The sequence below is a fragment of the Sinomonas terricola genome (genome assembly GCF_034931225.1).
GTDB lineage: Bacteria > Actinomycetota > Actinomycetes > Actinomycetales > Micrococcaceae > Sinomonas > Sinomonas terricola.
In genome coordinates, this window is sequence record NZ_JAYGGQ010000005.1 from 1 (window position 1) to 55,394 (window position 55,394).

Below are 55,394 nucleotides of genomic sequence, written 5' to 3' on the forward strand. Positions count from 1 at the left end.
GGGGGGGGGGGGCGGGGGGGGGGGGGGGGGGCCCCGCCCCCCCCCCCCCCCCCCCCCCCCCCCCCCCCCCGCGGGGGGGGGGCCCCCCCCCCCCCCCCCCCCCCCCCCCGCCGTCGTCTCGCGGCGTGGTTCAGATCATTCAGAGTGCTGCGAGGTACTTCTCAGGGTCGGCGTCGAACAATGGGCCGCACGCGGCGCAGCAGAGGTAGTATCGGTTGCCCTCGTAGTCACGGATGAGGCCCTTTGCCTCGGCATCCTCCTTGTCCACGTAGTTCCCGCGCATCACGGGGCACTCGGCGGTGGCGTCATCGGCGACGGCGGCGCCGTGGGAGTGGCAGTGTCCGTCGGCTTGAGGAGCCTCCGAGTGAGAGTGCTCTTCGGTGGGGGTGTCGTGGTTGTGTGCTTCGCACATGGGGTGTTCCTTTCGTTGGTTGCGGATGGCTAGGCGCTCACCGATTCGGCCGGACGCGGGGTGCGGTCGAGGGTGGGCGGCTGTTGGTCCACCGCATGGCTCTTGAAGGAGCGCAGGCGGAGGCTGTTGCCGACGACGAAGACGCTCGAGAACGCCATCGCCGCACCGGCGAGCATGGGATTGAGCAGGCCGAGGGCTGCCAGCGGGATCGCGGCGACGTTGTAGGCGAAGGCCCAGAAGAGGTTGCCCTTGATCGTGCCGAGCGTGCGGCGCGAGAGCCGGATCGCGTCGGCAGCACCGCGCAGGTCGCCGCGGACCAGCGTGAGGTCCGACGCCTCGATCGCCGCATCGGTGCCAGTCCCCATCGCGAGCCCGAGGTCTGCCTGGGCCAGCGCCGCGGCGTCGTTCACGCCGTCGCCCACCATCGCGACGGTGCGCCCCTCGCCCTGCAGGCGAGAGACGACCGCGGCCTTCTCGCTGGGGAGCACCTCGGCGATGACCCGTTCGATGCCGACCTCTGCAGCGATGTACTGGGCCACAACCTGGTTGTCTCCCGTCAGGAGGATCGGGGTGAGGCCCAACCGCCGGAACTGCTGTATCGCCTCGGCGCTTGTGGGCTTGACGCGGTCCGCAACGACCAGCAGGCCCCGGATTTCGCCGTCCCATGCGGCGAGGACCGCGGTCTGGCCGTTCGATTCCGCGGCGCGCTTCGCCTCCGTGATCACGGGGTCGGACTCGATCGACAAATCGTCGAGCAGGGTCTGGCGGCCCACAACCACCCTGCGGCCCTCGACGACGCCGGTGACGCCTTTGCCCTCGATGTTGCGGAAGGCCTCTACATCGGGGAGGGGCGCAGCGAGCTCTTCGGTGGCGCCGCGGGCGATCGCCTGGGCGATCGGATGCTCGGACGCATCTTCGAGCGCGCCAGCGAGGCGCAGCAGGTCGCCCCGATCCGTTCCGGCAGCGGGGACCGCCTCGATGAGGGTCATCCGGCCGGTGGTCACCGTGCCTGTCTTGTCGAGCACGATCGTGTCGACGCGCCGGGTTGACTCGAGTACCTCGGGGCCCTTGATCAGGATCCCGAGCTGGGCGCCGCGCCCGGTGCCGACCAGGAGCGCGGTCGGAGTGGCGAGTCCGAGGGCGCAGGGGCAGGCGATGATGAGCACCGCAACGGCCGCCGTGAACGCCGTCGCGCCTGGGAATCCGGCGCCGAGCCAAGCGCCGAGAGTCGCCACGGCGATGGCAATGACAATCGGGACGAAGATGCCGGAGACCCGGTCGGCCAGGCGCTGGACCTCGGCCTTTCCGGACTGCGCGTCCTCGACGAGCTGGGCGATCTGCGCGAGCTGGGTATCCGCGCCCACACGGGTGGTACGCACGAGTAGGCGGCCGCTCGCGTTGACCGTCGCTCCCGCCACCGCATCCCCGGGCCCGACCTCGACGGGGATCGATTCCCCCGTGAGCATCGACGCGTCCACCGCGGAGCTGCCGGTGACGATGACGCCGTCGGTGGCGATCTTCTCGCCTGGGCGGACGAGGAATTCGTCGCCGACGGCGAGCTGTTCGATAGGGATGCGTGCCTCGACGCCGTTGCGGATCACTGCGACATCCTTCGCGCCCAGCTCGAGGAGAGCTCGCAGCGCGGCGCCCGCCTGGCGCTTGGACCGCTTCTCGAAGTAGCGTCCCGACAGGATGAACATCGTCACGCCCGCGGCGACCTCGAGGTAGAGGTTGCCTGCGCCGTCCGTCGGGGCGATTGAGAGCTCGAAAGCGTGGTGCATCCCGGGCATCCCGGCGGTGCCGAGGAAGAGCGCGTAGAGCGACCACAGGAACGCCGAAAGGGTGCCGACCGAGACGAGGGTGTCCATGGTGGCGGCGCCGTGACGCAGGTTGGTCCAGGCGGCCTTGTGGAAGGGCCATGCTGCCCACACGATCACCGGGGCCGCGAGGGCTAGGGAGGCCCACTGCCAGTAGGTGAACTGGAGGGCGGGCACCATGGCCATGAGGATGACGGGTACTGCCAGCACGACCGAACCGGTGAGCCGCCGCCGTAGGTCCATGAGCTCGTGATCGCGTTCGTTGCCCTCGTTCGAGGGCGCTGTCTCCTCGGGTGGGGCCGGCAGGGCCGCGGTGTAGCCGGTCTTCTCGACCTCGATGATGAGCAGCTGGGGGTCGTAGCCCTCGGGGACGAAGACCTTCGCTTTCTCCGTAGCGTAGTTCACGCTCGCCTCGACGCCGTCCATCCGGTTGAGCTTCTTCTCGATCCGGTTGGCGCAGGAAGCGCAGGTCATCCCGCCGATCTCGAGCTCGTAGCTCGAACGCGGAGGTTCGGTCGGTGTGGTGGTGGACATCATGAACCGTTCTGCGTGAAGGGGCTCAGTGGTCTTGGCTGAGGACGAAGGCTGCGGTGTGCACGGCGCCGTCGACTTTGAAGTCGAAGTAGAGCAGGTAGCGTCCTGACGACGGCGTTTCTGCCGCGAACGTCACGGTTGGTCCGCTCACCTGCCCCGGCTGGGGATCGGCGCCCTTGGGGTGGACGTGCAGATAGGCGAGATCGCCGTCGCGCAGGACGACGAGGTGACCGAACGCCCCGAGATAGGGCTGCAGGGTGGCGACCGGTGCGCCATTCTTCGCGACCGAGACGGTGAGCTCCGACGAGGCACCGCCGCGGAGGTCGCCCGCGATTGTGACGTCGAAACCGTCGACGCGCGCGGTCCGCACCTCGGTAGGCACGGGGCCCAGCGTGACTGGCCCGGCGACGTCGACCGTTCGGGTGAGCGTGACCGAATCCGCGCTGCCTCCGGGGACGAAGTCCGCGAAGACGCGATAGCTGCCGGCAGCTCTCCAGATCCACGGGATGGTCCATGTGCCGTCTGGGGTGCGCTCGGGATGCACGTGGCGGAACTCTGATCCGTCGGTGCGGACCACGATCAGATGCAGTTCTTGATCGTGCGACATCGCGTAGTCACGCAGCGGATGCCCGGCGGCGTCGTCGATCGTGAAGGAGAGAGTGCCGGCCGAGCCAATCTCGGCGGGTGCCCGGACGGGACCGAGTTGGTAGCCACCGGCCGCGAGAGTGACCCCATGCGGGACGGCCGCGTCTCCCATGTCTCCCATCGAGTCGTGCCCGCCGTGCGCCTGCGCGGCAGTCGCCATTCGCTCGGCCACGACCGTCTTGGGGATCGCCGCGCCTGCCACGGTGAACGCCGCGCCGAACGCGAGCGCCAGGCCGGCCGCGTACAGGCCGAGGCGAGTCGCGGTGTTCATCCGACGCGCGCCGCCACGTACCCGGCCTCGTCCACGGCAGCGATCACCGCGGCATCGTCGGCGGGAGTCCCGGAGCCTGTGCTGACCACGAGCCGCCCCGTCGCGGCGCTGACCTCGATCTCCTGGATCCCCGGGATCTGGCCGACCTCTTTGCGGATGGAGATTTCGCAGTGCCCGCAGCTCATTCCGGTGACCTGGTACTCGGTTGTGCTCATGACAGGATCCTTTCGTATTCCGACGAATATATACCCATGGGGGGTATGTTGCTGCTTAGCTTATACCCATAGGGGGTATCCGGTGCAAGGGATGGCGCGAAGAGAGCTGGCTGTTGAGGATGTACCCCCTAGGGGTATACTTTTGTCTACAATCCAACAGTTGCCCGGGAATTTCAAGCGCTCTCGAGAGAAAGGTCGTGTGCAGATGCCGGAACGAACTCCAACGGTCCTCGTCGTCGGCGGGGGAGCAGCGGGGCGCGCCTGCGCGCAAGAGCTGCGTAGGGGCGGGCTCGCAGGCTCGATCCAGATCGTCGACGCCGAGCCAGGCGGTGCGATAGACCGCACGCTGGTCGACAAGGCACTGCTTCCGGGGCTGCTCACGAGAGAGCAGATCGCCCTCCCGCCCGTCGAAGGCGTAGTGGTCACCTCAGGCGAAGCAATCACTGCCGACTTCGGCACGAAGACTGTCGAGCTCCGCGATGGGGGGCGTCTGACCGCGGATGCCGTGGTGATTGCGTCCGGGGCCGTACCCAGGCATCCGGACGGCATCGATGTGGCTCCGGGAGTTCCACTGCACCGACTCCATACGGCGGATGACGTGGAAGCGCTCCGAGAGTCGATCCCTCAGGCGGTTGGACGGCGTGTAGCGGTGATAGGGGCTGGATTCTCGGGCACCGAGTTGGCGAGCCACTATGTGGCCGCGGGTGCCGAAGTTGTTCTCGTGGGCCGGTCCGACATGCCTCTCGCGGCGGCGCTTGGCGCCGAGATCTCCCCGCGGTTGGCCGCGTTGCTCCGGGAGCGGACGGATTTGCGGCTGGGAACGACCGTGCAAGCCATTGCTTCGTGCGGCGCCCGCGCCCGGCTCTCGCTCTCCGATGGCAGTTCCGTCGAGGTCGACGCAGTCATCCTCGCCCACGGGTCGATCCCTGCGACCGCCTGGACGGGCTCGCCGGACGGGATCCGCGTGGACGACCGCCTGCGCATGAGCGAGCGGGGATGGTATGCAGCCGGCAGCGCGGCCTACATCGCCTCTGGCGGCACGAGGCTCACGACCGACCATTGGAACGCCGCGATAGCTCAGGGCGAGCACGCCGCCCGGACGATACTGCACGACTTCCTGGGAGTCGAAGACCCGGGTCCGTATCGGCCGACGACGGGCTTCAACCTTCGCGCGTTCGGCTCGACGATCTCTGTGCGCGGCTTGCGATTGCCTGACGGGTCAGAGCGAGCGGCCACCTGGCCCGGCGAACCGCCCCACCCCGAGGCTGTGCTGACCGAGTTCGTGAATGCGCACGGCGCCGTGACCGGAGTGGCCGGCTTCAATGCCGGCCCCGCTCTGGCCCAGGCCGCCTTGTCGATCGTTTGAGGCCGGGGGAGAAGGCGGTCGGCACAGATGGATCTCACATCGATCGATGATTTGGAATTTTTCGAACAGATCGCCCGTTCCCAGAGTCTCACCGAAGCGGCACGGAACTGGGGAAAGTCGGTATCGTCCGTGAGCAAACGTCTTTCCGCGCTTGAAACGCGGCTCGGAGTACCACTGGTTCGGCGCAGCACTCGTCGGCTGATCCTCACCGAAGAAGGGCAGCGTTATGCGATGGGTGCCTTGGCCATCCTGCAGCAGAAAACCGACTTGGAAGACGCCCTGTCCGCACAGCATGGTGAACTGAAGGGACGCATTACTGTGCATTCGAGCCTGGGTATCGGCCGGAAGCACATTGCGCCGCTGCTCGGGGAGTTCGCCCGGCTGCACCCGTTGATCCAGATAGACCTGGAGCTTTCCCCACTGCCTTTGAATATTTCGGGTACAAATTTCGACATTGCCATCCGGGTCGGAGGTCTCTCGGACTCCAGGCTCAAGGCAAGACTGCTGGCTCGGAATCGAAGGATCGTATGTGCCGCGCAAAGCTATCTTGACTCCGCCCCGCCACTTCGGACCATGAGGGACCTGGAACGGCACAACTGCATTGTCTTGCGCGAAAACAACGCCGACTACTCGCTGTGGCGCTTCGGCGAGAAAGGGCAGGAGTATGTTGACGTCAAGGGCAGCATGATCAGCGACGACGGGGATGTTGTGACGAACTGGTGCCTTCAGGGCCTCGGCTTGATCATGCGCTCCACATGGCACGTCAACCCGCTGATCCAGCAAGGGGCACTTCATCAGGTTCTGCCGGAGCTCTCGACGCCCAATGCAGACATTTATGCCCTCTACCCTGCAACAACTAGGACTCCCCGCCGGATCACCGCAGCCATCGAATATCTGCGGCAGGGCTTTGGCGGGAGGATAGATCCTCCCGCCGACTCGATTCTCTGACGTCAGAAAGAATTCGCTGTTGTCCCCTGCCCACGGGCTCGCCTGGAGATCGCGTCCATGATCTCTGTCTCGCTGAGACCTCGTTGTTTCCGCGCGAGCTCGACGGCGAAATGGAGCGCATCAGCGCGATCGCCTTGGTGCACTTCTGCCCGAATCGTTGTGCGACCGAGCCGCTGGGCCGCGGCGAGGCGATGATAACCGTCGGCGAGCAGGAGGCGCCCGTGAATCTCGTACACCGTGACGGGTGTCGAATTGTCGAGATTTTTCATGTAGTACGCCACGCGTTCTGGGTCCAGGTGAGCGCGGCCCTCCGCGATCGGCTCCTGAACAAGATCAGCGATGGGAACTTCGGTCACCGGCACACCTCCATATTGCACTGCACCGGGCCGAGGCGCTCGAGAATCGGAGCGGCGGCTAGAGGCCGAGATGCTTGTTCAGCTCGTCCAGGGACTTGACGGTGAAGATGTTGTAGCCCGGGGCGAAGGGTTCGGCGCCGCGGTCCAGCATGACAAGGTCCCGGAAACCCAGGTTGTACATCGGGATGTGGTCGTACAGGGGGTGCGAGGAGACGTGCAAGAAGTCCTCCGGCTTGGCGTTGAGGGTGTCCAGCATGTACTCGAACGCCTGGAGGCGCGGCTTGTAGGCCCGGGCCTGCTCAGCAGTAAACACGGCGTGCCACTCAGCGCCGAGCTTGGGGATGCTGATGTCCAGGAAGCTGTTGTCGGCGTTTGACAGAGCCACCAGCTTGTAATTGTCCCCCTGGAGCTTCAGCGCAGCTGGCACGTCCTCATGGGCACCGGAATTGCGTACGGCCTCAGCGAGCTCTGCGCCGGCACCGGGGGTCGGCCCAACGCCAAACCGCTTGCATGCGCGGTCGAAGGCGTCCTGAAGAATCTGCTCGTAGGGCGTGTAGTCCCCATTGACCTCATCGAACCGGTATGCACGGAAGATCTTCTTGAAGGCCAGCCATTGCTCGTCCGGGATGCGACCATCGAGCAGGCGCTGAGTGGTGGGGTAGATGTTGAAGTTGATCAGCGTGCCGTAGACATCATAAGAGACGTACTTCGGCCGGAAGTTTGTGGAGGTCATATTCTTCCCTTCAGAGTCTTCTGACATTTTTTGAGGCCTGGATTTGTGCTGCTCCTAGCTCAGTGCCAGCGACTTGAGGCTTGAGCCGGATGCGAGGAACCTGGCAGGGTCCATGAAATTGATGTCGGTGGCCGTTGTTCCATCCACGACGAGGTCTGCGGCGATGGCACCCAATCCGGAGGCCATCTTGAAGCCGTGGCCGGAGAAGCCGGCCGCCGCGACGACTCCCTCCATCCCGGGCACCACCCCCAACAACCCGGTGGCGTCCGGCAGATGGCCGTCGGCGCACGTGGCCGCCCGCACCGGTTCCGGAAGGAGTCCTGGAATGAACTCCCGGACCCATGCTCGGATTGAGTTCAAGAAGTCAGGATCCCAGGCCGGAGGCTTCTCCATGGATTCGACTTCGTCCAGATAAATGCTCCCCACGACTTTCACGGTCCACCCGTCAGCGCTAGGAAATCCGTAGAACCTGGCCTGATCCGGCCTTCCGTCTTCCTCGGCCCTCCTGAGGAATACCGGCATGTCTTCCCTGCGGAATGCCGATGCGTCCACAACAGGGAACCAGGTGAGGACCTGCGGCAGGACGGACAGGTGAACTCCGAGTTCCTTGCAGACTGCTCCCGCACCATTGCCCTGCGAGATGATCACGCGGGACGCCACGATTTCCTCCCGGTCGGTCCGCACGATGTACCGGTCACCGAATGCATCAACGCTGCACGCCTTCCGGTTTCCCAAGAACTCGGCGCCAAGCCGTGCGGCCTCAACGAGAGCTGCGGTCACGGCCTTCTCCGAGTACAGATAACCCCCTCCGGGATCAAAGACGGCGACATCCATGTCCCTGATCGCATGTTCGGGATACCTGCTCCTAGCCTCATCGCCCCGGAGCAGCTCGAAGTCGAGCCCGTACTCTTGCGCGGCGGCAATAAGCGGTCCCAGCCGCGGGTTGTGCTCGTCATAGATGGTGACAGCGCCCGTGGTGTTGAGTAGCGAGGTGCCGCTGATCTTCTCCAAATCCCGCCACAGATCTTCTGACCGCTGCAGGAGCGGTGTGTAATGCGCTCCTTCCACATATACCTTGCGGAAGATGCGCGATTCCCCGGCGTAGGCTGAGAAAGGGCCGGGGACAGAGAATCTGTCTACACCGATGACCCGTAGACCACGGGAAGCGAGCTGCCAACTTGCCATGCTTCCTACCGAGCCGACGCCGACGACTACGACGTCCGTTTCGAACGCACCCATGCTCTTTAACCTTGCTTTCCCTTGTGCAGGCCGTTGGCCGTTGCCCCGTCCGGGTTTCCCTCCAGCGTACGCAACAAGAGGCCGCCGACTAAGGGCCCTTGGGTCAATGCGTTGTTTCCTAAAACGAAAGAAGCGCAGGCTCACCGTCACTGCCTGAAGGAGCTCCTGCTTCTTGCTCCCGTAGAAACAATGCCTTGTCTCGTAGACCGCGAATCATGCCCTTCTGGACTCGTACTCTGGCCTGACTGGACGCAGAGCCCAGCCAAGGCTCTGAAGGAAAAACCAGAATGTCGACTGCGGTGTTCAACAAGGGAAGGCTCCGATGATCAACACCACCCGCATCGAACTGGCAGGATGCCCTGCCAGCGCTGGAGCAGGTCTTTGGCAGCAGGCGCACCTATGAAGCGCGCTCGGGTTCTTGCCATGCTGCACACGGTCCCTGGGTTGGTAAACGACATGGAGGCTCTGGCCCAGAAGGCGATCCCAGACCTCCGTGTCCTGCATTACGTGGATGAGTCGTTGCTGCAGGACACCATTGCCAAGGGAACAACGCCAGCACATGTTCGCCGGCGCCTGGTGAACTACGCCAGCTACGCCGAGGAATCGGGTGCCCAGGCACTGCTCGTGAGCTGTTCTTCGATCGGCGAAGCTGCAACCGCCGCCCAGGACTTTGCCGCTATTCCCATCATGCGGATCGACGCTCCTATGGCCGAGCTCGCCGTCGCATCCGGAACCAGGATCGGCGTGCTCGCGACTCTTTCAGCGACGCTCGGGCCAACCACACGGCTGGTCCAGGAGGCAGCCATGCGGCAGAGCAAGAAGCCCTCCATCACGGCCACGGAGGTCGGCGGCGCGTTCTCCGCCCTGCGCGCAGGCGACCGTGCGATGCACGACGGGTTGGTGCTCGCTGCCTTCTCGGAGCTGGCTGCGCAATGCGATGTCGTCGTTCTCGCCCAAGCTTCGATGGCTCGTGTCATCGAGCACAGTCGAGACCAGCCCGGAGGGCCCGCCGTCCTTGCTTCCCCCGACAGCGGAATGACTCAGCTCAGAAGTCATTTCTCTTCCCAGGATTCATAGGTGGCGTCCCCATTCGAGAGGGATCCGGTCATGCCAAATCGTGATGTCTCCTGTCAGGCCCCGGGCATCGCCGTGAGCCACAGGAGCGCGAGATTGAGCGCGATGACGAGTCCGGCGCTCACCCACGAGGCGGCCGTGAGGAGAGGCGAGGACGCGAACGGCCCCACCAGCTTCTGTTCGGAAGTGAGCCGGACAAGTGGAACGAGGGCAAACGGAATGCCGAAGCTCAGCACGACCTGGCTCACCACAAGCGAGAGGGTCGGGTCGACGCCGAGCGCGAGGAGCAGCACCGACGGCGCAAGCGTGATGGCTCGTCGAAGCATCACCGGGAGGCGTCGCTGGAGCAGGCCGTCCATGATCGTCGCGCCAGCGTAGGAGCCGACGGCGCTCGAGGCAAGGCCGCTTGCCAGGAGCCCGACGGCGAACACCGTTCCCACGAGCGACCCGAGCGTCCCGGTGATGGCAGCGTGTGCGCCTTCAATGGTGTCAGTGCCGTCTTTGCCGCCGAGCGTGGAGGCTGCGAGGAGGAGCATTCCGACATTGACGATGCCGGCGATGCCGAGGGCGATGACGACGTCAAGTCGCGTCCCGCGCAGGAGCCGGGCGACAGCCGCCGGTGGAACGTGCGTGTGGGGATCACTGCGATGACGGTCCCGGGAGAGCGCCGAATGCACGTAGATCGCGTGCGGCATGACCGTCGCACCGAGCATCGACGCGGCCAGCAGCAGCGTTTCATGCCCCTCGAAGTGCGGCACAAGACCGGCCGCAACCCCAGTGGGCGACGGCGGGCTCGCGATCAGTCCCGCGAGGAACCCGATGGTGATAACGGCAAGCAGGCCGACAATAGCCAGTTCGAAGCGCTGCTGCGTCCGGTGGTCCTGGATCGCGAGGATACCCAGGGAGACGACCCCCACGACGAGGGCACCCAACGGCAGGGGCACGCGGAACAGCAGCTGCAGGGCTATCGCACCGCCCACGACCTCCGCCAGGTCTGTCGCCAGGGCGACCACCTCGGCCTGGAGCCAGTAGAGCCGGCGGCTGTGCGGACCAAGGCGTTGGCCAAGGAGTTCCGGGAGAGTGCGCCCCGTGACGATGCCGAGCTTCGCCGACTGGTACTGGATGAGCATGGCCATCGCGTTGGCGATCACGAGCACCCATACAAGGAGGTACCCATACCGTGCACCGGCCGTGAGATTGGCCGCGACGTTGCCAGGGTCGACGTAGGCAATGCAGGCGACGAAGGCTGGGCCGAGGCTCCCCGCCGAGCGCCGTGCGGCGTCCGCCGCAACCCGGGCCGGAGTGTCTTGAGCCATCCTGCTCATGCTGCGGACCAATTTTCCTCTGTCTCGGGAACCGTAGTGACCGGTGCTAGAAGGCGGTGTAGCCGCCGTCGACGGGGAGGGTGACCCCGGTGATGTAGGACGATTCGGAAGAGGCGAGGAAGAGGATGGCGTCGGCGATCTCCTCGGGGGCGGCGAGCCGCTGGAGCGGGATCGAGACCTCGCGCTGCCGGCGGGTGGCTTCAGGATCGGGCCTGCGCTGGAAGGATGCTTCGATGACCGGGGTCGCGGTCAGGCCGGGGGCGACGACGTTGACGCGGATGTTCCGCGGAGCCCACTCAATCGCCGCGCCCTTGGCGAGCATGATGAGGCCGCCCTTCGCGGCGGAGTACAGGACCTCCTCGGGCTTGCCGACCATGCCGAGCCGGGAGCCGACGAGGACGAACGAGCCGCCGGTGGCGGGCATCAGCGGCGCGAAGTGCTTCATCACCAGGAACGAGCTGAGCAGGTTGCTGTGCAGGACGTTCTTCGCGTCCTCGTAGGACATCTCGGTGAGCGGGCTGCTGACCTGCAGGCCGTGGTTGAGGACGACGACATCGACAGTCCCAAAGGCCTCGGCGGCCTCGCGCGCCAGGCTTTCAACAAAGGCCTCCTCGTTGAGGTCTCCGGGGATGTACAGATCCTCGGGCTCGGCGCCGTCGAGTCGCTCCCGGCGGCCGGTGAGCACAAGGCGCGCCCCCTCACGATGGAAGCGGGAACACACGGCCTGCCCGATCCCGCTGTTGGCGCCTGTCACCAAGGCGGTGATCTTTTCAAGCCTCATCGAGGGACTCCTTCTGGGTAGACAGCGGGGTGATTGGCGGGGCGGGGATGGCCGGACCGTGTGCGTCAGCTGAGGAAGCCACGGGCATCGACCGGCCACCGCTGCAGCGACGTGCCGGTGCTGTCGGTGACGATGTACTCCTCGAAATTGACCACGACCGGGCAGACGTGGTTGGGCACGACCGGGAGCACGGTTCCAACTTCAGGGTGGAAGGCGCCGGGAGGCAGCGGGAGGAACCCGTGGTACTCGTTGAGCTTGGCCAGGACCGCGTCGGTGCCGGCGATGGCTCCATAGCCGCGCTCGGGGCTGCCTTCGCGGCCCAGAGCCTTGGTGCCGACATCGAGAATGACCTGGTCGGGAACCCAGTCGCTGACCACGGTGCCAGCGACGAACAGCGCGATCTGGTCCTGGGCGCAGGCGCCGAGCCGAGCGTTGTTCAGGTCGTTGAACACGTACTCGCCGGGCCGGATCTCGGTGATGACGCTGTTGGTGGCGAACTCCACGGTCGGCGTGGACCCGGCGCTGACCACCTCCGCGGTGACGCCCACAGCGCTCAGGCTGCGGACCGCGGCAGTGAGCGCGGCCTCCTGATCCTGCGCCGCACCCCTGCGGGAGTCGGGGCCTGCGCTGCCGTGGCCCGGGTAGGTGAAGACACCCACCGGCACGAGACCGCGATTGCGGGCGGCATGCGCGAGGTCGCCCGCGAGCTCAGGAGGTGCTCCAGAACGACGGGCGCCGCAGTCGACCTCGATCACCACCTCTAGCCGCCCGGCGTCGTCGCCCATTGCATCGGCAAGGGCCCCGATAGCCGAGGCGTTGTCGACGCCGACCCGCAGGCGGGTCGTCTCGGCCAGCCGACGGATCCGCGGCCCCTTCGTTCCCGCGACCCAGATCGGGTAGGCGATGAAGATGTCGTCGAATCCGGCAGCTGCGAAGACTTGTGCCTCGCCCACGTTGCCGGCGGTGATTCCGACCGCCCCCGCCTTGAGCTGGCGGCGGCCGATCTCCACGCACTTGTGCGTCTTGACGTGCGGGCGGATCTGAAGGCCCTGCCGGTCGGCGAAAGCCTGCATGCGGTCGATGTTGTCCTGCATCACATCGAGAAGCACGATGGGGGCGGGGGTGTCGACTCGGTCCACGACAGCGTCGAGTGCTTGTTGGAGGCGGTTCACTCTGGACTCCTCATTGTTCGATTCGATGCCTCGTAGACCGCTTCACCACTACACCGCCGTGCAGACCATCTGGATCTCGACAGGACTGTTGAGCGGCAGCCCGGCTACGCCGATCGCGGTGCGGGCGTGACGCCCGTTCTCGCCAAGCACCTCTATGAGAAATTCGCTGGCCGCGCTGGCAATCCACGACTGCAGTCCGAAGTCCGGCGTGCTGGCCACGAAGACGAGCATCTGCACAATCCGGACCCGATCCAGGTCTCCCACCGCTTGGACAGCGGCGGCGAGGCAATTGAGCGCGGCATGGCGCGCGAGCTCCCGCGCCGTATCCACATCGACATCCCGGCCAACGATGCCCTGGCCCAGCAACTCACCGTCCTTGAAAGGAAGCTGGCCCGCGATATGGATGCTCTCGCCCACCGCCCTGCAGTCCACGTAGTACGGGTTGACCGCGAGGACGGGTAGCTCCATACCGAGGGCTCGGAGCCGATCTGAAGCCGAGCCGGCCTTGATGGCACTCATCTCTAACCGGGTCTTTCTCAGGCGGCAGGTCGCGGCAGGCCGAAGAGGACGGGGAGTTCGGCGATGTCGGTGATCCGCTCGTAGCCGAGCCAGTGCTCATCGTGCTCGAAGCCGCGGTCGACGTAGACCTTCTTCTCGATCCCCATGATGGCCGCAGAGCGGTGGTCGTACATCGGGCTCGCGGAGACGTGCACGAGCTCGTCGGGGGTCACGCTGAGCTTCTCGAACATGTAGTCGAACGCGGCGAGGCGCGGCTTGTAGCAGCCCATCTGCTCAGCCGTGATGACGACCTCGAACGGGGCCTTGAGGTTCGCCGCCAGGCGCTCGGCGACCGCGGTGTCGCTGTTGGTGATGATCACCAGCGGGACTGCCTCCGCGAGGCTGTTCAGCGCCGCGGTGACGCCAGGGTAGGGGCCGAAGCTGGGGATCCGCTCGTAGACCTCGCTCGCCTCGTCGGCGCGGAACTCGATGCCGACCTTGCGTGAGGCGCGCTCCATGGAGTCGGCGACGATCTGGTGGAAGGGCTTGTACGCGCCCGTGCACTCGTCGAACCGGTACGCCTTGCAGATCCGCAGGTACTCATCGGTGATCTCGGCGGGGAGCCGGTCGCCTAGGACCTCCCGCATCGCATCGTTGATTGCGAACTTGATCAGCGTCCCGTTCATGTCGAACGAAACGAACTTCGGCTTGATGTCGAATGCCACGGGTTCCTCCTGAGGATGGCTATGGAAGGATTGTCGATTGTCGACGATACTGTCACAGCATGTTGATTGTCAACGATCCGACAGGATCCCGAGTGTTGGCGGAGATCGTGGACGGTCATTCGAGCCCCACCGCGCAGCGTCAGGGCCCCCGCCGAGGCCCCCTACTGGTTCCGCAGGGCGGATTGGAAGTGGAGAACCAATTCTTGCCGGAACGTCTCTGCGTCGCCCTCCAGGGCGACTGCAGCCAGACGTTCGTGCTCGACGGCAATGTCGCGCAAGTCGCCGTAGGAGCGGTGGTCCACCGAAAGGTACAAGCGCAGCCTGGTCTCCCAGCTGCTCCACATGTTCCGGAGAACGCCATGCCCGGAGAAGTCGTAGAAGAGCCTGTGGAAGCGAAGGTGTGCGTCGATGCTGGCGGGAATATCGTTATTCTCGGTGGCCCGGTGAAGTTCCTCGATGACCTGCATCAGCCGGGGCCGCTCGGGACCACGCAGCGCCCCTGCGGAGAGCTCGGCGGCGTACGGTTCGACGAGCGCGCGGACCGAGGCGATCTCGGCGACCTCCTGAGCGCTCACCTCCACAACGAAGGATCCGCGGAAGGGGATCTTGACAATCAGCCCCTCCTCCTCCAGCTTCGTCATCGCCTCGCGCAGGGGCGACCGGCTGATTCCGAGATCTGAGGCGATGTGGGTCTCGCGCAGCTGGCCACCGGGCGGCAGCGTTCCGTCGAGGATGGCATCGCGCAGCATGCCGTAGACGCCGTCGGGCGTGGTCGTCCGCTGCGCTTGCCACGTGAAGGTGTGGCCCATCCCGCCTCCCGGTGTCGGCTGTCGATTCTGCAGTTGGCCGGTGCCAGACGTCAGGCTGGCCAGTGAGACCGGTCAGTCGAAGCCGTGGCAGTAGACCTTGCGGATGGTCTCGGTGACCTCCCAGCGGCCGGACCAGTCTCTGGCTGCACGATCACATCGCCGCCCGAGATCTCATAGCGAGTGCCAGTGGCCCCGTCAGTGACCGTCGCGCGGCCGCTCACGATGTAGCACACCTCGGTATCCTCGCGCTGCATAGGTTTCACTCCTCGTGGGTTGTCTATTGTTGACAATGCTACCTTCAGCAATGCTGGGTGTCTAGGCGCGGGGCAGCAATGGGTGGTGACCGGCTACCCACAGGTCAGGACACCTGTGCAGCCGCCGCCCCGATTCGCGCCGTGAGCTCGTCGAGCCACCCGCCCACGCTTGTGCGGGCCACGGCGTTGTCGGGGTAGCGGCACCGAAGGTGCAGCCCGTCCCCGTTGGCGATGAACCAGATCATGATGTTGTCCGTCGGCAGCACTGCGGAGACGAACTGCGGTTCGAGCGAAGGGTCGATGCCCAGCGGCAGGCGGCGCACGTCGAGCCACGAGAGCGCGAACATCCCGGGCATCTCCCGCGCGTCGCCGATGCGGTCGAAGATCGGCGCGAGGGGGTAGGCGCCGAGGCGCAAGGCCTCGGCGACCGCCGCGGCGCACGACGCCGGGGCCGGATCCGCGATGTCGAGCACGGCGTTCGTGATGTACCAGCCGACCGAGTTGCGCCACCGCGGCTCGTTCCGCGAGTGCACGGGGAACACGGCCCGCAGGGGCGCGTCCGCGACGTCGCGGAAGAGCTGCGCGAGCTCGGACAGGACCAAGGGCAGAATCCGCACCCCGAGCGCGTTGGCCCGCTCTTCGAGGCGGGCGAGCTGGTCTCCGTCGATCACATCGCGCACCTCCACGACGGCCGGCGATGGCCGCGCCACATCGCCCAGAGGCAAGGGGAACACGGGCATGCCCCCATCGCCGGCGCGCAGGATCTCCCGCCAGTGAGCGATGATCTGGGCCGGCGCCTCGGGCATCGCGGCGAGGGCGCGCGTGTGGTCGACGAACGCCGCCGGCAGCGGCTCCGCAGCCGCGGTCGACGCCGGGGCGACGCCGTCGCCGTCGGCCTCGACCCGCGTCCGCACCTCGTCGGCGAGGATCAGCAGGGACCACATGTCGACGTGCGCATGGTCGCTTGCGACGACGACGACGGGCCGCGGGTCGGGTTCGGCCGGATCCGGCAGCACGAGGGCGAGGAGGTACGACGGCGCCGCAAACGGGCGGCATTCAGCGTCGAGGAGGGCGTGCAACGCCTCGCGCGTCGTGGTGCCAGAGGCCGCGTCGTGCTCTCGCCACACGCCGTCGTCGACCGTGGCCTCGTGGAGCCGGACCCGCACGCCGTCGGAAGAGAAGACTGTGCGCAGCGTCCCGTGACGCGCGATCGCCTCGCGCCAGGCCTCGGCGAGCACCCCGCGGCTCAGGGACTCGGTGACCCGGAACGACACCGCCATCCACGAGCCCGGGCGATCGCCGCGGCCCACGTGCCGGCCTTGGTCGAACGAGACTGGCAGCTCGCGCGTCGGATCGGGCACCGCGCGCACAGCGAAGCTGGAGAGGGATCCCTGTGGCAAGGCCATCTGAGCCACCGTGGTAAGGCGCATGGTGCCGTAGTCTAGGGCCCAGATGTTTCGCGAAAGCACGCGGGAGGGCTCGTGGCCTCATTTCAGACGCGCGGCGCGACTCTCGACTACGATGTCGCCGGTTCCACCGGCCCCTTGGTCGTGCAATTGCACGGCCTGACATCCAGCCGCGAGCGCGACGGTCAGCTCGGCCTCAACCTCGCGCGTGCACTGCGCGACCACCGCATCCTCCGCTACGACGCCCGAGGTCATGGCCATTCCACCGGGACTCTCGACGAAGCCGACTACACCTGGCCGCGTCTCGCCGACGACCTGCTCGCGCTGCTCGACCACGTGGCTCCGGGCGAGCAGGTGCACGGGGTCGGGCCGTCCATGGGGACCGGGACGCTCCTGCATGCCGCCGTGAAGGATCCCGACCGATTCGCCTCGCTGACCCTCGTGACGCCCCCGACCGCATGGAAGAGCAGGATCCCGCAGCGCGAGACCTACCTCGCCAACGCGGCAATGGTCGAGCAGCAGGGCATCGCCGCGTTCGTGCAGCGGGATTCGACGGCGCCCTCGCCGCCCGCGCTCGCCCACGCGCCCGACACGAGCATCGCCGTGCCGGAGAAGCTCTTGCCGACGGTGATGCGGGGTGCGGCCGCGACCGACCTGCCGAAGAAGAAGGCCATCGCGACCGTCGAGGTTCCCACGCTGATCCTCGCGTGGAGCGGAGACCGCTCGCACCCTCTCACGACGGCCAACAAGCTGCACGAGCGGATGCCCCGAAGCCGCATCGTGGTGGCCCGCACGCCCTACGGGATCATGGCGTGGCCGGGGCTCTTCGCCGAGTTCATCACTACGGTCGACGCGCGGGACCTGGTCGCCTGAGCGGCGCCGTCGCGGTGGCCGGAGCTGCTAGTGCAGCAGCGCGGGCGGCGTCCATGGTGGCCACTGGGACTCCCCTGCCTCGACGCCGTGCTCGTACACGGCGACCAGTCGAAAGGGGCTTGCCGCCTTGCTGTTGTCATAGAACCTGGACCGATCGGCCACGAGCCGTGCGGCCGCAACATGGGACCAGAGCCTCGAGTAGCGGCCACGGATCTTCGATTCGGGGACGCTGTGACCGCCGTGGGAGGCCCTGTAGTCGACGCGGCGGACAGTGGTCTCCTCGGGAATCATGATCACGTGCAGGGTGACGAGGTAGCCGTGGGCGGCGGCCCGTTCCACGAGTTCGACCTTGCTCGGATGGCTGAACACGGTTTCGGTGATGAATGATGCCCCAGCGGCCAGCAGCGTGTTCCGCTGGTCATCTGCTGCTCGTGCTGCCTCGTAGGAGTGTTCTACCTCCGCACCGGGCCACTTGTGGGCAGCGATGGCGTCGGCGTTGATAAAGGGCAGTCCGGTGCTTGGGCCAAGGACCCTTTCAACGAAGGTTGTCTTGCCTGCCCCGTTGGGGCCGGCGAGCACATGTAGAACGGGTGAACTCACTCCCCGCCCCTGATGACGAGGTTTCCGTCCTCATCGGCTTCGGCCCACGTCTCACCGGCGGCGAGTAGTTCCGGCTCGAAGTTCAGCGATGCAAGTGCCGACGCGATCCGCTCATCCCATGCGGCCCGGACCACGGCCTGCTCTCGCTCGGCCAACGCATCGTACGAACCATTGCCCGCGAGCACTCGGGCCACAGCTGAACCACTGCTGGTGGCCTCCAGCTCCCGGCCGATACGGGCCCACCGGTTGATTCTCTCGGCAGCACTTCCGCCTTCGGCCTTAGCTGCCTCATAGACGTCGTGGTCGATGCGAGTGGGGTGTGTCGGCATCGCGGTCATAAGGCCACTGTAGCATTTTGCTACACCGGATCTCGCTGTCGTCTCCCGCGGAATTCCGGGGGTGCGGCCGAGGGGCTCGCTAAAAGAGGGTCATGACGAGACGGCGGATATCGCTTCTGGTGACCCCAACGGCGGCTCAGCGGCTCTCGAGCCGGTCGATGATCGTCGTGAGGAGGCCCTTGAGGACTTCCAACTGCCCGTCATCGATCCCGACTAGCGCCGCGACCTCCGTCGGGATCGACGCCGCCTCGCCCCGAAGGGCCTCGCCGGACTCGGTGAGGGCAACGAGGACGCGCCGTTCGTCGGCCGCATCGCGCCGTCGGCTCACGCGCCCCGCGGATTCGAGGCGTTTGAGGAGCGGCGTGAGGGTGCCCGAGTCCAGGTGCAGGCGCTCGCCCAGTTCGCCCACGGAGAGCGGCGTTTCGCTTGACCACAGCGCGAGCAGCACGAGGTATTGCGGATAGGTGAGCCCTGAGTCCGAGAGCAGCTGGCTGTACGCGCGCGTGACGGCGCGCGCGGCCGCGTAGAGCGGGAAGCACAGCTGGTCGTCGAGCTCGAGCGAACGTTCCATGCTCCTATCTTATGACTTGTTCAATTAGATTGTGTCCAATATGATTGCGGGCATGACAGCTCTCTACACGGCAACCGTCGCGGCCATGGGCGACGGACGTAACGGCAGGATCCAGTCGACGGACGGGCACCTCGACGCGCAGGTTCGGGTTCCCAGCGAGCTCGGCGGGCCCGGCGGGGCGACCAATCCCGAACAGCTCTTCGCGGCCGGCTATGCGGCGTGTTTCCACTCGGCGCTCAAGCGGGTCGCCGCCCAGGAGAAGGCAAACGCCTCTGAATCGGAGGTCGTCGCCGACGTGTCCCTCCACGCCCTGCCCGAGGGCGGCTATGGCCTTGCCGCGGCGCTCGAGATCACGCTCCCCGAAATCGACCGGGAGACCGCGGAGGTCCTCGTCGCCAAGGCCCACCGCATCTGCCCGTACTCGAACGCGACGCGCGACAACGTCGAGGTCACCCTCACTATTGTCTGAAGCGTTTCGCCGGAACAAGGGGAAGGAGGCCTGGTGCTAGTCGTCGGGCTTGTTCTCGCGGCGGTCGCCGCGCTCATCCACGTGTACATCTTTGCCCTCGAGTCCGTGCTGTGGACGGGCCAGCGGGCCCGCTCGGTGTTCGGGCTCTCTCCCGAGCAGGCCGCTACCACGAAGGAATTGGCCTTCAACCAGGGCTTCTACAACCTGTTCCTGGCGCTGATCACCGGGCTGGGCATCGTGCTGACGGCAGTGGGGTCCACCGCCGTCGGCGCGACGCTCGTCTTTGCCGGCGCGGGTTCCATGGTGGCCGCGGGCCTCGTCCTGCTGATTTCGTCGCCGTCGAAATGGAGCGCGGCCGTCACGCAGCTCGCGGCGCCGCTCCTCGCCGTCGTCCTCCTCGCCGTCGGCCTCTCCGCCTAATCCGGAGGCAGGCGTACCCTCGCCTTATGAACGGCATCGACACGGTGCTGACGCTTCTCAGCGGGACTGCCTGGACGATTGTCTACGCCGACGCAATCCGGATTGGCTTCAAGCAGCGCACCTTCGCCATTCCGGTCGCGGCGCTCATGCTCAATATCGCGTGGGAATGGATCTACGCCGTCCTCGACCTCTCCGGAACGCCGAGCGTGCAGGGGTACGTGAATCTCGTGTGGGCATTCGCGGACATCGCGATTCTCTTCACGTTCTTCCGCTTCGGGTTCACGGAATTCTCGGCTCTGCTGGGCCGACGGGCCTTTGCCGTAGGAAGCATCGGCCTGTTGGCGGCCTCCGTGGCCGTGCAGCTCCTGTTCCTCGGCGAATTCGGGCGGAGGAATGGCGAGGTCTATTCGGCCTTCCTTCAGAATCTGCTCATGTCGGGGCTCTTCATCGCCATGCTGGTCGCGCGGCGCGGCCGTCGCGGCCAAAGCCTGACCATCGCCGTCGCGAAATGGCTCGGAACCCTCGCTCCGACAATCCAATTCGGCCTGCTTTCGGGCTGGGCGTTCGTGCTCGGCATCGGGCTCCTCTGCTCGGCGCTCGACCTGACCTATATCGGCCTCCTCCTCCGGGAAGGGCGGCGGGACGGGCGGGCCCCCGCCCGTCCCATGCCGTCGGCCCGGGCGGAAGCGTGACGGACGTCGTCGGCGCCAGCGGTGCGGGCCGCTCGCCTCAGCCCAGGCTCAAAGCCGTCCACGAGACCGGCGGGAGCGTCACGGTGAGAGATCCCTCCCGCACTTCCGCCGTCTTGTTGCGGGACAGGCCGACTCGATCTGGCGCCTTGAGCGTGTTCTTCGCGTAGACATCGTTCGGGTCGGCGAGCGTCTGCGCATCGAGGAGGATGGCGGCGTCGAACGCGCCGAGGTCTGCAGTTACCGTGACCTCCTCATGCTGGGATCGATTGACGAGGAAGATCGCCGTCGTGCCCGTGGACTGGTCGTGGGTGGCCGCGGCGTCGACGAGCGGCACACTGCCGTAGGCCGCCGTCTCGTAGTGAGGCGTATCGAGACTCACGCTGAGGACTTCGCCTGCAGCGAGCCGGGACGTCAGGGAGAAGGGGAAGAAGGTCGTCTGCCGCCACGCGGGACCGCCCGGCTCGGTCATGATCGGGGCGATCACGTTGACGAGCTGGGCGAGGGAAGCCGAAGCGACGCGGTCGGCGTGCTTGAGGAGCGAGATGAGGAGGCTGCCGACGACGACGGCGTCCGCCACGGAGTAGGAATCCTCGAGCAGGCGGGGGGCCACGGGCCAATTGTCCAGGCCCTCGATCTTTTCGACCTTCTGGAAGCGGTCGAGGTACCAGACATTCCATTCGTCGAAGGAGATGTTGATGGTTTTGTCGCTTCCCCTGGCGGCCTTGACGTGGTCCGCTGTCGCGACGACGGATTCGATGAACCGGTCCATGTCCACGGCCGAGGCGAGGAAGGAGCCTAGGTCCCCATCCTTTTCCTCGTAGTAGGCGTGGCACGAAATGTAGTCCACGTCGTCGTACGTGTGGGCGAGCACTTCGCGTTCCCAATCCCCGAAGGTAGGCATGTGCGCACCCGAGGAGCCGCACACCACGAGTTCGAGTGACGGATCGAGCTGACGCATGGCCTTGGCTGTCTGTGAGGCGAGCTTGCCGTAGTCGGCGGCCGAGCGGTGCCCGAGCTGCCACGGCCCGTCCATCTCATTTCCGAGGCACCACATCTTCACACCGAAGGGTTCGGGCCGGCCATTCGCCGCCCGTAGGTCTGAAAGCGCCGTGCCAGATCGGATGTTCGAGTATTCGAGCAGGTCGAGGGCTTCGAGGGTTCCGCGCGTTCCGAGGTTCACGGCGAGCATGAGCTCGGAACCGACCTTCTCGAGCCAGCTCGCGAATTCGTGCAGACCGACTTCGTTGGTCTCCGTCGAATGCCACGCGAGATCAAGCCTCCGCGGCCGCAGCTCGCGCGGGCCGACGCTGTCTTCCCAGCGGAAGCCAGAGACGAAATTGCCGCCCGGATACCGGATGGTGGAGACGCCGAGTTCCTTGACGAGTTCGACGACGTCGGAGCGGAACCCTTCGGCGTCGGCCTGGGGGTGACCCGGCTCGTAGAGCCCGTCGTAGACGCAACGGCCGAGGTGCTCGACGAACGAGCCGAACAGTCGCCTTTTGACGGGCCCGACCGTGAAATCGGGATTGACGGTGAGGCGTGCGGTAGGCATGGTCCTGCTTTCGTGAATGAGTTTCAGGGTTGAGGGAACAAAAGGGAACAAAAGGGAACAAGAGGGAACAAGAGGGGCTATTTGAGGCTGCCGAGCGAGAGGCCGCCCTGCCAGTACTTCTGGAGCATGAGGAACGCGGCGACGAGCGGGATGACCGAGACGAGCGAGCCGATGATGATGAGGCTCCAGAGCGAGTGGGCGCCGTTGCCGTTGTTCGAGGAGGCGAGCTGCTCCCACAGCCCGATCCCGACGGTCAGCGGATAGAGCTTCGAGGTGGAGAGCATCGCGAGGGGCAGGAAGTAGTTGTTCCAGGTGCCGACGACGGAGAGCAGGAGGACGGTGACGGCGGCGGGCCGCAGAAGCGGTAGCGAGACCTGGACGAACGCTCGGTACTCTCCGGCACCGTCCATCCTCGCGGCGTCGAGGAGTTCGTCGGGCACGGCCTCGGCGACGTAGACGCGCATGAGGTAGACCCCGAAGGGGCTCAGCAGGGACGGCAGGATGACGGCCCAGACGGTATCGGTCAGCTTGAGGTTGGAAAGGAGGATGAACGTGGGGATCACGAGCGCGGTCAGCGGGACCATGACCGATCCCAACAGGAGAGCGAACGTGAAATTCCTGCCCCGGAACCGGTATTTGGCAAAGCCGTAGCCCGCGAGAACCGAGATCACGGTGGCGCCGAGGCCGCCGGTGAGTGCGTAGAGGGCAGAATTGCCGAGCCAGCGCAGGTATTCTCCGCCGTTGTAGGTGAAGAGGTCTTGCAGGTTCTGCATCAGATTGACGTTGTTGTCGAACCACAGCGCCCCGGCCGATCCCGAGAACAGCCCATGCGCGTCCTTCGTGCTGGCGACGATGAGCCACCAGATCGGCACGAGGAAATACAGCACGAGGACGGCCAGGAAGAGGTGTGCGAGCGTGTTCCGCCGTGGGCGGGGCTTCCGTGACAGCGCCGGGGCGGCAATCGTTGCGGTGGTCATGAGAGGGAACTCCCTCGCTTGCGAGTGGCGAACATGAAGGCGTAGACCGCGATGAAGACGACAATTCCGAGGGCAAACGAGATCGCCGACGCGTAATTGAACTGCGCGTAGCCGAACGCCAGGTTGAAGGCGTAGATGTTCGGCGTGAAGTCTGGCGTGATGCTGCCGTTGGAAATGGGCTTGAGGATCTGGGGTTCGGAGAAGAACTGCAGCGTTCCGATTAGCGCGAACACGAGGATGAGGACGAGGGCCGAGGACACCAGGGGCACCTTGATCCGGAAGGCCACCTGCCAGGAATTCGCGCCGTCGATCCTGGCGGCCTCGTAGAGCGATGGATCGATTCCCTGCAGCGCGGCGTAGAGGATGATCATGTAATACCCGGCCCATTGCCACGTCACCACGTTCATGAGGCCGTAGAACACTTTGTCCTGGCTCAGCAGGAACGGCGCCTGGGCCTGGAACACCGAGGCGATCTGCTGGAACGGGCCGAAGCTAGGGCTGTACAGGAAGCCCCACATGAGCGCGCCGATGACGGCGGGGATCGCGTAGGGCAGGAAGATCATGAGGCGCGAGAAGCGCGCCATCCGGCTCGTGAGCCCGTCGAGGACGAGGGCGGCGGCGAGCGAGACCGCCATCTGGACGGGAATGAGGACAACTGAGAACCGGAGGACGAACCAGACGCCTTTGAGGAATGCGGGGTCGGTGAAGGCGTGGACGTAATTGTCGAAGCCGCTGAATTTCGTTCCCGCGGCCAGCCCCTTCGTGAAGAGGCTCAGGTAGAACGCGTACCCCAGCGGCGCGAGCAGGAACGCCACGAAGACGACGGCGAACGGGGCGATGAATACCCAGCCCACCCTGGCCCGGCGCGCGGCCATCTTCCCGCCGCGTCTGGATTCCTTCCGATGGACTTCTTCCGACCTTGCCATGGGCCGGTCTGCGGCCCTTGGCAGCAGCGACACTGTCGCCGTCGACTCGTGGTCTGCCATCTTCCCTTCCCTTCGAACAGGTCGAGGTCCGGGCCGTGCATGGAATTCCGTGCACGGCCCGGAGCGGTTACTTGACGTTGAAGCCTTGGCTCTTCGCGTACGTCACCATGGTGTTCTGGAGTTCAGTGGCTGCTTGATCGCCAGAGATTTCGCCGGAATTGATCTTGGTGATCTCGGCCTGCAGCTGCGCGTAGTAGTAGGTCGTGAACGGGCTGTAGTCGAAGCCCTTGTACGCGTTCTCGGCGGGGATGTAGATGTCCTTGTTCGCCGTCTGCCCGCCGAAGAAGTCCACGGGATTGTTGATGAATTCCTTGGAGCTGAGCACGTTCTGGTTCAGCGGGAAGATCGTCTGCGTCTTCCAGCCGTCCGTGAGCGACGCGTCATCGGCGTAGAGCCCGATCGCGACCTCGGCGGCGAGCTTCTGGTTCTTGGCCTGGGAGGTGACGGCGAACGCGGAGCCTCCCCAGTTCACCGACACCGGGTTGGAGGCATCCCATTGGGGGAGCGGGGCGACGCGGAATTGGCCCTTGTCCGCGCCGTTCCCAACCCCCGCACCGCTGAGGTACCCGGGTGCCCACGCGGCCGAAACGTAGGTGGCGTACTTTCCGCCGACGACGCCGGAGATGTAGTCGGGCGTGAATTGGTCAACCTTGTCGACGAGCCCCTTCTTGGCCAGGCCGGCCCAATAGTTGAGCACGTCCTTGGCGGGCTGGCTGTCGAGGCTGATGGTGACGTCCTTCTGGTTCGCGAGGTCGTAATTGAACGGTACAGCTCCCTTCTGGGCCATGAGCGCGGTCAGCACCGCGGGCACATTTGCCCCCAAATCGCCGAACGCCGGCCCTCCTGCGTCCTTGAGCTTCTGGGCATCGGCCGCGTACTCCGCCCACGTCGTCGGAATGGGGATGCCGTACTTGTCGAAGACGTCCTTGCGGTAGATCATCGCCATCGGGCCGCCGTCGACCGGGATCGCGTACACCGCCTCGCCCTGGGACACGTCCTTCCACGCACCGGCGCTGAAGTTCTTCTTCACGTCGTTCGCGCCGAACTTGCTCAGGTCCACGAGGGCGTTCTGGATTTCGTAGTTGGCGAGGTGGTCCGCCTCGAGCATGACGACGTCCGGAGCGCCCTTCCCCGCTTCGACGGCGGTCTGGAACTTCGCGTATTCGTCGGCGCCTTGCCCGGCCACCGTCCAGCAGACCTGCACGTCTGAGTGCGCGTTGTTGAAGTTGTCGACGACCTTGGCCATGTTCGGATACCAGGCCCAGACCGAGACCTTGGGCGCGTCCTGGCGGACGATTTTGTTAGTGCAGTTCTGGGTGGTGTCGGCCGCGGCCTCGTTGCCGCCGCCGCTGCAGCCCGCGAGCGTGGCGGCCAGTGCGGTGGCGGAGAGGACGGCGACGACTGCGTTCCTTCTCACTGTGGTCCCTTCGTTGGGTGGTCCTGCCGGCTCTCTGACCGAGGCCGGGGCATTCCTGAAGCTCACGAAATCCTGGGCGGAACGATGTACATCGTTGTAGGTAATCGTTGTAAAGGAATCCTCGTATGATCCAGCTCACGATGTCAAGGGTTCTGGGAAAGCGCCCCGGTCAGTGCGGGACGGTGTCCGTGGACTCGCGGGCGACGAGGCGGAAGACCGCTTCGAACTCCCTCGGGGGAGGGCCGTCGTCGGCCTTGATGCGTTCTTGGAGCATGCGCACAGCCGTCTCCGCGATCTCCTCGCGGCCAGGGTCGATCGTCGACAGCGTGGGGAGGCTGTAGCGCGTCTCGTCGATGTCGTCGAAGCCGATGATCGCGACGTCGCCCGGAATCCGCAGCCCGGCCTCTTGGAGCACGCGCATGGCTCCGAGGGCGATCGAATCGTTGAAGGCCATCACGCCGTCGAACTCGAGGCCCGAAGTCAGGACCTTCCGCATCGCCTCGGCGCCGTCGGACCGGTGCCACCGGCGGACCTCGATGGCCAGGCTCTCGTCGTAGGGGATCCCGCGAGCCTCCAAAGCCCGCTGATACCCCTTGAGGCGCAGGCCTGCCGAGCCGACCTTCTCATGGGGGTGCCTGCCGAAGGCCAGGAGCCGGCGTCGGCCAAGCGATAGCAGGTGCTCCGTTGCTGCCTGTGCGGCTTCGACATTGCGCATGGTCACGTGGTCCGCCGGCCCGTTGAAGATCCGCTCGCCCAGCAGGACCATCGGCGTCGGGACGTCAGCGATGAGCGCCGTGTCCTCCTGCCCCACGCCCAGGACGCTATACAGCACGCCGTCGACCATCCGCATGCGCGGGCCATGGAGGATCTCGAGCTCCACGTCGCGGTCCCCGCCGCTCTGCTCGATGATCACCGCGAGCCGCTCCTTGGCGGCTGCCCGCATGACGGCGTCGGCGAGCTCTGCGAAATAGGCGTTCTTCAGGTCGGGGATGATGAGGCTGATGACCCCCGTGCGGCCTGAGCGCAGCCCCCTGGCTGAGAGGTTCGGCTGATACCCCAGCTCCCTGATGGCCGCCAGCACACGCTCGCGCGTCGCCGGCCGGATGGCCGGGTAGTCGTTGATGACATTGGAGACCGTCTTGATCGAGACTCCCGCGGCAGCGGCCACCTCCCTCATGGTCACGGCCATGTGTCCCTCCCTCGCAGCCTGTGCTTCCGCATCGCACGTCAGGTCCCAGTACAACGTTGGAGTCACAGTACAACGTTGGAGATGTGGCAGAGAATCAGCGATCACCTCCGCCGACTAGAAGATCTGCCGCTGAGCCCTACCCCACCCGCAGCGCCGGCCCATGCCCCGGCAGCAGGACGTCCGGCTTGAGCGCGAGGAGCCGCTCGAGGCTCGCCCCGGCCACGGCGCGGTCACGGTGGAACATCGGCGGCAGGAGCTGAGCGCGGGGCGCGCCGCCGGGAAGCGTCTCGTGCGCCGTGACGGCGACGTCGCCGCTCACGAGGATCCGCTCGCCGTCGATGTCGAAGAGGAACGCCGAGGCGCCGGAGGTGTGCCCCGGGAAATGCAGGACCGTGGGCGAGCCCGGGACGTCGAGCCGGTCGCCGTCGCGGAAGGCGGACGACGGCGTGATCGAGACAGGTTCGAGGGCGTCCAGTGAGAGGGCGAGCCGCAGCCAACGCCGCACCCTCCCGCGCCACAGCTGCGGGACGATCCGGGCGAGCGTGACCTGCTCTCGGTCGGGTCCCATGAGGTTGGCGGCCTCGTCCGCATGGCACAGCACCGGCACGCCGTAGTCCGCCTCGAGCCGCTGAAGCCCGCCGATATGGTCCACGTGGCCGTGCGTCACGAGCGCCGCCGCGCAGTCTTGCGGCCGAAGCCCCAGAAGCCCGAGCGACGTGACGAGCGCCGGATAGTCCGCCGGATAGCCACCGTCGATGAGGGTGAAGGAAGCGCTCTCGGGATCCTTCACGATGATCCAGTTCGACGAGCCGCCGCGCACGAGCCAGATTCCGCGTGCCGCTTCAACCACGGAATCCGTGGCGGGTTCGGTCTGGTTCATCGAATGCGCTCCGCTCTGCCGGGGTCGGCCCGCCGCCGCCTACGTAAGCAATATCACGTTGCCCGAATATCGTCGTCGAGCCCCGGAATTGCGCGCCGTGAGCGGCGGGAAAAGCGGAGGAAACGTCGGCGACGCGCCGCCGTTTCCCGGCTTTGCTTCCATCGTGTGTGTGGATGTCAAGCGGTTCGTCGCCTCTCGCCTGCGTCGGTCGGCGTCGTCGTTCGAGTACGCCCTGAGGCTCGGCCTGTGCGCGGTCGGCGCGTACAGCTTCGCCCACCTCGTCCTGGGCCACACGACGCCGACATTTGCCGCGGTGTCCGCGCTCATCACCCTGCAGTTCTCGAACGAGCGGCGGCTGCCGCGCGCCGTGCAGGTGGCCGGCGGCTGCACGGCGGGGGTCATCCTGGGCGGCGTCCTCGCGACGGCGCTCGGCCGGGGCGCTTGGCAGGCGCTCGTCATCGTCGTCGTCACCGTGACGGTCGCGCGGATCCTCGGCGGCGGCCCGCTCTTCGCCACCCAGCTCGCGATCCAATCGCTGCTCGTCTCCATGGCGCCCGTCTCCTTCGACGGCGTCCTTGCGACGAGCGTCGACTCGGCCGTCGGCGGGGCGAGCGCCCTCATCGCCGTCGCGCTCGTGCCGGAGCGGGATACGCGCCGGCCGGGCCGCGCCGTGCTCCGACTCACCGCCGCCCTCGCGAAGATGCTCGACGGCGCCTCGCAGGCGCTGCTCGAAGGGTCGCCGCAGAAGGCGTGGAGCGCGCTGCTCGAGGGGCGCGAAACCCAACAGCTCATCGAGAACGCCGCGCGAGTCGTCGAGCAGGCAGGCGAGTCCGCCGTCTTCTCGCCGCTCCGCTGGTCGCGGCGGGGCTATGTGAGCTCCCTCGAGGAAGGGGTCCGGCACGTCGACTTCGCCTTGAGGGGCAGTCGGATCTTCTGCCGGCGGCTCGTGTTCGCCCTCGAACACCGGGCGCTCGATACTGCGGGGCGGCTCGAGCTCGCTTCCCTCCTCGACGGCCTCTCGGGCGCGTCGATCGCGCTGGGACACGAGCTGGTCCGCGACTCGCGCACGCTCCGTGCCGAGGCCGACGGCGCGGGTGCCCTCGCCGAGATCGCCGCGGCTCTCGATCCGGAGCACTTTGCCGACTGCACTGTGGAGGGCCAGTCGCTCGTCCTCCTCCTGCGGCCCATCGTCGCGGACCTCCTCGCGGCCGCGGGCGAGAACCGCGCCGCCGTCCTCGCGGCCCTCCCGGCGCTACCGCGCACGGACAGGTGACGGCGCTCGTGGCACTGCGCGTCGTCGCCCGCCCGCCGTCGTCCGCCCGTCGTCATCCGCCCCGACGACGGACGACGGCGCAGGTGGCTTCCGCGCATTCCGTCGCCGCGCGCGGCCCGGCTGTTAGGGCCGCCCCGGCAGCCGCGCGCTGATGCGGTGCGCCTCCTCCAAGAGGAGCCTCCCGAGGAACTCCTGTCGCTCAGGCCGGAAGCGCGGCTCGATGCCTGTGATGGAGACGGCGCCCACGGGGCTCCCGTTGCGGTCGAAGACGGCCGCGCCCATGCCCCAGCTGCCCTCGAGGACGAGCCCCGGATTGAGGGAGTAGCCCTGCAGCCTCGTCTCCGCGAGCTGCTTCCGCACGATGGGCTCGGTGTGGCCGGAGGCGAATTCGCCCGCGTGTTCGTCCCAGCGCGAAAGGAAGGCGTCCTGCTCTTCGTCGGGGAGGAACGCCATGATCGCGGTCCCGGCCGACGCGACGCCGAGCGGGAACCGCACGCCTTCGCGCAGCACGAACGAGCGCACCGGGAAGCTCCCCTCCTCGCGGAGCAAGCAGACAGTCTCGGAGCTCCGGCGGATGCTGTAGAACGCGCTCTCGCCCGATTCCTCGGCGACGCGGCGCAGGCTAGGCCGCGCGAGGTCTTCGAACGGGAACCGAGTCGAGGCCGCCGAGCCGAGCAGGAAGAGTTCGGTCCCGAGCACCCAGTTCCCGTTCGCAGGGTCGGTGTCGAGGAGCCCTTCTGCGGCGAGGGCCGTCAGGATCCGGTAGGCGGTCGGGCGCGTGAGGCCCGACATGCGGACGAGCCACGCCGTCGACGCTCCCGCCGGCCTCCCTCCGATGAGCCGCAGGAGCTCCGCGACGCGCCCCACGACCTGTGTGCCCTGAACCTGCGCCATCTGAATTTCAAGCTCCTCACTTCTCGCAGAAACTAGCCACATTGTGGACGATCGATCAGCCCACGTCCACACTGTGCGTCCAGGACAAGGCAGGGCATTGATGGCTTGCATCGATCCTCCTAGCCTCGAGGGACATTGCATCCGTCCACAACGTGGTGAACGAAAGGGCAGTCCATGGGAAAGCTGAGGGGAGACGCCTCCGAGGTCTTGGCGGAGGTCCTGCACGACGGCGCGACGATCGCCGTCGGCGGGTTCGGCCTGAGCGGGATCCCCGCCGACCTCATCGAGGCCGTTCGGGAGAGCGGAGTGAGGGACCTGACGGTCGTCTCGAACAACATGGGCGTCGACGGCAAGGGCCTCGGCGTCCTGCTCGAGTCGGGCCAGGTGCGCAAGGTCGTGGCCTCGTATGTCGGGGAGAACCGGCTCTTCGCGGAGCAGTATCTCGCGGGGGAGCTCGAGGTCGAGTTCGTCCCGCAGGGCACGCTTGCGGAGCGGCTCCGCGCGGGCGGCGCCGGGATTCCGGCGTTCTACACGCGCACGGGCGTCGGCACACTGGTCGCGGAGGGCAAGCCGCACGCCGAGTTCGACGGGAAGCAGTACGTGCAGGAGCGGGGCATCGTCGCGGACGTTGGGCTCGTCCACGCGCACACCGCCGACCTCGAGGGCAACCTCGTCTACCGGTACACGGCCCGGAACTTCAACCCGGTCGTCGCCACGGCCGGCCGGGTCACGATCGCGGAGGCCGAGGAGATCGTCGGCATCGGCGAGCTCGACCCCAACCACATCGTCACCCCGGGCGTGTACGTGCAGCACCTCGTGCGGGCGAGGGCGCGCGTGAAGGACATCGAGCAGCGCACCGTGCGCCCGCGGCTCGCGGATGCGATCGCCTGAAGGAGAAAGCCATGGCCTGGACACGGAATGAGATGGCCGCGATCGCGGCCGAGGAATTGAACGACGGCGACTACGTCAACCTCGGGATCGGCATCCCCACCCTCGTCGCGAACAACCTGCCCGAGGGCGTGCGGGTGACGCTGCAGAGCGAGAACGGACTGCTCGGCATGGGCCCGTTCCCGTTCGAGGGGGAGGAGGACGCCGACCTCATCAACGCGGGCAAGCAGACCGTGACGGTCCTGCCGGGCGGGAGCATCTTCGACTCCGCGCAGTCGTTCGGCATGATCCGCGGCGGGCGCGTCAAGGTCGCGGTGCTCGGGGCGATGCAGGTCTCCGCCGCGGGTGACCTCGCCAACTGGCAGATCCCCGGAAAGATGGTCAAGGGCATGGGCGGGGCGATGGACCTCGTCGCCGGGACGCCGCGCATCGTCGTGCTCACCGAGCACGTCGCGAAGGACGGCTCGCCCAAGATCGTCGCGGAGTGCACCCTCCCGCTCACGGGGCGCGGCGTCGTCGACCGCATCATCACGGACCTCGCGGTGTTCGACGTCGTGCATGGATCTGCCGCCGGCGGGTCCGCCGCCACGGCTCGGGCGGGCGGGGCGGGCGAAACAAACGACGACGGCGCTCGCCGCCTCGTGCTCCGTCGCCTCGCGCCCGGCGTGGACCTCGACGAGGTGCGAGAGAAGACGGAAGCCGATTTCGACGTCGACCACTCTCTGGAAGGAGTTCTCGCATGAGCCTCAAGGAACACTTCGGCAAGGACGTCCTCATCACGGGTTGGGGGCACAGCCGCTTCGGGAAGCTGTCCGAGGAGACGCTCGAGTCGCTCATCGTGCAGGTCGCGGGGGAGGCCCTCGCGCATGCCGGGCTTGAGCCGGGGCAGGTCGATGAGGTGTACGTGGGCCAGTTCAACGCTGGCATGATGCCGCTCGCGTTCCCGTCTTCGCTCGCCCTCCAGCTCTCCCCGGACCTGCTCGGCGTCCCCGCGACGCGCGTCGAGAACGCGTGCGCGTCTGGTTCCGCCGCCGTGCAGCAGGGCGCCAAGGCGCTCCTCGCGGGGACGGCGCGGAACGTGCTCGTGATCGGGGCCGAGATGATGACGCCCGCGGGCGCGGAGAAGGTTGGCGCGGCCCTCCTCGGCGCGGATTACGACATGGCCGGCCAGCCGTCGTCGGCCGGTTTCACCGCCCTTTTCGCCGAGGTCGCGAAGCATTACGAGAAGCGATACGGGCCGGTCTCGGACGTCCTCGGGAGCATCGCCGCGAAGAATCACCGCAACGGCGTGGACAACCCGTACGCGCAGCTGCGCAGGGACCTCGGGGAAGAGTTCTGCCGGACGGTCTCGGACAAGAACCCGATGGTCGCCGACCCGCTGCGCCGCACCGATTGCTCGCCGGTGTCCGACGGCGCCGCGGCCGTTGTGCTATCTCTCGCACCGCGCGTGGGGGCCGTGACGGCGCCCGTGCGGCTCGCCGGGTTCGGCCACGCGAACGACTTTCTCCCCGCCGAGCGTCGCGACCCGACCGCATTCGCCGGGACGCGTCTCTCGTGGGAGCGGGCCTTCGCGATGGCCGGAATCGGCCTCGACGACCTCGATTTCGCCGAGGTCCACGACTGCTTCACGATCGCCGAGCTCGTCATCTACGAGACCATGGGCCTCACGCCCGCCGGCCAGGGCTCCCGCGCGATCGAGGAGGGCTGGGTGTACCGCGAGGGCCGCCTCCCGATCAACGTCTCCGGCGGGCTCAAGGCCAAGGGCCACCCCGTCGGCGCGACCGGCGTCTCGCAGCACGTCCTCGCCGCCATGCAGCTCACCGGCACGGCCGGCGCGATGCAGCTCCCCTCGCCCCGGCGGGCCGCGGTGCAGAACATGGGCGGTGTCGGGATCGCGAACTACGTGAGCGTGCTCGAGGCGGTGTAGGGCGCGGCCCGGCTTTGGCCCCGGCATGGGCCGCCGCTCTGGGTCTGGCGGATCCTGTCGGCGCTCAGAGCCGCCACGGTCGGAGCATGAGGTAACCCAGAGCGGCGAAGCCCGCGCCGAACACGGCGAACGCGGCGATGTCTGCGGCGGCCACGCTGACGACTTCGGCCACAAGATGCCCGATGGCACCGACAGGAAGCAGCAGGGCCACCGGCCACGGCGCGAAGTTCGATCGCCACACCGCGATGCACATGAGAACCGGTCCGAGAACGTGGCCGATGAGGAACAGCACGAACGCGGCATTGAACAGGACCGTCTTCGTCGAGGCGTCGAGGGCCGCGGCAAGCACGGTCTCGGGCTGCGAGAGCGCGAGCGCGGCGTTCGCATTGTCGGTGCCCACGATGATGAGGTATGCGAGGAACCCCTGGACCATCACGGCCGATGCCAGGACTGCGATGACAGGCCTCCGACGGGCAAGGACCCGAGTGAGCCCAGCGAGGCCGGCCGTCATTGACAGCACCACGACGAGTGAGAGAATTCCCACCACAACGACGAGGGCATGGTTGTTGTGCGCGAAAGCTCCGAACGACTCAGGGGGCCGGGGCATTCGCGAAGGCGGCCTGACCTCGGCTTCACCTGAGCGATCACGCAGCTGCGCCGCTTCGCCGCTATTGTGCTGCGGGGCCGCAGCACCATTGCGGCGAAGGGCGCCCGGTGCGGAGAAGCCCCGTGCGGGGGAGCGGCACGCCTGCGCCGCCCGGGCCGTCACCCGCCGAAGGCGAGCTCCGTCGTCGTGTCCCACGTGAAGGTGCCCCGCTCGGTGTCCTGGTGCACGGCCAGGAAGTGCATGCTGGAGACCACAAGAGGCGGCAGCGGCTCGCCACCGAGGGAATCCGATGCGCCCTGGATGCGCTCGCCGCTGCCCTCGGCCACGCCATACCCGAGCGTGACGTGGGGCGCGAAGGGCGGGTCGGGGATCGGTAGGCCCGCGTTGACGGTGTCCGCCGCGGCGGCGCGCACGCCGTCGAGGAGGGCCGTCCACTCGGGCGTCGCAAGGCCCCGCGCGCCGAGCGCGAAGTCGTCGACGACGGGCGCGCCGAGCGGCACCTCGAACGGCTTGGTCGCCGCGGCGAGGTCGCCGAGGCGTTCGAGGAAACGGCCGACGGCGGCGGGGTCGGCTTCGCTGCTCGTGCGGGAGAGCTGCTGGACCGTCGCGTGCAGGTACTCGGCGGGCTGGACGGAGCAGTAGTCGACGCCGTCGAGGGCCCGCTGCCGTTCGACGAGGGCAGACCTCAGCTCGTCGTCCGGCAGCACGTACACGTGCAGCCGGTTCCGGAGGGACGGCCAGAGGGTTGCGGGTTCTCCGAAGAAGCGCTTCACGCGGGGAACGTTAACGTCCCCGGGTGAACTCCGGAAGAATTCTCCGGGAAACCGGAATAACTTGAATCATCAAGCGAGTTGGCTCCTGTAGTTGCCGCGTCAACCTTTGGAGCTGACCATGAACCTTGAGCTTTCCGCCCCCGCAGCGTTGCCGACGGCGAATGTCCGCACTCGCGTCCGCGTCCCCCTCCGCTTCGCCGACGGCTTCGAGACGGTCGCCGATGTCTTCACGTTCCACGACCTCGTCGACGGCCGCGAGCACCTGCTGCTGGGCCTCGGGGACTGGGCCGGCGCCGTCGAACGTTCGACGGCGGGAGGCGAGCCGCCGCTCGTGCGTCCCCACAGCGAATGCCTCACCGGCGACGTGTTCGGGTCGCAGCGCTGCGACTGCGGGCCCCAGCTCCGTGAGGCGGTCGAGCGGATCTCCGAGGCCGGCGGGTTCCTCCTCTATCTGCGCCAAGAGGGCCGCGGCATCGGGCTCTACGCGAAGCTCGACGCCTATGCGCTCCAGGACGAGGGCCTCGACACGTACGAGGCGAACCTCGCCCTCGGCCGCGGCGAGGACGAGCGCGACTACCGCGCTGCCGCGCAGATGCTGCTCGCCGTGGGTGCCGAGAGGATCCGCCTCCTGAGCAACAACCCGGACAAGGCGCGCCAGCTCGAGGACCTCGGCATCGACGTCGCCGAGCGCGTCCCCACGGGCGTGCACGTCTCGGCGTCGAACGTCCGCTACCTCGAGGCGAAGCGCGATCACACCTCGCACACGCTCGATCTCGCGGGCATCGGCGAGCTCTTCGGCGTCACCGCCTAGCCTTCGGCGGACGACGGCGGCGCGGGTCGCCTCTGCGGTGCGGCGCGCGGCCTACGCAGGATTTGCCAAGGCTTCACCCAGCTTCTGGCGCGGGATGCCCGGCGCCTGCAAGGATCTGGACGGAGGCCTGCCGCTCGGGCGTGTGGGGCGGCTTCGCACCCCGTGCAGGGCCTCTCTTCCGACCAGCTGGGAGTCCATGTGCACAAGAAGAAGCTCGCCGGGCCCGCCGCAGCCGGCATCGCGCTGGCCCTCACGGTCCTGCTGAGCCTGGCGGCGCCCTCGCAGGCCGCGCCGCGCCCCGGAAGCGGTGCCGACTACAAGAGCCCCTCCTCGACTGTGGCGGGGGCCCGCGCGGCGGCGACGAAGACGACCGGCACGAAGAAGACGACGGCGGCCACCCCGCCGATCAGCTCTGCGCCGCTGCGGTTCGGGGTGGCGACGCCGGGCGGCCCGCAGGCGACGAGCGAGCTCGACGCCGTCGCGAACCTCGTGAACGAGAACCCCTCGATCGTGCTCTCGTACAAGGACTTCTCCCAGTCGGCCCCGATCGCGGACCTGAATGCCGTCTCCGCGCGCGGCGCCACGAGCCTCGTCACGTGGGAGCCGTGGCTCTGGTCGGGCAACGGCGTGAACCAGCCCGCGTACGCCCTCGCCCGCATCGCCGCCGGCGACTTCGACACGTACATCCGCCAGTGGGGGACCGCTCTTGCCTCGTGGGGCAAGCCGGTCATGCTCCGCTTCGCCCACGAGATGAACGGCAACTGGTACCCGTGGGCCGAGTCCGTCAACGGCAACCAGCTGGGCGACTACGTCGCAGCCTGGCGCCACGTCCACGACGTCGTCGCCTCGACGGGCGCGTCCAACGTCTCCTGGGTCTGGAGCCCCAACGTGCCCTACTGGGGCTCGACCCCGCTCTCCGGCCTGTACCCAGGCGCGGGCTACGTCGACGTCGTCGCCCTGGACGGCTACAACTGGGGCTCCTCGCAGTCGTGGAGTTCATGGACGGTCCCGTCCGCGCTGTTCGGCGACGGGCTGAGCCAGCTGCGCGGCCTCGCGCCCGGCAAGCCGATCATGATCGCCGAGACTGCCTCGGCCGAGGCGGGCGGCTCGAAGGCCGACTGGAACACCGCCCTCGTCTCCTACCTCGCCGCGCAGCCTGACATCACGGCGTTCGTCTGGTTCGACTACAACAAGGAAGTCGACTGGCGCATCGACAGCTCCGGGGCCTCGGCCACCGCTCCCGCCGCCGCTCTGGCCGCCAGACGAAGCTAAGGGGATCCGGTGAGCTGTAACAGGACTATCGGTGTGGTGATGGAACTAGGGGCGCGAGATAAGTGACCGATACTGTAAGCCCCATGAGGCGACTTGTTCTCCGGGTTGTCATCGTCTTCACGTTGCTTCTCGGGGTGAACTACGTGGCCTGGCGCTGGCTTTTCTCCCTGAATTGGGATGCATGGTGGATTGCGGTCCCCCTCGTTGCGGCGGAGACGTTTTCGCTCATCGATGTCTCGCTTTTCGCATTGGCCGCCTGGAGGTCGCTGGATCACGCCTCCTCGCCGCCCGATCCGGCCGTCGGATTGACGGTGGACGTGTTCATCACGACGTACAACGAGGAGCCCGAGCTCGTCCTCGCCACCGTCCGCGCGGCGTTGGCGATCGAGTACCCGCACCAGACGTGGGTCTTGGACGACGGCGCGCGGCCGCACCTGAAGGAGGCCGCCGAGCAGCTCGGCGCCGGGTACATCAGCCGCGGCGCCGAGTGGGACGGCAAGCCCCGGCACGCGAAGGCCGGGAATCTCAACAACGCGCTCCAGCAGACCCAGGGCGAGTTCTTCCTCGTCCTCGACGCCGACCAGGTCCCGAACCCGAACATCCTGGACCGGATGCTCGGGTATTTCTCGGACCGCCGGGTGGCGTTCGTCCAGTCCCCGCAGTGGTTCGGCAACGTCCAGTCCGACGACCCGCTCGGGAGCCAGGCGCCCCTGTTCTATGGACCGATCATGCGGGGCAAGGATGGGTGGAATGCCGCGTTCTTCTGCGGCTCCAACGCGGTCATGCGCCGGGAGGCCCTCATGCAGCTCGGCCTCTCGGGCTACGTCGCCGACACCGAGCGCAGGGTCCGCACGGCCTTCGCCGCCGGGCAGCGCGTGATCCGCCGCGCGCGCCGTCGTCCCGAGGCCAAGGACAAGCGTGTGGCCGCCCTCTTGGCCCACGTCGAGGAGGCCTTCGCCGCGGGGAACAGGGATCTCGCCGCGGGAGGCTCCATCGCGGAGGCGACCTACCGGGTTCAGAGCCAGACCGATGCGGCCGTCCGGAACCTGGTCGCCGGGGATCTCGCGGCGCTCAATGCCGATCTCGCCCAGCTCCGCCTCGAACTCGGCGACCCGCACGAGCTGGCCGAGGACGCTGGCGTGTACGCGGCCGCCGTCGACCGCCTCGCCGCGCGGGACCTCTCCCCGCTCGGGGCCCTCGAGTCGGTCATGGCCGTTCTGGAGGCCGCGAACATCGATCGGGCGCACGAGGCCCAGCCCGTCATGCCGCTCTCGACAATCTCCGTGACGGAGGACATGTCGACGTCGATGCGGCTGCACGCGGCGGGGTGGAGGAGCGTCTACCACCACGAGGTCCTCGCCGTCGGGCTTGCCCCGGAGGATCTGCCCTCGATGCTCTCCCAGCGGCTGCGCTGGGCGCAGGGCACCATCCAGGTCATGCTCCGGGAGAATCCCCTGACCATGCGGGGCCTCTCGCTCGCGCAGCGGCTCATGTACCTCGGCACGATGTGGAGCTATCTCTCGGGCTTCGCCGCCGTCATCTACTTCGCGGGCCCTCTCGTGTACCTGTTGACCGGGATCCTGCCCGTGCACGCGCTCAGCCTCGAGTTCTTCGCCCGGTTTGTCCCGTTCATGATCCTGAATCAGGCGCTTTTCCTCGTCGCGGCCAACGGCGCGCCCACGTGGCGCGGCCAGCAGTACAGCCTGGCGCTCTTCCCCACGTGGATCCGGGCCTGCACCACCGCCGCGGCGAACGTCTGGTTCGGCCGCCCGCTCGGCTTTGCGGTCACGCCCAAGACCCGCCAGTCCGGCGTCAAGCCGCTCCGGCTGCTCCGGTTCCAGGCCATCGTCGCGGTGCTGCTCGCCCTCGCCTGCCTCCTGGGACTCGTGCGGTGGCTGCTCGGCCTCGGCGAAGGGCTGGGAACCCTCGTGAACGTTACGTGGGCGGTCTATGACCTGCTGGCGCTCGCCGTCCTGATCGGGGCCGCGAAGTACCAGGGCTTCGAGCGCACGGAAGCGCCCGCTCCGAATGCCCGGCGGCGGCAGCGCCCCGTCACCGTCGAAAAGTGAGATCGAGCTCGCGTCACGATTCCCTAGCTGCCGCTCCACCGCCCCGGCTCGAGCGGCAGCCGCCAGTAATGGTTAAAAGTCTAAAGTCAGGCCATTGACTTAGCGGTGTGATCCACGCAACAATCACTCATCACGTTCTGCTCCTCCCCAAGACAGGCAGCACATCCATGAGTGAAGAAACCACCAAGATCCCCGACGCGCCCGTGGACAGCGATGCGGCCGTGCTCGCCGAGCTCGGCTACAAGCAGGAACTCCGGCGCGGCATGTCCGGATTCTCGAACTTCGCAGTCTCCTTCTCGATCATCTCGATCCTCGCGGGCTGCTTCACCTCGTACTCGATCGCCCTGAACTCCGGCGGCCCGGCCGCCATCAACCTGGGCTGGCCGCTCGCCGGCGCGTTCGTGCTGTGCGTCGCGTTCGCGATGGCCGAGGTCTGCTCGAAGTACCCCACGGCCGGCGGCCTGTACTTCTGGGCCGGACGCCTCGCGAAGACCAACAAGCGCCAGTGGGCCTGGTTCGTCGGCTGGTTCAACTTCCTCGGCGAGGTCGCGGTGACCGCGGCGATCGACTATGGCGCCGCCGTCACCATGATGGCGTTCGCGAATCTCACGTGGGGCGTCGAGCCCAGCCCGGTCGGAACGTTCGTCCTCTTCATCGTCCTCATCATCGTGCACGGCCTGCTCAACACGTTCGGCGTCAAGATCGTGAGCCTCCTTTCGAACGTCTCGGCGTGGTGGCACATCGTCGGCGTCGCGATCATCGTGGGCGCGCTGTGGATCATGCCGACCGCTCACCAGTCGGCGGCGTGGACGTTCACGGCCTGGCATAACCAGACCGGCTGGAGCTTCGCCCCGTACGTCTTCTTCATGGGCCTCCTCATGGCCCAGTACACCTACACGGGCTACGACGCCTCCGCGCACGTCGCGGAAGAGACCAAGAACGCCTCTATCGCCGCCCCGCGCGGCATCGTGATGAGCGTCGTCATCTCGATCATCGGCGGCTGGATCCTCCTGTACTCGATCACAGCGGCGATCCAGGACGGGAGCGACGACGGCCTCACGGCCCTCTCGGGAACCTCCACGGGGCTTCCCCCGGCGCAGGTCTTCCTCGACGCGCTCAACAACCCGACCGTCGCGAAGTTCCTGCTCTTCATCGTGTGCGGCGCGCAGTTCTTCTGCGGCATGGCCTCGGTGACCGCGAACTCGCGCATGAGCTACGCGTTCTCCCGCGACAATGCGATCCCGGGCTCGCGCCTCTGGGCGCAGGTGAACCCGCGCACGGGCACGCCGACCAACTCGATCTGGCTGTGCGTCGTGATCTCGATCGTCCTCGCGGCACCCGCTCTGTTCAACTACACGGCGTACCTCGCGGTGACGTCGATCGCCGTCATCGGCCTCTATATCGCCTACGTGACACCAGTCCTGCTCCGCCGCCTCGACAAGAACTTCACGCCAGGCCCGTGGAATCTCGGCCGGTGGAGCCCGCTCGTGGGCTGGATCGCCGTCGTCTGGGTCGCGTTCATCGTCGTCCTCTTCGTCCTCCCGCCCGTCACGCCGATCACGGTCGATACGTTCAACTACGCGCCGATCGCCGTCGTCGTCGTTGGCTTGCTCGCCACGACGCTCTGGTTCGCGAAGGGACGGAAGCACTTCATGACGGCGGAAGAGGCCTCGCATCTCACGATTCAGGCCGAGAAGCTCCTCGAGGAATAGCCTGACGCCATGACCAGCACGATGGATTCGCCTCTCGTCGACGCCATGCTCCACCCCGTTCGGGGCCACATGGCCTTCGAATCCTGCGTCGAGCAGCTCGGTTCTGCCATTCAGCTCGGGATCTTCCGGCCCGGCTCGAAGCTGCCGAACGAGCGCGAGCTCGCGGAACGCCTCAACGTCTCCCGCGCGACGCTCCGCGAAGCCATCAGCGCCCTGCGCGCTGCCGGGTTCGTCTCGACGACGCGCGGGCGGGGCGGCGGCACGATCGTCGAGCAGCTCGCGGGGGAATGGCCCGGCGAGGCGCATCCCTCGCACGATCGCCAGGCCGAGATCGAAGACATCGTGGTGTTCCGCTCCGTGATCGAGCCGGGGGCCGCGTATCGCGCGGCCAAGACGGCGCTCGGGCCCGAGCAGCGGGCGCTGCTCACCGAATGCCTCGCGGACCTCGGCAAGGCGAACTCGCCCGCCGACTACCGGCAGGCCGACGCCCGCCTCCACCTCGCGATCGCCTCCGTGTGCGGCTCCGACGAGCTCTCCAAGGCGTGCAGCCTCGTCCAGGCCAAGGTCCACCAATTCCTCGCCGAAATCCCGTTCCTCCAAGCCAACATCGCCAATTCGGATGAGCAGCACTACACGATCGTGCACGCGATTCTCGAGGGCGACGCCGAACGCGCGCGCTTCGTCATGCATGAGCATTGCGACGCGACCGCCGCCCTCCTCAAGGGCCTCTTGAAATGAGTTACCAGCATGAATCTGTCAACCATGTCAGTCCGTAACGATCGCCTGCTCACTGTAGAGCAGCTCCGCTCGGCGATCGATATCGGTGAGATCGACACCGTGATCCTCGCCTTCACCGATATGCAGGGCCGCCTGCAGGGCAAGCTTCTGCATGCGCAGTTCTTCCTCGACTCCGTCCTCGAGCACGGGACGGAGGGCTGCAATTACCTTCTCGCCGTGGACGTCGAGATGAACACGGTTGACGGCTACGACATTTCGTCCTGGGACAAGGGCTATGGGGACATGGTCTTCGAGCTGGACCTCGGCACGATCCGGCGGCTCCCGCACCGCCCCGGGAGTGTGATGATCCAGTGCGACCTCGCTCTTGAGGAGGGCGGCCCCGTGCGGGTCTCGCCGCGCCAGATCCTCCGCGCCCAGGCCGAGCGCGCCGCGGCCCACGGGTGGAAGGCGCTCGCGGGGACCGAGCTTGAGTTCGTCGTCTACGACACGAGCTACGAGGACGCGTGGGCGAGCGGCTACCGCGGTCTCAAGCCGGCGAACCAATACAACGTGGACTATTCGATCCTTGGTTCAGCAAGGGTCGAGCCGCTCCTGCGCGAAATTCGCAACGCGATGTACGGCGCGGGGATGACGGTCGAATCGGCCAAGGGCGAATGCAACCTCGGCCAGCACGAGATCGCGTTCAAGTACGACGACGTCATCACCACCGCGGACAACCATTCCGTCTACAAGACGGCGGCGAAGGACATCGCACAGCAGTTCGGCAAATCCATCACGTTCATGGCGAAGCCGAACGAGCGCGAGGGCAATTCGTGCCACATCCACATGTCGCTGCGCGGCCTCGACGATTCGCTCGTGTTCTGGGAGGGGGGCGAGCGGACCCCGGTCTACGACCATTTCATCGCGGGCGTTCTCGCGACCATGCGCGAATTCACCCTGTTCTACGCGCCGAACATCAATTCGTACAAGCGCTTCGTCAAGGGCTCGTTCGCTCCGACCGCCGTGGCCTGGGGCCTCGACAACCGCACGTGCTCGATCCGCCTCGTGGGCCACGGCCAGGGCGCACGCCTCGAAAACCGCCTGCCCGGCGGGGACGTCAACCCGTACCTCGCGCTCGCCGCGATGCTCGCGGGCGGCCTCTACGGGATCGAGAACGAGCTCCCGCTCGAGCCCCAGACGCTCGGCAGCGCGTACGAATCCGGCGCACCGACTGTTCCGACCACGCTGCGCGAGGCCCGCGTGGCCTTCGCCCAGTCGGCGATCGCGGCCGAGGCGTTCGGCGAGGACGTTGTGAAGCACTACCTCCACTATGCGGACATCGAGCTCGCCGCCTTCGACGCGGCGATCACCGACTGGGAGCTCCGCCGCGGATTCGAAAGGCTCTGACATGCGCATCCCTGCTACGACGTTCGGCGCCGGCGGCAGCGTCACCGTCCTCAACCCGGCGACGGCGGCACCGGTCGCCGTCGTGCCCCTCGCCGACCTCGCCGAGACCGACGCCGCGATCGAGAAGGCCCACCGCGCGTTCCCCGCGTGGCGGGCCGTCGCCCCCGCGGACCGGGCGCGCCTCCTGAGGCGGTTCGCCGCCGTCGTCGACGATCATCTCGACGAGCTCGCGTGGCTCGAGGTCGCCAACGCGGGCCACACGATCGGCAACGCCCGCTGGGAAGCGGGGAACGTCCGCGACGTGCTCACGTACTATTCCGCGTCACCCGAGCGGCACTTCGGGCGGCAGATCCCCGTGGCCGGCGGCCTTGATGTGACGTTCCACGAGCCGCTCGGCGTGGTCGGTGTCATCGTCCCGTGGAACTTCCCGATGCCCATCGCGGGGTGGGGCTTCGCGCCCGCGCTCGCGGCCGGCAACACGGTGGTCCTCAAGCCCGCCGAGCTCACGCCGCTCACCGCGATGCGGCTCGGCGAGCTCGCGCTCGAGGCGGGCCTCCCCGAGGGCGTGTTCACGGTCATCCCGGGCAAGGGCAGCATCGTTGGGGAGCGGTTTGTGACGCATCCGCTCGTGCGCAAGGTGTGCTTCACCGGGTCCACGTCCGTGGGCAAGGGGATCATGCGCGGCTGCGCAGACCAGGTCAAGCGTGTCACGCTCGAGCTCGGCGGCAAGAGCGCGAACATCGTCTTCGCCGACGCCGACCTCGAGAAGGCCGCCGCGAGCGCCCCCGGCGGGGCGTTCGACAACGCAGGCCAGGACTGCTGCGCTCGGTCGCGGATCCTCGTCGAGCACACGGTGTACGAGCGATTCCTCGAGCTCCTCCAGCCGGCGGTCGAGGGCTTTCGCGTCGGCGACCCGTCGCAGCCCGACGCCGAGATGGGGCCTTTGATTTCGGCCCGTCAGCGCGACTCGGTCGCGGCGTATCTCGACGGCGCCGACATCGCCTTTACCGGGCGGATCATCGGCGTTGGCACCGATGCCGGCCCTGGGCAAGCAGTCGGCGACTCGGACGGCTTCTGGCTCGCCCCGCGCGTCGTCCTCCCCCGAAGCGTGGACGACGACGTGTGGCGGCACGAGCTGTTCGGGCCCGTCGTCGCCGTCATGCCGTTCACGGATGAAGCGGACGCGATCGCGAAGGCCAACGACACCGAGTACGGGCTCTCGGGCTCGATCTTCACGCGGGACGTCGGGCGCGCGCTGCGCGTCGCGCGAGGCGTCGAATCCGGCAACCTCTCCGTGAACTCGCACTCCTCGGTGCGCTACTGGACGCCGTTCGGCGGCTTCAAGCAGTCCGGCCTCGGCCGCGAACTCGGCCCGGACGCCCCGGACTCTTTCTCCGAGGTGAAGAACGTCTTCGTCTCGACCGACTACTGACACTCAAGCACCTATTCGAAAGGCATACACACATGGGAAAGCTCGACGGCAAGGTTGGCGTCATCACAGGCGGCTGCAGCGGAATCGGACTCGCGACGGTCCGAAAGTTCGCGGCGGAGGGCGCGAAGGTGGTCATCGCGGACCTCGACGAGGTGCGCGGCAAGGAGATCGCGGACGAGGTGGACGGCTCGTTCGTGCGGGCCGACGTCACCGATGCGGACGACGTCGCCGCGATGTTCGCGCACGCGAAGGAGACGTACGGCCGCATCGACATCGCGTTCAACAACGCGGGCATCTCGCCCGCCGATGACGACTCGATCCTCAAAACCGGCATCGACGCGTGGGACCGCGTCCAGAACGTCAACCTCACGAGCGTCTACCTGTGCTGCAAGGCCGTGCTGCCGTACATGCTCGAGCAGGGGAGCGGTTCGATCATCAACACCGCCTCGTTCGTGGCCGTCATGGGCGCGGCGACGTCGCAGATCTCCTACACCGCCTCGAAGGGCGGCGTGCTCGCAATGACGCGCGAGCTCGGCGTGCAGTTCGCTCGCAAGGGCATCCGCGTCAACTCGCTGTGCCCCGGCCCGGTCAACACGCCGCTCCTGCAGGAGCTCTTCGCGAAGGACCCCGAGCGCGCCGCGCGCCGCCTCGTGCACGTGCCCATGGGCCGCTTCGCCGAGCCCGAGGAGATCGCGAACGCGGTCGCGTTCCTCGGCAGCGACGAATCGAGCTTCATCACGGCCACGGACTTCCTCGTGGACGGCGGCCTCTCCAACGCCTACGTGACCCCGCTGGAGTCCGACTTTGAGTGACGCCCCCGTCATCGGCCTCACGACCTACCGCCAGGCGGCCGACTGGTCGACCTGGCGGCGGGTCGAGGCCGATCTGCTTCCCTCCGACTACGCGCGCTCCGTCGAGAGGGCGGGCGGCATCCCCGTGCTCTTGCCGGCGCTCGCGACGGCGGAGGGTGCGGCGGCCGCCGTCGCCCGCCTCGACGGGCTGCTCCTCGCGGGAGGCGCGGATGTCAACCCGGCCCGCTACGGACAGGCGCCGCACGAGAGCGTCGCGGCGTGGTACGACGAGCGCGACGCCTCCGAGCTGTGGCTCCTCGCCGCGGCCGACGCACGGGAGCTGCCCGTCCTGGGGATCTGCCGCGGGATGCAGCTCATGGCCGTCGCCGCCGGGGGGACGCTCGTGCAGCACCTGCCCGACGTCGTCGGGCATGCCCGGCACGCGGGCGGCGACAGCGAGTATTCGACCGTGCCCGTCTCGGTGGGGCCGGGTCATCGCATCTCGGAGCTTGTCGGCGGGGCGGTGCTCGCGCCGTGCCACCATCACCAGGCCGTCGCGACCCACCCCGCGTACGTCGCGACAGCGCGCGACGGCGACGGGGTCCTGCAGGCGATGGAGGCCCTCGGCGACCGCTTCGCCGTCGGCGTCCAGTGGCACCCCGAGACCGCGGACGATCCGGGGCTGTTCAAGGGGCTCGTCGAGGCGGCCCGGGCGCACGCGGCAGGGCGGGGGTCCGCACAGCGCTGATCTCCCCAGGCTTTCCTCTGAACTCCCCAACTTCAAGGCTCAACTCGCGGCGTGTTGCTAGCACGCCCCAGTGTGTCGCGCCGTCGCCCCCTCAAGAGGTGGGGAGGTTGGCGCACAAGCTGGGGAGGTCGGCGCGTAGGTTGGGGCCGCAGCGCCCCTAGCCTCCCAGCGCCTCCCGCACCGTCGCCGCGAGCGAGGTGAAGCGGGCGTGGGCCGCCAGGTCGTCCAGCAGGACGGCGCGGCCATCCGGCCCCGCGAGCGGGATCCGCCAATTGGGATACTCGAGATGGGTCCCGGGCTGATTCTGCGTGCGAACCTCGCCGACCGCGTCGACGAGCGCGACGCCGAGCAAGGACGACGGCGTGAGCGCCGTGAACGCGTACAGCGCCTCGACGACCCGCTGGACTTCCTCGGGCGAACGACGGCGGTTGAGCCCGTCGTCGTCGACGCCGTCGACGCCAGGGCCGCCGTCCAGCCAGGGCAGCAGGCCCCGCTCCCGGACGCGCTCGAGGACGGCCTCCTGCTCGGCCGCGTCCGCCGCGAGCTCCTCCTCGACCGGCCTGCGCAGGAGCCCGAGCGATTGCCGCAGGCTCACGTGCTCGCCCGCGAGGTAGCCGGCGGTAGGCGGGAGATCGTGCGTGTTGACGCTCGTGAGGCACTGCTGCCGATACCGTTCGGGCGCCAGGGGAGCGCCGCCGTCGTGCTCGAACCACAGGATCGAGGTGCCGAAGATGCCGCGCTCGGACAGGTAGTCGCGCACCCAGGGCTCGAAGACGCCGAGGTCCTCGCCGATCACGATCGCGTCCGCGCGCTGCGCCTCGAGCGCGAGGATGCCGACGAGGGCCTCGTGGTCGTAGTAGACGTACGTGCCCTCTTCGGGCCCCGCGCCCTCGGGGATCCACCACAGGCGGAAGAGGCCGAGCACGTGGTCCACGCGGATGCCGCCGGCGTGCCGGAGGATCGTGCGCAGCATGTCGCGGAAGGCCGCGTAGCCCGAGGCCTCGAGGCGGCCGGGGTGCCACGGCGGCTGGCTCCAGTTCTGGCCCTGCTGGTTGAACATGTCCGGCGGCGCCCCGACCGTGACGCCGCGCGCGAGGACGTCCGAGAGCATCCAGGCATCGGCCCCGTGCCGCTCGACGCCGACGGCGAGGTCATGCACGACGCCGATCTCCATGCCCGAGCGCGTCGCGGCACGCTGGGCCGCTTCGAGCTGCTCGTCGCAGATCCACTGGAGCCAGCGGTGGAATTCGATGCGCTCGGCCAGCGCGTCGCGGTAATGGTCTGCGCGGGAGGGATCGCTCGCCTCGGACCACTCGTCCGCGCCGGGCGGCAGCTTCTCCGCGACGGCGCACCACAGGGCGAAGTCGTCGAGCCCGGATCCGTGCTCGGCGCAGAACTGCCGGAACTGGAGCTCACGGGAGGGGCTCCGCGGCACGCGGGAGATGAGCTCGAGGGCGGCCAGCTTCGCGGCGAAGCTCGCGTTCCGCTCCAGGAGGCCCGCGGAGCGGTTCGCGGGCTGCAGCTGCTGGGCGAGCTCTTCGACCTGGGCGCGCGCGGTCTGCCCGAGGTAGCCGTACTCGGCGATCTCCTCGACGCGGAGGTACAGCGGATTGAAGAACCGGCGCGTTGTGGGGAGGTAGGGCGAGTCCTCGATGGGCGGGGTTGGCTCGGCCGCGTGGAGTGGGTTGACGAGGACGAAGCTCGCGCCCTCGGCCCCGGAAATCGCGGCGAGGTCAGCGAGATCGGCGAAGTCCCCGATGCCCCACGAACGCGATGAACGCACCGAATACAGCTGCGCCATGATGCCCCAGCGGCGGCTGCCCAGGAGGCGTTCGGTCGTGTGGAGGCGCGTCGGGGTGACGACGAGCGGGCAGTCGGCCACGCGGCCCTCGGTGTCGGCGTGGAGCGTGTGCCAGCCGAGCGGGAGGTCGCGGGGGAGGGCGAAGCTCGCGCGGCCGGTGAGGACGCCGTCGACCGTGCGGGGCGGCTCCCAGTCCTCTTCCTGCGTGACGTCGTGCAGGCTCCCGTCCTCGGCGGTGATCCACACCCGGACGCCGCTTCCGTGCGGTACGTGGACGCGCACCGCGCACTCCCGGCCTTCGCGCTGCACGACGATCGGTGGCAGGAGCCGCCGCCACGGTCCGATCTCGGCGTCCCGGAGGCCCCGTTCGAGGTCTTCGGGGCTGTCCGCCGGGACGCCGAGGGCCGTCAGGACCCTTCGGAGCGTTTCTGTCGAGACCGGGCGTTCGACGCCGTCCCAGCCGTAGAACGAGGTCGCGACACGATGACGCCGCGCAAGGTCGAGGAGCAGCTCGGTTCCATCCGCCATGGCCCCCACTGTATTGGGCGTCTCCCGGCAGGGACAGGGAGGTCGTAACAGGGAAGAGCGAACAGGGAAGCAGGCGGCCAACATCTAACGGGCCCGGCCCGCCCGCCGATAGTGGCGAGGGACAGCATCCGCTGCGTCCTCGCCGGGCGAGCCCTCGACCAGAAACGGTTCCATGATCGTCGTCACCCGCCTCAACGGGTCCCGCTTCGCGGTCAACCCGGATCTCATCGAACGCATCCAGGAGAACCCTGACACGACGCTCGTGATGATCGAGGGCAGCACGTACGTGGTGCGGGAGACTCTCGCCGAGGTCATCGAGCTCATCGCGGGGTACCGCGCGCACGTGCTCGCGACGGCGCGCGGGCTCCCGGCCGCGGAGGGGCAGCGGCTCAGCGTGGTCCGCAGCCCAGCAGACGACGACGGCGGTGCCCGCCCGGGTGCCACGCCCCTGCGGCCGGCGCAGCGCTAGGAGGACAGCTCGTGGATCCCTCGGTCATCATCGGCCTCGTCCTCGCGTTCGGCTCGGTCATCGCGATTGTGACGATGGAGGGCGCGAGTGTCTCGGCGCTGCTCCTGCCGCCGCCGATGATCCTCGTGTTCGGCGCGACGCTCGCCGTCGGCCTGGCGGGGAACACGCTCAAGGACACGGTCCAGGCGTTCAAGGCCATCCCCAAGGCCCTGCTCGGCAAGCCCCCCAGGCCGCAGGAGAGCATCGACAAGATCATCTCCCTCGCTGAGAAGGCTCGTGCGGAGGGCCTTCTTGCTCTCGAATCCGAGGCCATCGACACGAAGGATCCGTTCCTCGCCCGCGCGCTGCAGAACGTCGCCGACGGTACCGACGCTGACGAGCTGCGGACCATGATGGAGGACGAGATCGGCACGAAGGCCCGGGCGGACCACGCGAACTCAAAGTTCTTCGCGGCGCTCGGCGGCTACGCCCCGACGATCGGCATCATCGGCACGGTCGTCTCCCTCACGCATGTGCTCGAGAACCTCTCCGACCCCGGCAAGCTCGGGCCCATGATCGCGAGCGCGTTCGTCGCGACGCTGTGGGGCCTCCTCTCCGCGAACTTCATCTGGCACCCGTTCTCGTCCCGCATCGCCCGCCTCTCGGAGCTCGAGGTCGAGCGGATGACGCTCGTCATGGAGGGGGTCCTCGCCGTGCAGGAGGGTGCGCAGCCCATGCTCCTGGCCGACCGTCTCCGCGCGATGGTCCCCGACCACCACTTCAAGGGCCAAGGGAAGGCGGACGCGAAGGAGAAGGTGCGGGCCGCCGCATGAGGAGAAGCGCGAGGGGGAGAGCGTGAGCCGGCGCCGCCGCAGGCCCCTCAAGAAGCCCGAGGCGTTCCACGTCGACGAGCGCTGGGCCGTCTCCTACATGGACATGATCACGGTGCTGTTCTGCCTGTTCGTGGTGCTCTTCGCGATGTCCGCGGTCGACCAGAACAAGTTCGAAAAGCTCCGCAATTCCCTCGCGACGGGCTTCGGGACGACCGTCACGGACAAGATCGATACGGCTTCCGGCACGGTTGTTCCGCCCGACAAGGCCAAGCGGGACACTGAGGGCTTCACGAACCTCGACCTCGCGCTCAAGGAGGTGGATAGGCTCACGGCGCTCATGAACCAGATGAACGCGAAGCTCACGGCCGAGGGCCTCGCGCAGGACGTCCAGTTCCAGATCGACCAGCGCGGCCTCACGGTCAAGCTCGTGGGCTCGCAGACCTTCTTCGAGCCGGACCAGTCGAGCCTCACCTTGCGCGCGGATCAGGTCCTCGACGCCGTCACCCCCGTCATCGTGCCGACGCCCCTCGAGGTGTCGGTCGAGGGGCATGCCGCGAACCTCATCACGGCCTACCCGTCGGTGTGGGAGCTCTCGTCGGAGCGGGCGACGAAGGTCCTCCGGTACATGGTCGAACGCGACGGCCTCCCCGGGACGCGCATCGGCGCGACGGGGTTCGGCGCCGCGCGCCCCGCGAACCCGGACCAGACCGAGGCCGAGCACGAGCAGAACCGGCGCGTCGACGTCGTCGTCCTCTCTGACCAGCCCGAAACGGTGCGCGCGCTCATCCCGGAGGCGCTCAAGGCCCGCGTGGCGGGGAAGTAGCGAGATCTGGCCACGCGTGGAGCGAGATCTGGCCACGCGTTAGGGGCGGACGGGTGGCCACTTCTCGCCTGACGGGTGGCCACTTCTCGCCTAACGCGGAACCCACGCCTGCCGATAGTTGCGTCCGTGACCGTGCAGGACCTCGAAGTTCCCGCCCCGAAGACCGTCGAGGCCTACGATTTCAGGCGCCCGACGACCCTCGCGCGCGAGCACAGCCGCATCCTCGAGGTCGGCTTCGAGACGTTCGCGCGCCAATGGGGCACGCAGCTCACCGCGAAGGTGCGTGTGAAGTCCACGGTCACCACGGAGTCGGTCGTCATGCAGACCTACGACGAATACGTCTCCTCCCTCCCCTCGACCACCGCGATGGTCCTGTGCGTCGCGGACCGGATCCCGGCCAGTTCGGGCAAGATGGTCATCCAGTTCCCGACGGCGTCCGCGCTCGGCTGGGTCGCCCGCATGCTCGGGGGCCACGGCGACAAAGCGGGTCTCGACCGCAAGTTCACGCCGCTCGAGCATGCGCTCATCAAGAGCCTCATGGACGAAGCCCTCGAAGACCTTTCCTATTCCCTCGGCGGCCTCCTCGAGGGCAACGCCCGCGTCGAGGCAATCCAGTACAACTCCCAGTTCGCGCAGGCCGCCGCGACGACGGACCTCATGATCGTGGTCGCGTTCACGGTCCGCGTCGGGGACTCGGCCTCCGACGCGACGCTCGCGATCCCCGCTGACGCCCTGCTGCCGCAGCTCGGCGCCGTCAACCCCATGGCGAGCAGCGCGAACGCGGCCGAGCTCATGCGGGAACAGCTCGGCGAGGTGCCGCTCGACGTCGTCGTGCGGCTCGCACCCGCCGCGGTGACCCCCGCCCAGATCCTCAACCTCGCCGTCGGGGACACGCTGTTCCTCCCGCACGCGGAGCACGAGCCGTTCGACGTCTCCGTGGGGGGCAAGAACCTCGCGCAGGCCATGGCCGTGCGCAAGGGCTCCCGCGTCGCCGCCCGGATCGTCGCGACCACCCCGAACCCCACCGAGGAGACCCACCCGTGAGCAACCTGGCCCTCCACGCGTCCGCCGCCGATCGCCTCGCGGCGTCCCTCCCGGTCCCGGGCCTCGCCGTCACGGGGGCCGTCGGCGCCGGGGCTGTGCCCGAGGGCGCGGCGATCGTCTCGGCGTCCTTCGTCGGCGCGCTCACGGCCGACTTCGCGCTCGCGCTCGCCGACGCGGGCTTCGCCGCCGAGGCGGGCGGCAGCCCGGAGGCGAGGGCGACGGCGGTGCTGCGGCCCGCGTTCGAGCGCGCCGCGGAGGCGCTCCGCGACGGCGTCCTCTCCGACTTGACCGACGGCGATGCGGCGGGCGTCCTCGCCGATCCCGACTCCGCCGTGTTCGAGATCTCCGACGGCGCCGCACCGTTCGGCTGGTTTGCCGTGCGGATCCGGGAGGACGCGGGTGCTCCCGTCACGCCGAGCGCGTTCATCGGCCGCCTGGGCCGCATCCACGACGTCGAGATGGCGCTCACGGTCGAGATCGGCCGCACGCGCATGAGCGTCCGCGATGCGCTCTCGATGGAGCCGGGCAAGGTCATCGAGCTCGACCGCTCAGCCGGCGCCCCGGTCGACGTTCTGCTCAACGGGCGGAAGATCGCTCTGGGCGAGGTCGTCGTCGTGGACCAGGACTACGGCGTGCGCATCACCCGCATCCTCGATGTCGCCGAGGCGCCACGCTGAATGGACTCGCTCATCTTGGGCCTGCGGGTCCTCGTCTCCCTCGCGGCGGTGCTCGGTCTCATGTGGCTCCTGCACCGCCGCCTCCGGCGTGGCGCGGCGCCCGCGCGCGCGAAGGCGCTCGCCGTCGTGTCCCGCCAGGCCGTCGGGGCGAAGGCGTCGGTCGTGCTCGTCGAGACGGACGGCCGCCGCTTCCTCCTCGGCGTGACGGAGCACGGGATCAGCGTCCTGCACACGGCCGAGGCGGGGGCCCGGCACAGCGCCGCACGGGAAACGGGTGACGAGCGGACGACGGCGGTGCTTCCGCTGGCGAGGGCGGTCGGCGCGCCCGACCATGAGTCGGGGTTGCCCGCGGTGTTCCCGGGACCGGAGACCCGGCGGGCCGCGCGTCGCGCCGCGGCGTTCGACCGCGAGCTCGCGGGCTCGATCCTCGACCTCGGCACGTGGCGGCAGGCCGCTGACGCCCTGCGGACCGGTCGGCGGAGGTGACCCGGCCGTGAGCCTGGCCGGGGCCCGCCCCCGCGCCGCGCACGCAGGGGTGCGGATCGCCGTCGTCGTCCTTCTCGCCCTCGCGGCTGCGTGCATGCTCGGGCTGCTCGCCGCGGCCGCGAGCCACGCCGCCCCCGGAGGGCCGTCACTCCCCGCGGGCCCCGCGACGCCGTCGCCCGCCCCCGCGCCGACCAACGGGCCGCTGAGCATCCAGCTCAACGCGCCGGACAACGGTCCCTCGGCTGCCGTCGTGACCCTGATCGGCATCACGCTGCTCTCGGTCGCGCCCGCGCTCCTGCTCATGATGACGTCCTTCACGAAGGTGTTCGTCGTGCTCGCGATGACGCGGAACGCGCTCGGGCTGCAGAACGTCCCGCCGAACCAGGTGATCGCGGGGCTCGCGCTGTTCCTCTCGCTGTTCATCATGTGGCCGGTCGTGAACGACATCAACAACGGCGCCGTCCAGCCGTACCTCAACGGGCACCTCGACTTCGGGGGCGCGTTCAGCGCCGCCACAGGCCCGCTCTCGAAGTTCATGCTCGCGCACACGCGGCAGGAGGACATCGCGCTCATGCTGCGCGCGGCGGCCCTCCCGAACCCCGCGACGCCAGAGGCAACGCCGCTTCAGACGCTCATCCCCGCGTTCATGGTGTCGGAGCTCCGGGCGGCGTTCATCATCGGCTTCGTCGTCTTCGTGCCGTTCCTCATCATCGACCTCGTCGTCTCCGCGGCGCTCATGTCGATGGGCATGATGATGCTCCCGCCCGTCATGATCTCGCTCCCGTTCAAGATCCTCCTGTTCGTCCTCGTGGACGGCTGGGACCTCGTCATCACGTCCCTCATCCAGAGCTATCGGGGAGGCTAGCGTGAACTCGTCCGCCGTCCTCGACATCTGCCTCCAGGCGCTCATCGCCGCCGCGAAGCTCTCGGCGCCGGTCCTCGTCACGAGCCTCGTGGTGGGGCTCGCGATTTCGCTCGTCCAGTCCGTCACCCAGCTCCAGGAAGCCACGCTCTCCTTCGTGCCGAAGGCCGTCGCAGTCGCGATCGCGCTCGTCGTGTGCGGGAACTGGATGATCTCCGAGATGGTCGGCTTCACGAACGACCTCTTTGCCCGCATCCCGTCGCTCCTGAACGGTTCGTGAGGGTGCGATGAACATCCCGGCTTTCAACATCCCGATTGACCAAGCCTTCATCGAAGCCGTCATCCTCGCGGCCGTCCGCGTCACGACCTTCCTGTTCATCGCCCCGCCGTTCGCCCACAACGCGTTCCCGGCCCGCATCAAGGCGATGCTCGGTATCGGCCTGGGCCTCGCCGTCGCGGGCCGCGCAGGCGCCGGGTACGGGCCGCGGGACACGGCGGGGTTCTTCACGGGCCTTGTTCTCGAGCTCGTCACGGGGCTCGCGCTCGGCTTCCTCGTGTACCTCGTGTTCGCGGCCGTCCAGTCCGCGGGGTCCCTGCTCGACCTCTCGGGCGGATTCCAGCTCGCCCAGGGCTACGACCCGATGAACATGGTCAACGGCGCCCAGTTCACCCGGCTGACCCAGATGGCCGCCCTCGCGCTGCTCCTCTCGTCGGACGGCTACCAGCTCGTCATCAGCGGGCTCGCGGGCACGTTCGGCGCGCTTCCGCTCGCGGGGGGCCTCGACCTCGCCCACCCCGTCCAGGCGATGACGACGGCGGTGGGCGGCCTCGTCGTCGATGCCCTCCAGATCGCGGGGCCGCTCATGGTCGTCCTCTTCCTCGCCGACCTCGGCCTCGGCCTCCTCACCAGGGTCGCCCCCGCGCTCAACGCCTTCCAGCTCAGCTTCCCGCTCAAGGTCCTCATCACGCTCACGCTCGCAGGGATCCTCTTCCTCGCCCTTCCGCGCGTCGTCGCCTCCCTCGCGCAGCAGGCCGTGAGCTCCCTTCTGGGGGTGAGCGGATGAGCGAGACCCAGGAGCGCACCGAGAAGGCCACGGAGAAGCGCCTCCGCGAGGTGCGGTCGAAGGGGCAGCTCTCGCGCTCGCAGGACCTCACGGCGTGGCTCGCCGTCGGGGCGGGCGCCCTCATGCTCCCCTCGACGATCACGGCGGCCTCGAACGCGGGCGCCGCGCAGCTCTTCGGCGTGCGGTCGGCCGCCGCTAACCCCGACCCCGGGATGGCCCTCGCGGCGCTCGCGGAGGGCGGCGCGTCGATCGCGGCGACGCTCGGGCCGCTCGCCGCCGTCGTCTTCCTCACCGTGTTTGTCGGCTCGGCAGCGCAGGGCGGCGTGCACGCGCGCCGCTTCGCGCCGTCGTTCGAGCATTTCAACCTCGTCGCGGGCTTCACGCGGATGTTCGGCGTCCAGGCGCTGTGGGGCGGGCTCAAGGCGCTCGCGAAGACCGCCGTCGTCGGGCTCGTGCTGTGGGGCGTCGCGCAGGGGCTCATGCCGGTGCTCCTCTCTGCTGGCGCCCTGCCCCTCGCCGGGGTGCTCGCGGCGGCGGGCGACGGCGCGGCCTCGCTCATCCGCTTCGCCGTCGCCGCGGGGCTCGTGCTCGCCGGGGCGGACGTGTTCGTGGTTCTGCGCCGCAACCGCACGAAGACCCGCATGACGAAGCGTGAGCTCAAGGACGAGTCCAAGAGCTCGGACGGCGATCCGCTCATCCGCGCCCAGCGACGTTCGCGCCAGCTCGCGATGTCCCGCAACCGGATGATCGCCGCGATCGCGGGGGCCGACGTCGTGCTCGTCAACCCGACCCACATCGCCGTCGCGCTCACGTACGAGCCGGGGAAGTCGGCGCCGCGCGTCGTCGCGAAGGGGGCCGGCGTGGTTGCGGCGCGCATCCGCGAGGAGGCCGAGAAGGAGCGCGTGCCGATGGTCCGCGACGTCCCGCTCGCCCGGGCCCTGCATGCCGCGTGCGAGATCGGCCAGGAGATTCCGGTCGAGTTCTACACCGCCGTCGCGGGCGTCCTCGCGTTCGTCATGGCGCTCAGGGCCCGCGGCGCCGCGGCGGGCCTGCACACCCTCTCTCACCCGCCCATCCCGCCCCGCCGCCCGCCCGTCCGCCCGAGAGGAGCCCACGCATGAACCGAAACCTCGCGCGCCTCGCCGTCCCCGTCGGGATCGTCGGCATCGTGCTCCTGCTCGTCGTGCCGGTGCCCGCGCCAATCCTCGACGTGCTCATCGTGTGCAACATCCTGCTCGCGCTCGTGATCCTCCTGACGAGCATGTTCGTGAAGAAGCCGCTCGACTTCTCGGTCTTCCCCTCGCTCCTCCTCGTCGCGACGCTCTTCCGGCTCGGCCTCAACGTCGCCTCGACCCGACTCGTCCTCGGGCAGGGCTACGCCGGCCAGGTCATCGACGCGTTCGGCAAGGTCACGGTGGGCGGATCGATGATCATCGGCGCAGTCGTGTTCGTGATCCTCGTGGTGATCCAGTTCGTCGTGGTCACGAAGGGCGCCGAGCGCGTGGCCGAGGTCGGGGCGCGTTTCACGCTCGACGCGATGCCCGGCAAGCAGATGGCGATCGACGCGGACCTCAACGCGGGCCTCATCACGGACGTCGTCGCGCGGCAGCGGCGGGCCGAGGTCTCCGCCGAGGCAGACTTCTACGGCGCGATGGACGGCGCGTCGAAGTTCGTCAAGGGCGATGCCATTGCGGGCATCGTCATCATCATCGTGAACATCGTGGGCGGCCTCGGCGTCGGGATGGCGCAGCGCGGACTCTCGATCACCGACGCCCTCAACACCTACTCGCTCCTCACGATGGGGGACGGCCTCGTCTCCCAGATCCCCGCCCTGCTCATGGCCGTCTCGACGGGCATGATCGTCACTCGCTCCAATGCCGAGGCGGACCTCGGGCAGGCCGCGTCCTCCCAGCTCTCGCAGTCCCGCACGGCGCTGCTCATCGCGGGGATCGCCGCCGTCGTC

At 68.0% G+C, this 55,394-nt stretch carries 59 protein-coding genes (1 of these 59 running past the window's edge); 31 read left to right on the top strand and 28 right to left on the bottom strand.

Annotated features, from left to right (window positions below):
• Positions 1-139 precede the first annotated feature (139 nt).
• From SPF06_RS08240 to SPF06_RS08255, 4 genes are read right to left on the bottom strand one after another with little or no spacing between them, the layout of a single operon-like run.
• Entirely contained in the window at positions 140-412 is a 273-nt protein-coding gene (locus SPF06_RS08240; RefSeq protein WP_323278556.1) for a YHS domain-containing protein, read from the bottom strand.
• Positions 413-441: 29 nt separating this feature from the next.
• A complete protein-coding gene (locus tag SPF06_RS08245) occupies positions 442-2,763 on the bottom strand; it encodes a heavy metal translocating P-type ATPase (protein WP_323278765.1) in 2,322 nt (773 codons plus the stop codon).
• Between the two features lie 25 nt (positions 2,764-2,788).
• The gene (locus SPF06_RS08250; RefSeq protein ID WP_323278557.1) at positions 2,789-3,679 is read right to left on the bottom strand and encodes a heavy-metal-associated domain-containing protein; all 891 of its coding nucleotides are present in this window, start codon (positions 3,677-3,679) and stop codon (positions 2,789-2,791) included.
• Entirely contained in the window at positions 3,676-3,894 is a 219-nt protein-coding gene (locus SPF06_RS08255) for a heavy-metal-associated domain-containing protein (protein ID WP_323278558.1), read from the bottom strand. The genes SPF06_RS08250 and SPF06_RS08255 overlap by 4 nt, the downstream gene beginning before the upstream one ends.
• A 205-nt stretch (positions 3,895-4,099) precedes the next feature.
• On the opposite strand from SPF06_RS08255, the gene SPF06_RS08260 reads away from it, so the two are divergent.
• Together SPF06_RS08260 and SPF06_RS08265 are read left to right on the top strand one after the other, a co-directional pair.
• Positions 4,100-5,260, top strand: a complete 1,161-nt coding sequence (locus SPF06_RS08260) for an NAD(P)/FAD-dependent oxidoreductase (RefSeq protein WP_323278559.1) — start codon at positions 4,100-4,102, stop codon at positions 5,258-5,260.
• A gap of 27 nt (positions 5,261-5,287) precedes the next feature.
• The gene (locus SPF06_RS08265; protein WP_323278560.1) at positions 5,288-6,208 is read left to right on the top strand and encodes a LysR substrate-binding domain-containing protein; all 921 of its coding nucleotides are present in this window, start codon (positions 5,288-5,290) and stop codon (positions 6,206-6,208) included.
• Between the two features lie 2 nt (positions 6,209-6,210).
• On the opposite strand, the gene SPF06_RS08270 is transcribed toward SPF06_RS08265, so the two are convergent.
• Genes SPF06_RS08270 through solA form a run of 3 tightly spaced genes read right to left on the bottom strand, consistent with a single transcriptional unit; the run spans position 6,211 to position 8,536 of the window.
• Positions 6,211-6,564, bottom strand: coding sequence for a ParB/RepB/Spo0J family partition protein (locus SPF06_RS08270; protein ID WP_323278561.1), 354 nt, complete (start codon positions 6,562-6,564; stop codon positions 6,211-6,213).
• Positions 6,565-6,622: 58 nt separating this feature from the next.
• A complete protein-coding gene (locus SPF06_RS08275; protein ID WP_323278562.1) occupies positions 6,623-7,297 on the bottom strand; it encodes a haloacid dehalogenase type II in 675 nt (224 codons plus the stop codon).
• Between the two features lie 54 nt (positions 7,298-7,351).
• Positions 7,352-8,536: an N-methyl-L-tryptophan oxidase gene (gene solA, locus SPF06_RS08280; protein WP_323278563.1), complete on the bottom strand. Its 1,185-nt coding sequence runs from the start codon at positions 8,534-8,536 to the stop codon at positions 7,352-7,354.
• A 423-nt stretch (positions 8,537-8,959) separates the two neighbouring features.
• Here solA and SPF06_RS08285 point away from each other — a divergent pair, with 423 nt between their 5' ends.
• The gene (locus tag SPF06_RS08285; protein WP_323278564.1) at positions 8,960-9,613 is read left to right on the top strand and encodes an aspartate/glutamate racemase family protein; all 654 of its coding nucleotides are present in this window, start codon (positions 8,960-8,962) and stop codon (positions 9,611-9,613) included.
• A 53-nt stretch (positions 9,614-9,666) separates the two neighbouring features.
• Here SPF06_RS08285 and SPF06_RS08290 read toward each other — a convergent pair whose 3' ends face one another.
• The 8 genes from SPF06_RS08290 to SPF06_RS08320 all read right to left on the bottom strand — a co-directional run bounded on the left by SPF06_RS08290 (position 9,667) and on the right by SPF06_RS08320 (position 16,604).
• On the bottom strand, positions 9,667-10,926 hold the full coding sequence (locus SPF06_RS08290; RefSeq protein ID WP_323278565.1) for an Nramp family divalent metal transporter: 1,260 nt from the start codon (positions 10,924-10,926) through the stop codon (positions 9,667-9,669).
• Positions 10,927-10,981: 55 nt separating this feature from the next.
• Positions 10,982-11,716: an SDR family NAD(P)-dependent oxidoreductase gene (locus tag SPF06_RS08295; protein WP_323278566.1), complete on the bottom strand. Its 735-nt coding sequence runs from the start codon at positions 11,714-11,716 to the stop codon at positions 10,982-10,984.
• A 65-nt stretch (positions 11,717-11,781) separates the two neighbouring features.
• Entirely contained in the window at positions 11,782-12,888 is a 1,107-nt protein-coding gene (locus SPF06_RS08300; RefSeq protein WP_323278567.1) for an alanine racemase, read from the bottom strand.
• Between the two features lie 48 nt (positions 12,889-12,936).
• Positions 12,937-13,407, bottom strand: coding sequence for a RidA family protein (locus SPF06_RS08305; RefSeq protein ID WP_323278568.1), 471 nt, complete (start codon positions 13,405-13,407; stop codon positions 12,937-12,939).
• Positions 13,408-13,424: 17 nt separating this feature from the next.
• Positions 13,425-14,111 carry a haloacid dehalogenase type II gene (locus SPF06_RS08310; protein WP_323278569.1) on the bottom strand — a complete coding sequence of 229 codons (687 nt, stop codon included), beginning with the start codon at positions 14,109-14,111 and terminating at the stop codon, positions 13,425-13,427.
• Positions 14,112-14,272: 161 nt separating this feature from the next.
• A complete protein-coding gene (locus SPF06_RS08315) occupies positions 14,273-14,920 on the bottom strand; it encodes a GntR family transcriptional regulator (RefSeq protein WP_323278570.1) in 648 nt (215 codons plus the stop codon).
• 50 nt (positions 14,921-14,970) lie between these two features.
• A complete protein-coding gene (locus tag SPF06_RS22110) occupies positions 14,971-15,225 on the bottom strand; it encodes a cupin domain-containing protein (protein WP_428985734.1) in 255 nt (84 codons plus the stop codon).
• A gap of 53 nt (positions 15,226-15,278) precedes the next feature.
• A complete protein-coding gene (locus SPF06_RS08320; protein WP_323278571.1) occupies positions 15,279-16,604 on the bottom strand; it encodes a peptide synthetase in 1,326 nt (441 codons plus the stop codon).
• Between the two features lie 51 nt (positions 16,605-16,655).
• Between SPF06_RS08320 and SPF06_RS08325 the strand changes: the two genes are divergently transcribed.
• Positions 16,656-17,453 (top strand): alpha/beta fold hydrolase, encoded by a 798-nt coding sequence (locus tag SPF06_RS08325; protein ID WP_323278572.1) that lies wholly within the window; start codon positions 16,656-16,658, stop codon positions 17,451-17,453.
• Between the two features lie 27 nt (positions 17,454-17,480).
• Here SPF06_RS08325 and SPF06_RS08330 read toward each other — a convergent pair whose 3' ends face one another.
• From SPF06_RS08330 to SPF06_RS08340, 3 genes are all read right to left on the bottom strand, one after another.
• Complete coding sequence (locus SPF06_RS08330) at positions 17,481-18,053, bottom strand: ATPase (RefSeq protein ID WP_323278573.1); 573 nt, start codon at positions 18,051-18,053, stop codon at positions 17,481-17,483.
• Positions 18,050-18,391, bottom strand: a complete 342-nt coding sequence (locus SPF06_RS08335) for a hypothetical protein (RefSeq protein WP_323278574.1) — start codon at positions 18,389-18,391, stop codon at positions 18,050-18,052. The genes SPF06_RS08330 and SPF06_RS08335 overlap by 4 nt, the downstream gene beginning before the upstream one ends.
• 136 nt (positions 18,392-18,527) lie before the next feature.
• A complete protein-coding gene (locus tag SPF06_RS08340) occupies positions 18,528-18,962 on the bottom strand; it encodes a MarR family winged helix-turn-helix transcriptional regulator (RefSeq protein WP_323278575.1) in 435 nt (144 codons plus the stop codon).
• Positions 18,963-19,014: 52 nt separating this feature from the next.
• Here SPF06_RS08340 and SPF06_RS08345 point away from each other — a divergent pair, with 52 nt between their 5' ends.
• The 3 genes from SPF06_RS08345 to SPF06_RS08355 are packed head-to-tail and all read left to right on the top strand — an operon-like array spanning position 19,015 to position 20,543.
• Positions 19,015-19,431 carry an organic hydroperoxide resistance protein gene (locus SPF06_RS08345; protein WP_323278576.1) on the top strand — a complete coding sequence of 139 codons (417 nt, stop codon included), beginning with the start codon at positions 19,015-19,017 and terminating at the stop codon, positions 19,429-19,431.
• A gap of 33 nt (positions 19,432-19,464) precedes the next feature.
• Positions 19,465-19,851 (top strand): DUF1304 domain-containing protein, encoded by a 387-nt coding sequence (locus tag SPF06_RS08350; RefSeq protein WP_323278577.1) that lies wholly within the window; start codon positions 19,465-19,467, stop codon positions 19,849-19,851.
• Between the two features lie 26 nt (positions 19,852-19,877).
• The gene (locus tag SPF06_RS08355; RefSeq protein ID WP_323278578.1) at positions 19,878-20,543 is read left to right on the top strand and encodes a transmembrane-type terpene cyclase; all 666 of its coding nucleotides are present in this window, start codon (positions 19,878-19,880) and stop codon (positions 20,541-20,543) included.
• A 37-nt stretch (positions 20,544-20,580) separates the two neighbouring features.
• Here SPF06_RS08355 and arfA read toward each other — a convergent pair whose 3' ends face one another.
• The 6 genes from arfA to SPF06_RS08385 all read right to left on the bottom strand — a co-directional run bounded on the left by arfA (position 20,581) and on the right by SPF06_RS08385 (position 27,544).
• Positions 20,581-22,095, bottom strand: a complete 1,515-nt coding sequence (gene arfA / locus SPF06_RS08360) for an arabinosylfuranosidase ArfA (RefSeq protein WP_323278579.1) — start codon at positions 22,093-22,095, stop codon at positions 20,581-20,583.
• A 77-nt stretch (positions 22,096-22,172) separates the two neighbouring features.
• Complete coding sequence (locus SPF06_RS08365; RefSeq protein WP_323278580.1) at positions 22,173-23,072, bottom strand: carbohydrate ABC transporter permease; 900 nt, start codon at positions 23,070-23,072, stop codon at positions 22,173-22,175.
• On the bottom strand, positions 23,069-24,058 hold the full coding sequence (locus SPF06_RS08370) for a carbohydrate ABC transporter permease (RefSeq protein ID WP_323278581.1): 990 nt from the start codon (positions 24,056-24,058) through the stop codon (positions 23,069-23,071). Before SPF06_RS08370 ends, SPF06_RS08365 begins: the two co-directional genes overlap by 4 nt.
• Positions 24,059-24,125: 67 nt before the next feature.
• Complete coding sequence (locus tag SPF06_RS08375; RefSeq protein WP_323278582.1) at positions 24,126-25,475, bottom strand: ABC transporter substrate-binding protein; 1,350 nt, start codon at positions 25,473-25,475, stop codon at positions 24,126-24,128.
• Positions 25,476-25,644: 169 nt separating this feature from the next.
• Positions 25,645-26,664: a LacI family DNA-binding transcriptional regulator gene (locus SPF06_RS08380; RefSeq protein ID WP_323278583.1), complete on the bottom strand. Its 1,020-nt coding sequence runs from the start codon at positions 26,662-26,664 to the stop codon at positions 25,645-25,647.
• Positions 26,665-26,800: 136 nt separating this feature from the next.
• Positions 26,801-27,544 carry an MBL fold metallo-hydrolase gene (locus tag SPF06_RS08385; protein WP_323278584.1) on the bottom strand — a complete coding sequence of 248 codons (744 nt, stop codon included), beginning with the start codon at positions 27,542-27,544 and terminating at the stop codon, positions 26,801-26,803.
• Between the two features lie 169 nt (positions 27,545-27,713).
• On the opposite strand from SPF06_RS08385, the gene SPF06_RS08390 reads away from it, so the two are divergent.
• Complete coding sequence (locus SPF06_RS08390) at positions 27,714-28,817, top strand: FUSC family protein (protein WP_323278585.1); 1,104 nt, start codon at positions 27,714-27,716, stop codon at positions 28,815-28,817.
• Positions 28,818-28,940: 123 nt separating this feature from the next.
• On the opposite strand, the gene SPF06_RS08395 is transcribed toward SPF06_RS08390, so the two are convergent.
• Positions 28,941-29,711 (bottom strand): IclR family transcriptional regulator, encoded by a 771-nt coding sequence (locus SPF06_RS08395; RefSeq protein WP_323278586.1) that lies wholly within the window; start codon positions 29,709-29,711, stop codon positions 28,941-28,943.
• 174 nt (positions 29,712-29,885) lie between these two features.
• Here SPF06_RS08395 and SPF06_RS08400 point away from each other — a divergent pair, with 174 nt between their 5' ends.
• The 3 genes from SPF06_RS08400 to SPF06_RS08410 are packed head-to-tail and all read left to right on the top strand — an operon-like array spanning position 29,886 to position 32,526.
• Positions 29,886-30,602 carry a CoA transferase subunit A gene (locus SPF06_RS08400; RefSeq protein WP_323278587.1) on the top strand — a complete coding sequence of 239 codons (717 nt, stop codon included), beginning with the start codon at positions 29,886-29,888 and terminating at the stop codon, positions 30,600-30,602.
• Between the two features lie 11 nt (positions 30,603-30,613).
• Positions 30,614-31,342, top strand: coding sequence for a CoA transferase subunit B (locus tag SPF06_RS08405; RefSeq protein WP_323278588.1), 729 nt, complete (start codon positions 30,614-30,616; stop codon positions 31,340-31,342).
• Positions 31,339-32,526, top strand: a complete 1,188-nt coding sequence (locus tag SPF06_RS08410; protein ID WP_323278589.1) for an acetyl-CoA acetyltransferase — start codon at positions 31,339-31,341, stop codon at positions 32,524-32,526. The genes SPF06_RS08405 and SPF06_RS08410 overlap by 4 nt, the downstream gene beginning before the upstream one ends.
• Before the next feature lie 64 nt (positions 32,527-32,590).
• Here SPF06_RS08410 and SPF06_RS08415 read toward each other — a convergent pair whose 3' ends face one another.
• Positions 32,591-33,328 (bottom strand): DUF4386 family protein, encoded by a 738-nt coding sequence (locus SPF06_RS08415; protein WP_323278590.1) that lies wholly within the window; start codon positions 33,326-33,328, stop codon positions 32,591-32,593.
• The gene (locus SPF06_RS08420) at positions 33,292-33,906 is read right to left on the bottom strand and encodes a 2'-5' RNA ligase family protein (RefSeq protein ID WP_323278591.1); all 615 of its coding nucleotides are present in this window, start codon (positions 33,904-33,906) and stop codon (positions 33,292-33,294) included. The genes SPF06_RS08415 and SPF06_RS08420 overlap by 37 nt, the downstream gene beginning before the upstream one ends.
• A gap of 118 nt (positions 33,907-34,024) precedes the next feature.
• On the opposite strand from SPF06_RS08420, the gene SPF06_RS08425 reads away from it, so the two are divergent.
• The 9 genes from SPF06_RS08425 (at position 34,025) to SPF06_RS08465 (ending at position 44,865) form a co-directional block, all read left to right on the top strand.
• Positions 34,025-34,717 carry a GTP cyclohydrolase II gene (locus SPF06_RS08425; RefSeq protein ID WP_323278592.1) on the top strand — a complete coding sequence of 231 codons (693 nt, stop codon included), beginning with the start codon at positions 34,025-34,027 and terminating at the stop codon, positions 34,715-34,717.
• A 198-nt stretch (positions 34,718-34,915) separates the two neighbouring features.
• Entirely contained in the window at positions 34,916-35,989 is a 1,074-nt protein-coding gene (locus SPF06_RS08430) for a glycoside hydrolase family 26 protein (protein WP_323278593.1), read from the top strand.
• Between the two features lie 83 nt (positions 35,990-36,072).
• A complete protein-coding gene (locus SPF06_RS08435; protein ID WP_323278594.1) occupies positions 36,073-38,058 on the top strand; it encodes a glycosyltransferase in 1,986 nt (661 codons plus the stop codon).
• A gap of 167 nt (positions 38,059-38,225) precedes the next feature.
• A complete protein-coding gene (locus SPF06_RS08440; protein ID WP_323278595.1) occupies positions 38,226-39,770 on the top strand; it encodes an amino acid permease in 1,545 nt (514 codons plus the stop codon).
• A gap of 9 nt (positions 39,771-39,779) precedes the next feature.
• The gene (locus tag SPF06_RS08445) at positions 39,780-40,508 is read left to right on the top strand and encodes a FadR/GntR family transcriptional regulator (RefSeq protein ID WP_323278596.1); all 729 of its coding nucleotides are present in this window, start codon (positions 39,780-39,782) and stop codon (positions 40,506-40,508) included.
• 24 nt (positions 40,509-40,532) lie between these two features.
• A complete protein-coding gene (locus SPF06_RS08450; RefSeq protein WP_323278597.1) occupies positions 40,533-41,894 on the top strand; it encodes a glutamine synthetase family protein in 1,362 nt (453 codons plus the stop codon).
• 1 nt (position 41,895) lies between these two features.
• Complete coding sequence (locus tag SPF06_RS08455) at positions 41,896-43,326, top strand: aldehyde dehydrogenase family protein (protein ID WP_323278598.1); 1,431 nt, start codon at positions 41,896-41,898, stop codon at positions 43,324-43,326.
• 32 nt (positions 43,327-43,358) lie between these two features.
• Positions 43,359-44,138, top strand: coding sequence for a 3-oxoacyl-ACP reductase (locus SPF06_RS08460; RefSeq protein ID WP_323278599.1), 780 nt, complete (start codon positions 43,359-43,361; stop codon positions 44,136-44,138).
• Positions 44,131-44,865, top strand: a complete 735-nt coding sequence (locus SPF06_RS08465) for a gamma-glutamyl-gamma-aminobutyrate hydrolase family protein (RefSeq protein ID WP_323278600.1) — start codon at positions 44,131-44,133, stop codon at positions 44,863-44,865. The genes SPF06_RS08460 and SPF06_RS08465 overlap by 8 nt, the downstream gene beginning before the upstream one ends.
• Positions 44,866-45,022: 157 nt before the next feature.
• On the opposite strand, the gene malQ is transcribed toward SPF06_RS08465, so the two are convergent.
• Entirely contained in the window at positions 45,023-47,194 is a 2,172-nt protein-coding gene (gene malQ, locus SPF06_RS08470) for a 4-alpha-glucanotransferase (RefSeq protein ID WP_323278601.1), read from the bottom strand.
• Positions 47,195-47,366: 172 nt separating this feature from the next.
• Between malQ and SPF06_RS08475 the strand changes: the two genes are divergently transcribed.
• The 11 genes from SPF06_RS08475 to SPF06_RS08525 all read left to right on the top strand — a co-directional run.
• On the top strand, positions 47,367-47,663 hold the full coding sequence (locus tag SPF06_RS08475; RefSeq protein ID WP_323278602.1) for a flagellar FlbD family protein: 297 nt from the start codon (positions 47,367-47,369) through the stop codon (positions 47,661-47,663).
• Between the two features lie 11 nt (positions 47,664-47,674).
• Positions 47,675-48,475, top strand: coding sequence for a motility protein A (locus SPF06_RS08480; protein WP_323278603.1), 801 nt, complete (start codon positions 47,675-47,677; stop codon positions 48,473-48,475).
• Positions 48,476-48,497: 22 nt separating this feature from the next.
• On the top strand, positions 48,498-49,298 hold the full coding sequence (locus SPF06_RS08485; protein ID WP_323278604.1) for an OmpA/MotB family protein: 801 nt from the start codon (positions 48,498-48,500) through the stop codon (positions 49,296-49,298).
• A 126-nt stretch (positions 49,299-49,424) separates the two neighbouring features.
• On the top strand, positions 49,425-50,342 hold the full coding sequence (locus SPF06_RS08490; protein WP_323278605.1) for a flagellar motor switch protein FliM: 918 nt from the start codon (positions 49,425-49,427) through the stop codon (positions 50,340-50,342).
• Complete coding sequence (gene fliN / locus SPF06_RS08495; RefSeq protein WP_323278606.1) at positions 50,339-51,019, top strand: flagellar motor switch protein FliN; 681 nt, start codon at positions 50,339-50,341, stop codon at positions 51,017-51,019. The genes SPF06_RS08490 and fliN overlap by 4 nt, the downstream gene beginning before the upstream one ends.
• A complete protein-coding gene (fliO, locus tag SPF06_RS08500) occupies positions 51,020-51,505 on the top strand; it encodes a flagellar biosynthetic protein FliO (protein ID WP_323278607.1) in 486 nt (161 codons plus the stop codon).
• Between the two features lie 7 nt (positions 51,506-51,512).
• Positions 51,513-52,370, top strand: coding sequence for a flagellar type III secretion system pore protein FliP (gene fliP / locus SPF06_RS08505; protein ID WP_323278608.1), 858 nt, complete (start codon positions 51,513-51,515; stop codon positions 52,368-52,370).
• 1 nt (position 52,371) lies between these two features.
• The gene (gene fliQ / locus SPF06_RS08510; RefSeq protein WP_323278609.1) at positions 52,372-52,647 is read left to right on the top strand and encodes a flagellar biosynthesis protein FliQ; all 276 of its coding nucleotides are present in this window, start codon (positions 52,372-52,374) and stop codon (positions 52,645-52,647) included.
• A 7-nt stretch (positions 52,648-52,654) separates the two neighbouring features.
• The gene (locus SPF06_RS08515; RefSeq protein ID WP_323278610.1) at positions 52,655-53,431 is read left to right on the top strand and encodes a flagellar biosynthetic protein FliR; all 777 of its coding nucleotides are present in this window, start codon (positions 52,655-52,657) and stop codon (positions 53,429-53,431) included.
• Positions 53,428-54,552 carry an EscU/YscU/HrcU family type III secretion system export apparatus switch protein gene (locus SPF06_RS08520; RefSeq protein WP_323278611.1) on the top strand — a complete coding sequence of 375 codons (1,125 nt, stop codon included), beginning with the start codon at positions 53,428-53,430 and terminating at the stop codon, positions 54,550-54,552. Before SPF06_RS08515 ends, SPF06_RS08520 begins: the two co-directional genes overlap by 4 nt.
• Positions 54,549-55,394, top strand: the start of a protein-coding gene (locus SPF06_RS08525; protein WP_323278612.1) for a flagellar biosynthesis protein FlhA. The gene runs 1,197 nt beyond the window's last position; the window shows 846 of its 2,043 coding nt (coding positions 1-846); the start codon lies at positions 54,549-54,551; its stop codon lies off the right edge, out of view. The genes SPF06_RS08520 and SPF06_RS08525 overlap by 4 nt, the downstream gene beginning before the upstream one ends.

What these genes read in the sequence shown, in the direction of transcription:
- SPF06_RS08425 (WP_323278592.1), top strand. Translation starts at nt 34,025, where the DNA reads ATGAACCTTGAGCTTTCCGCCCCCGCAGCGTTGCCGACGGCGAATGTC.
- SPF06_RS08355 (WP_323278578.1), top strand. Translation starts at nt 19,878, where the DNA reads ATGAACGGCATCGACACGGTGCTGACGCTTCTCAGCGGGACTGCCTGG.
- SPF06_RS08335 (WP_323278574.1), bottom strand. Translation starts at nt 18,391, where the DNA reads ATGACCGCGATGCCGACACACCCCACTCGCATCGACCACGACGTCTAT.
- SPF06_RS08405 (WP_323278588.1), top strand. Translation starts at nt 30,614, where the DNA reads ATGGCCTGGACACGGAATGAGATGGCCGCGATCGCGGCCGAGGAATTG.
- SPF06_RS08445 (WP_323278596.1), top strand. Translation starts at nt 39,780, where the DNA reads ATGACCAGCACGATGGATTCGCCTCTCGTCGACGCCATGCTCCACCCC.
- SPF06_RS08245 (WP_323278765.1), bottom strand. Translation starts at nt 2,763, where the DNA reads ATGTCCACCACCACACCGACCGAACCTCCGCGTTCGAGCTACGAGCTC.
- SPF06_RS08460 (WP_323278599.1), top strand. Translation starts at nt 43,359, where the DNA reads ATGGGAAAGCTCGACGGCAAGGTTGGCGTCATCACAGGCGGCTGCAGC.
- SPF06_RS08265 (WP_323278560.1), top strand. Translation starts at nt 5,288, where the DNA reads ATGGATCTCACATCGATCGATGATTTGGAATTTTTCGAACAGATCGCC.
- solA (WP_323278563.1), bottom strand. Translation starts at nt 8,536, where the DNA reads ATGGGTGCGTTCGAAACGGACGTCGTAGTCGTCGGCGTCGGCTCGGTA.
- SPF06_RS08380 (WP_323278583.1), bottom strand. Translation starts at nt 26,664, where the DNA reads ATGGCCGTGACCATGAGGGAGGTGGCCGCTGCCGCGGGAGTCTCGATC.
- SPF06_RS08400 (WP_323278587.1), top strand. Translation starts at nt 29,886, where the DNA reads ATGGGAAAGCTGAGGGGAGACGCCTCCGAGGTCTTGGCGGAGGTCCTG.
- SPF06_RS08475 (WP_323278602.1), top strand. Translation starts at nt 47,367, where the DNA reads ATGATCGTCGTCACCCGCCTCAACGGGTCCCGCTTCGCGGTCAACCCG.
- SPF06_RS08320 (WP_323278571.1), bottom strand. Translation starts at nt 16,604, where the DNA reads ATGCGCCTTACCACGGTGGCTCAGATGGCCTTGCCACAGGGATCCCTC.
- SPF06_RS08440 (WP_323278595.1), top strand. Translation starts at nt 38,226, where the DNA reads ATGAGTGAAGAAACCACCAAGATCCCCGACGCGCCCGTGGACAGCGAT.
- SPF06_RS08275 (WP_323278562.1), bottom strand. Translation starts at nt 7,297, where the DNA reads ATGACCTCCACAAACTTCCGGCCGAAGTACGTCTCTTATGATGTCTAC.
- SPF06_RS08240 (WP_323278556.1), bottom strand. Translation starts at nt 412, where the DNA reads ATGTGCGAAGCACACAACCACGACACCCCCACCGAAGAGCACTCTCAC.
- SPF06_RS08345 (WP_323278576.1), top strand. Translation starts at nt 19,015, where the DNA reads ATGACAGCTCTCTACACGGCAACCGTCGCGGCCATGGGCGACGGACGT.
- SPF06_RS08260 (WP_323278559.1), top strand. Translation starts at nt 4,100, where the DNA reads ATGCCGGAACGAACTCCAACGGTCCTCGTCGTCGGCGGGGGAGCAGCG.
- SPF06_RS08305 (WP_323278568.1), bottom strand. Translation starts at nt 13,407, where the DNA reads ATGAGTGCCATCAAGGCCGGCTCGGCTTCAGATCGGCTCCGAGCCCTC.
- SPF06_RS08340 (WP_323278575.1), bottom strand. Translation starts at nt 18,962, where the DNA reads ATGGAACGTTCGCTCGAGCTCGACGACCAGCTGTGCTTCCCGCTCTAC.
- SPF06_RS08385 (WP_323278584.1), bottom strand. Translation starts at nt 27,544, where the DNA reads ATGAACCAGACCGAACCCGCCACGGATTCCGTGGTTGAAGCGGCACGC.
- SPF06_RS08365 (WP_323278580.1), bottom strand. Translation starts at nt 23,072, where the DNA reads ATGACCACCGCAACGATTGCCGCCCCGGCGCTGTCACGGAAGCCCCGC.
- SPF06_RS08435 (WP_323278594.1), top strand. Translation starts at nt 36,073, where the DNA reads ATGAGGCGACTTGTTCTCCGGGTTGTCATCGTCTTCACGTTGCTTCTC.
- SPF06_RS08455 (WP_323278598.1), top strand. Translation starts at nt 41,896, where the DNA reads ATGCGCATCCCTGCTACGACGTTCGGCGCCGGCGGCAGCGTCACCGTC.
- SPF06_RS08370 (WP_323278581.1), bottom strand. Translation starts at nt 24,058, where the DNA reads ATGGCAGACCACGAGTCGACGGCGACAGTGTCGCTGCTGCCAAGGGCC.
- SPF06_RS08520 (WP_323278611.1), top strand. Translation starts at nt 53,428, where the DNA reads ATGAGCGAGACCCAGGAGCGCACCGAGAAGGCCACGGAGAAGCGCCTC.
- SPF06_RS08450 (WP_323278597.1), top strand. Translation starts at nt 40,533, where the DNA reads ATGTCAGTCCGTAACGATCGCCTGCTCACTGTAGAGCAGCTCCGCTCG.
- SPF06_RS08290 (WP_323278565.1), bottom strand. Translation starts at nt 10,926, where the DNA reads ATGGCTCAAGACACTCCGGCCCGGGTTGCGGCGGACGCCGCACGGCGC.
- SPF06_RS08515 (WP_323278610.1), top strand. Translation starts at nt 52,655, where the DNA reads ATGAACATCCCGGCTTTCAACATCCCGATTGACCAAGCCTTCATCGAA.
- SPF06_RS08315 (WP_323278570.1), bottom strand. Translation starts at nt 14,920, where the DNA reads ATGGGCCACACCTTCACGTGGCAAGCGCAGCGGACGACCACGCCCGAC.
- arfA (WP_323278579.1), bottom strand. Translation starts at nt 22,095, where the DNA reads ATGCCTACCGCACGCCTCACCGTCAATCCCGATTTCACGGTCGGGCCC.
- malQ (WP_323278601.1), bottom strand. Translation starts at nt 47,194, where the DNA reads ATGGCGGATGGAACCGAGCTGCTCCTCGACCTTGCGCGGCGTCATCGT.
- SPF06_RS08410 (WP_323278589.1), top strand. Translation starts at nt 31,339, where the DNA reads ATGAGCCTCAAGGAACACTTCGGCAAGGACGTCCTCATCACGGGTTGG.
- fliO (WP_323278607.1), top strand. Translation starts at nt 51,020, where the DNA reads ATGGACTCGCTCATCTTGGGCCTGCGGGTCCTCGTCTCCCTCGCGGCG.
- SPF06_RS08295 (WP_323278566.1), bottom strand. Translation starts at nt 11,716, where the DNA reads ATGAGGCTTGAAAAGATCACCGCCTTGGTGACAGGCGCCAACAGCGGG.
- SPF06_RS08285 (WP_323278564.1), top strand. Translation starts at nt 8,960, where the DNA reads ATGCTGCACACGGTCCCTGGGTTGGTAAACGACATGGAGGCTCTGGCC.
- SPF06_RS08250 (WP_323278557.1), bottom strand. Translation starts at nt 3,679, where the DNA reads ATGAACACCGCGACTCGCCTCGGCCTGTACGCGGCCGGCCTGGCGCTC.
- SPF06_RS08255 (WP_323278558.1), bottom strand. Translation starts at nt 3,894, where the DNA reads ATGAGCACAACCGAGTACCAGGTCACCGGAATGAGCTGCGGGCACTGC.
- SPF06_RS08395 (WP_323278586.1), bottom strand. Translation starts at nt 29,711, where the DNA reads ATGGCGCAGGTTCAGGGCACACAGGTCGTGGGGCGCGTCGCGGAGCTC.